General features: G+C 58.1%; 49 protein-coding genes and 1 pseudogene (1 of these 50 running past the window's edge). 17 read left to right on the top strand and 33 right to left on the bottom strand.

The annotated features are described in order from the left end of the window. From HW554_RS03850 to HW554_RS03840, 3 genes are all read left to right on the top strand, one after another. Positions 1-1243, top strand: the 3' portion of a protein-coding gene (locus tag HW554_RS03850) for an exo-beta-N-acetylmuramidase NamZ family protein (RefSeq protein WP_176907031.1). 14 nt of this gene lie to the left of the window's left edge; 1243 of the gene's 1257 nt are visible here — the last part of the coding sequence; the start codon falls outside the window, past its left edge; the stop codon is at positions 1241-1243. Positions 1244-1346: 103 nt separating this feature from the next. Next, positions 1347-2294 carry a methionyl-tRNA formyltransferase gene (gene fmt / locus HW554_RS03845; protein WP_176907030.1) on the top strand — a complete coding sequence of 316 codons (948 nt, stop codon included), beginning with the start codon at positions 1347-1349 and terminating at the stop codon, positions 2292-2294. A gap of 194 nt (positions 2295-2488) precedes the next feature. Further along, the gene (locus tag HW554_RS03840) at positions 2489-2974 is read left to right on the top strand and encodes a dihydrofolate reductase (RefSeq protein WP_176907029.1); all 486 of its coding nucleotides are present in this window, start codon (positions 2489-2491) and stop codon (positions 2972-2974) included. A 142-nt stretch (positions 2975-3116) separates the two neighbouring features. On the opposite strand, the gene porU2 is transcribed toward HW554_RS03840, so the two are convergent. Next, on the bottom strand, positions 3117-7652 hold the full coding sequence (porU2, locus tag HW554_RS03835) for a putative type IX secretion system sortase PorU2 (RefSeq protein ID WP_176907028.1): 4536 nt from the start codon (positions 7650-7652) through the stop codon (positions 3117-3119). Between the two features lie 60 nt (positions 7653-7712). Continuing rightward, positions 7713-8810 carry a putative type IX sorting system protein PorV2 gene (locus HW554_RS03830; RefSeq protein WP_176907027.1) on the bottom strand — a complete coding sequence of 366 codons (1098 nt, stop codon included), beginning with the start codon at positions 8808-8810 and terminating at the stop codon, positions 7713-7715. Between the two features lie 277 nt (positions 8811-9087). Here HW554_RS03830 and HW554_RS03825 point away from each other — a divergent pair, with 277 nt between their 5' ends. Both HW554_RS03825 and HW554_RS03820 read left to right on the top strand, forming a co-directional pair. Further along, positions 9088-9435 (top strand): PadR family transcriptional regulator, encoded by a 348-nt coding sequence (locus tag HW554_RS03825; protein WP_176899437.1) that lies wholly within the window; start codon positions 9088-9090, stop codon positions 9433-9435. A 51-nt stretch (positions 9436-9486) separates the two neighbouring features. Continuing rightward, positions 9487-12135, top strand: coding sequence for a PspC domain-containing protein (locus HW554_RS03820; protein WP_176907026.1), 2649 nt, complete (start codon positions 9487-9489; stop codon positions 12133-12135). A gap of 446 nt (positions 12136-12581) precedes the next feature. On the opposite strand, the gene HW554_RS03815 is transcribed toward HW554_RS03820, so the two are convergent. From HW554_RS03815 to mce, 5 genes are all read right to left on the bottom strand, one after another. Further along, a complete protein-coding gene (locus HW554_RS03815) occupies positions 12582-13226 on the bottom strand; it encodes a hypothetical protein (RefSeq protein WP_176907025.1) in 645 nt (214 codons plus the stop codon). Positions 13227-13359: 133 nt separating this feature from the next. Beyond that, the gene (locus tag HW554_RS03810) at positions 13360-14778 is read right to left on the bottom strand and encodes a CCA tRNA nucleotidyltransferase (RefSeq protein ID WP_176907024.1); all 1419 of its coding nucleotides are present in this window, start codon (positions 14776-14778) and stop codon (positions 13360-13362) included. 144 nt (positions 14779-14922) lie between these two features. After that, a complete protein-coding gene (locus HW554_RS03805) occupies positions 14923-15189 on the bottom strand; it encodes a hypothetical protein (protein ID WP_176907023.1) in 267 nt (88 codons plus the stop codon). A gap of 94 nt (positions 15190-15283) precedes the next feature. Continuing rightward, positions 15284-15865: an L-threonylcarbamoyladenylate synthase gene (locus HW554_RS03800; RefSeq protein WP_176907022.1), complete on the bottom strand. Its 582-nt coding sequence runs from the start codon at positions 15863-15865 to the stop codon at positions 15284-15286. Between the two features lie 291 nt (positions 15866-16156). Then, the gene (gene mce, locus HW554_RS03795) at positions 16157-16570 is read right to left on the bottom strand and encodes a methylmalonyl-CoA epimerase (RefSeq protein ID WP_176907021.1); all 414 of its coding nucleotides are present in this window, start codon (positions 16568-16570) and stop codon (positions 16157-16159) included. A gap of 157 nt (positions 16571-16727) precedes the next feature. Here mce and HW554_RS03790 point away from each other — a divergent pair, with 157 nt between their 5' ends. The 3 genes from HW554_RS03790 to HW554_RS03780 all read left to right on the top strand — a co-directional run bounded on the left by HW554_RS03790 (position 16728) and on the right by HW554_RS03780 (position 18868). Then, a complete protein-coding gene (locus tag HW554_RS03790; protein ID WP_176907020.1) occupies positions 16728-17942 on the top strand; it encodes an IscS subfamily cysteine desulfurase in 1215 nt (404 codons plus the stop codon). A 98-nt stretch (positions 17943-18040) separates the two neighbouring features. Continuing rightward, complete coding sequence (iscU, locus tag HW554_RS03785; protein ID WP_116940513.1) at positions 18041-18457, top strand: Fe-S cluster assembly scaffold IscU; 417 nt, start codon at positions 18041-18043, stop codon at positions 18455-18457. A gap of 84 nt (positions 18458-18541) precedes the next feature. Continuing rightward, positions 18542-18868: a HesB/IscA family protein gene (locus tag HW554_RS03780; RefSeq protein ID WP_116940514.1), complete on the top strand. Its 327-nt coding sequence runs from the start codon at positions 18542-18544 to the stop codon at positions 18866-18868. Positions 18869-19063: 195 nt separating this feature from the next. Here the strand turns inward: HW554_RS03780 and HW554_RS20550 are convergent, their stop codons facing one another. The 13 genes and pseudogenes from HW554_RS20550 to HW554_RS20545 all read right to left on the bottom strand — a co-directional run bounded on the left by HW554_RS20550 (position 19064) and on the right by HW554_RS20545 (position 36913). Beyond that, complete coding sequence (locus HW554_RS20550; protein ID WP_317170820.1) at positions 19064-19576, bottom strand: T9SS type A sorting domain-containing protein; 513 nt, start codon at positions 19574-19576, stop codon at positions 19064-19066. A 195-nt stretch (positions 19577-19771) separates the two neighbouring features. Beyond that, positions 19772-20626: pseudogene (locus tag HW554_RS21075) on the bottom strand (lamin tail domain-containing protein); the annotation flags it as partial. Between the two features lie 617 nt (positions 20627-21243). Continuing rightward, complete coding sequence (locus tag HW554_RS03770; protein ID WP_176907018.1) at positions 21244-24450, bottom strand: T9SS type A sorting domain-containing protein; 3207 nt, start codon at positions 24448-24450, stop codon at positions 21244-21246. Positions 24451-25175: 725 nt separating this feature from the next. Further along, the gene (locus tag HW554_RS03765) at positions 25176-26702 is read right to left on the bottom strand and encodes a carboxypeptidase-like regulatory domain-containing protein (RefSeq protein WP_176907017.1); all 1527 of its coding nucleotides are present in this window, start codon (positions 26700-26702) and stop codon (positions 25176-25178) included. Between the two features lie 87 nt (positions 26703-26789). Beyond that, positions 26790-27173, bottom strand: coding sequence for a curli-like amyloid fiber formation chaperone CsgH (gene csgH, locus HW554_RS03760; protein WP_176907016.1), 384 nt, complete (start codon positions 27171-27173; stop codon positions 26790-26792). Positions 27174-27354: 181 nt separating this feature from the next. After that, entirely contained in the window at positions 27355-27954 is a 600-nt protein-coding gene (locus tag HW554_RS03755; RefSeq protein WP_176907015.1) for a hypothetical protein, read from the bottom strand. A gap of 188 nt (positions 27955-28142) precedes the next feature. After that, positions 28143-28907 carry a hypothetical protein gene (locus tag HW554_RS03750; protein ID WP_176907014.1) on the bottom strand — a complete coding sequence of 255 codons (765 nt, stop codon included), beginning with the start codon at positions 28905-28907 and terminating at the stop codon, positions 28143-28145. A gap of 1214 nt (positions 28908-30121) precedes the next feature. Next, on the bottom strand, positions 30122-31540 hold the full coding sequence (locus HW554_RS03745; protein WP_176907013.1) for a CsgG/HfaB family protein: 1419 nt from the start codon (positions 31538-31540) through the stop codon (positions 30122-30124). Between the two features lie 107 nt (positions 31541-31647). Continuing rightward, positions 31648-32073: a curli production assembly/transport component CsgF gene (locus tag HW554_RS03740; protein ID WP_176907012.1), complete on the bottom strand. Its 426-nt coding sequence runs from the start codon at positions 32071-32073 to the stop codon at positions 31648-31650. 48 nt (positions 32074-32121) lie between these two features. Further along, positions 32122-32655, bottom strand: coding sequence for a CsgE family curli-type amyloid fiber assembly protein (locus HW554_RS03735; RefSeq protein WP_176907011.1), 534 nt, complete (start codon positions 32653-32655; stop codon positions 32122-32124). A 191-nt stretch (positions 32656-32846) separates the two neighbouring features. Beyond that, a complete protein-coding gene (murI, locus tag HW554_RS03730; protein ID WP_176907010.1) occupies positions 32847-33683 on the bottom strand; it encodes a glutamate racemase in 837 nt (278 codons plus the stop codon). A gap of 87 nt (positions 33684-33770) precedes the next feature. Next, positions 33771-35696 carry a RecQ family ATP-dependent DNA helicase gene (locus HW554_RS03725; protein WP_176907009.1) on the bottom strand — a complete coding sequence of 642 codons (1926 nt, stop codon included), beginning with the start codon at positions 35694-35696 and terminating at the stop codon, positions 33771-33773. A gap of 65 nt (positions 35697-35761) precedes the next feature. Further along, entirely contained in the window at positions 35762-36913 is a 1152-nt protein-coding gene (locus tag HW554_RS20545; RefSeq protein ID WP_218134581.1) for an endonuclease/exonuclease/phosphatase family protein, read from the bottom strand. A gap of 178 nt (positions 36914-37091) precedes the next feature. On the opposite strand from HW554_RS20545, the gene HW554_RS03715 reads away from it, so the two are divergent. The 3 genes from HW554_RS03715 (at position 37092) to HW554_RS03705 (ending at position 40363) form a co-directional block, all read left to right on the top strand. Further along, positions 37092-37709: a MarC family protein gene (locus HW554_RS03715; RefSeq protein ID WP_176907008.1), complete on the top strand. Its 618-nt coding sequence runs from the start codon at positions 37092-37094 to the stop codon at positions 37707-37709. Between the two features lie 110 nt (positions 37710-37819). Next, positions 37820-38854: a uroporphyrinogen decarboxylase gene (gene hemE, locus HW554_RS03710; protein ID WP_176907007.1), complete on the top strand. Its 1035-nt coding sequence runs from the start codon at positions 37820-37822 to the stop codon at positions 38852-38854. 105 nt (positions 38855-38959) lie between these two features. Further along, positions 38960-40363 (top strand): hypothetical protein, encoded by a 1404-nt coding sequence (locus tag HW554_RS03705; protein WP_176907006.1) that lies wholly within the window; start codon positions 38960-38962, stop codon positions 40361-40363. Positions 40364-40408: 45 nt separating this feature from the next. On the opposite strand, the gene HW554_RS03700 is transcribed toward HW554_RS03705, so the two are convergent. The 5 genes from HW554_RS03700 to HW554_RS03680 all read right to left on the bottom strand — a co-directional run bounded on the left by HW554_RS03700 (position 40409) and on the right by HW554_RS03680 (position 46256). Next, positions 40409-41431, bottom strand: a complete 1023-nt coding sequence (locus HW554_RS03700; protein WP_176907005.1) for a bifunctional heptose 7-phosphate kinase/heptose 1-phosphate adenyltransferase — start codon at positions 41429-41431, stop codon at positions 40409-40411. Positions 41432-41633: 202 nt separating this feature from the next. Then, positions 41634-42860: a pyridoxal phosphate-dependent aminotransferase gene (locus tag HW554_RS03695; RefSeq protein WP_176907004.1), complete on the bottom strand. Its 1227-nt coding sequence runs from the start codon at positions 42858-42860 to the stop codon at positions 41634-41636. A gap of 197 nt (positions 42861-43057) precedes the next feature. Continuing rightward, positions 43058-45064: a glycosyltransferase gene (locus tag HW554_RS03690; protein ID WP_176907003.1), complete on the bottom strand. Its 2007-nt coding sequence runs from the start codon at positions 45062-45064 to the stop codon at positions 43058-43060. Between the two features lie 197 nt (positions 45065-45261). Beyond that, positions 45262-45876 carry a recombination mediator RecR gene (recR, locus tag HW554_RS03685; protein ID WP_176899413.1) on the bottom strand — a complete coding sequence of 205 codons (615 nt, stop codon included), beginning with the start codon at positions 45874-45876 and terminating at the stop codon, positions 45262-45264. A 98-nt stretch (positions 45877-45974) separates the two neighbouring features. After that, positions 45975-46256, bottom strand: coding sequence for an ATP-dependent Clp protease adaptor ClpS (locus HW554_RS03680; RefSeq protein WP_176907002.1), 282 nt, complete (start codon positions 46254-46256; stop codon positions 45975-45977). A 193-nt stretch (positions 46257-46449) separates the two neighbouring features. Here HW554_RS03680 and HW554_RS03675 point away from each other — a divergent pair, with 193 nt between their 5' ends. Together HW554_RS03675 and HW554_RS03670 are read left to right on the top strand one after the other, a co-directional pair. Then, positions 46450-47007, top strand: coding sequence for a hypothetical protein (locus tag HW554_RS03675; RefSeq protein WP_176907001.1), 558 nt, complete (start codon positions 46450-46452; stop codon positions 47005-47007). 171 nt (positions 47008-47178) lie between these two features. Next, positions 47179-47877, top strand: coding sequence for a hypothetical protein (locus HW554_RS03670; RefSeq protein WP_176907000.1), 699 nt, complete (start codon positions 47179-47181; stop codon positions 47875-47877). 98 nt (positions 47878-47975) lie between these two features. On the opposite strand, the gene HW554_RS03665 is transcribed toward HW554_RS03670, so the two are convergent. Then, on the bottom strand, positions 47976-48617 hold the full coding sequence (locus HW554_RS03665; protein WP_176906999.1) for a YceI family protein: 642 nt from the start codon (positions 48615-48617) through the stop codon (positions 47976-47978). A gap of 53 nt (positions 48618-48670) precedes the next feature. After that, positions 48671-49120: a MarR family winged helix-turn-helix transcriptional regulator gene (locus HW554_RS03660; protein ID WP_176906998.1), complete on the bottom strand. Its 450-nt coding sequence runs from the start codon at positions 49118-49120 to the stop codon at positions 48671-48673. A gap of 168 nt (positions 49121-49288) precedes the next feature. On the opposite strand from HW554_RS03660, the gene HW554_RS03655 reads away from it, so the two are divergent. Next, on the top strand, positions 49289-49861 hold the full coding sequence (locus HW554_RS03655) for a DUF6799 domain-containing protein (RefSeq protein WP_176906997.1): 573 nt from the start codon (positions 49289-49291) through the stop codon (positions 49859-49861). 120 nt (positions 49862-49981) lie between these two features. On the opposite strand, the gene HW554_RS03650 is transcribed toward HW554_RS03655, so the two are convergent. Further along, positions 49982-51013, bottom strand: a complete 1032-nt coding sequence (locus HW554_RS03650; protein ID WP_176906996.1) for an enolase C-terminal domain-like protein — start codon at positions 51011-51013, stop codon at positions 49982-49984. Positions 51014-51162: 149 nt separating this feature from the next. Here HW554_RS03650 and HW554_RS03645 point away from each other — a divergent pair, with 149 nt between their 5' ends. The 3 genes from HW554_RS03645 to HW554_RS03635 all read left to right on the top strand — a co-directional run bounded on the left by HW554_RS03645 (position 51163) and on the right by HW554_RS03635 (position 55142). Continuing rightward, positions 51163-52578, top strand: coding sequence for a dicarboxylate/amino acid:cation symporter (locus tag HW554_RS03645; RefSeq protein ID WP_176906995.1), 1416 nt, complete (start codon positions 51163-51165; stop codon positions 52576-52578). 249 nt (positions 52579-52827) lie between these two features. Beyond that, positions 52828-53511 carry a hypothetical protein gene (locus HW554_RS03640; RefSeq protein WP_176906994.1) on the top strand — a complete coding sequence of 228 codons (684 nt, stop codon included), beginning with the start codon at positions 52828-52830 and terminating at the stop codon, positions 53509-53511. A gap of 431 nt (positions 53512-53942) precedes the next feature. Then, positions 53943-55142 carry a tyrosine-type recombinase/integrase gene (locus tag HW554_RS03635; protein WP_176906993.1) on the top strand — a complete coding sequence of 400 codons (1200 nt, stop codon included), beginning with the start codon at positions 53943-53945 and terminating at the stop codon, positions 55140-55142. 110 nt (positions 55143-55252) lie between these two features. On the opposite strand, the gene HW554_RS20815 is transcribed toward HW554_RS03635, so the two are convergent. From HW554_RS20815 to HW554_RS03615, 5 genes are all read right to left on the bottom strand, one after another. Then, a complete protein-coding gene (locus tag HW554_RS20815; protein ID WP_262889874.1) occupies positions 55253-55381 on the bottom strand; it encodes a hypothetical protein in 129 nt (42 codons plus the stop codon). Between the two features lie 164 nt (positions 55382-55545). Continuing rightward, positions 55546-56502, bottom strand: coding sequence for a hypothetical protein (locus HW554_RS03630; protein WP_176906992.1), 957 nt, complete (start codon positions 56500-56502; stop codon positions 55546-55548). After that, on the bottom strand, positions 56502-56696 hold the full coding sequence (locus HW554_RS03625; protein ID WP_176906991.1) for a hypothetical protein: 195 nt from the start codon (positions 56694-56696) through the stop codon (positions 56502-56504). Before HW554_RS03625 ends, HW554_RS03630 begins: the two co-directional genes overlap by 1 nt. A 25-nt stretch (positions 56697-56721) precedes the next feature. Further along, positions 56722-57177 carry a peptidoglycan recognition protein family protein gene (locus HW554_RS03620; RefSeq protein WP_176906990.1) on the bottom strand — a complete coding sequence of 152 codons (456 nt, stop codon included), beginning with the start codon at positions 57175-57177 and terminating at the stop codon, positions 56722-56724. Next, a complete protein-coding gene (locus HW554_RS03615) occupies positions 57174-57503 on the bottom strand; it encodes a hypothetical protein (RefSeq protein WP_176906989.1) in 330 nt (109 codons plus the stop codon). The genes HW554_RS03620 and HW554_RS03615 overlap by 4 nt, the downstream gene beginning before the upstream one ends. Positions 57504-57671: the final 168 nt, after the last annotated feature.

Here is a 57671-nt window from a genome sequence, read left to right as displayed (position 1 = left end):
GCCCCAGAGTCTGCTCAGCCTCGCGTTACTGCTCACCGACTGTACCCGCCCGGCCCAGACGGGTTCGACTACGGCCGCTTTGCCCCCCGCACCGGCCGCCCAAACGGTGGCCGCACCGCCCCAGGTGGTGCTGGAACAGCCGGCTGCCGCGCCGCTACAGGTGGCCGCCGCGCAGTTCGGCAAGTACCTGCCGCTGCTGCAGGGCAAACGGGTGGGGCTGGTAGTGAACCAGACCGCCCGCGTGGGCCAGGCGTTTCTGGTGGATACGCTGCTGAGCCGGGGCGTGAACGTGAAGGTGATTTTCGGGCCGGAACACGGTTTTCGGGGCGAGGCGGCCGATGGAGCTACTATCAAGGATGGCAAAGACGCCCGTAGCGGCCTGCCGGCGCTGAGTTTGTACGGAGCCACCAAAAAGCCTACGCCCGAAATGCTGCGCGACATTGACGTGCTGGTGTTCGACATTCAGGACGTGGGCGCACGCTTCTACACCTTCATCAGCACAATGCACTACGTGATGGAGGCCGCCGCCGAGCAGGGCAAGGAGGTTATCATCCTCGACCGCCCCAACCCCAACGGCTGGTACGTAGATGGCCCGGTGCTGGAGCCCAAGTACAAAACCTTTGTGGGCATGCACCCGATTCCGATAGTACACGGCCTGACGGTGGGCGAGCTGGCCCAAATGATTAACGGCGAAAAGTGGCTGGCCGGCGGCAAGCAGTGCCACTTAACGGTTATTCCGGTGGCGGGCTACACCCACGCCACGCGCTACGAGTTGCCAGTGCGCCCCTCCCCTAACCTGCCCACGGCCCATTCCGTCGACCTTTACCCCAGCCTGTGCCTGTTTGAGGGCACCGACGTGAGCGTGGGCCGCGGCACCGACCGGCCCTTCGAGGTAATCGGGGCGCCTACTCAGCCCGCCAGCCGCCCGTTCAGCTTCGTGCCCACGCCCAACCCCGGCTCCACGGCCCCACCCCAAAACGGCAAGCGCTGCTATGGTCAGGATTTGGAGGGCATCGGTGAAATTGGCTTTACACTTTCGTATCTGATTGACTACTACAACCAGAGCACAGCCAGAGACAAGTTCTTCACCTCGGGTTTCGAGCGACTGATGGGCATGGCCGAAACCCGACAGCAGATTATTGCCGGCAAATCGGAAGCCGAGATCCGGGCCACCTGGGAGCCGAAACTGGGAGCCTATAAGGTGATGCGCCAGAAGTATCTGCTGTATCCGGATTTTGAGTAGTACTGATGTATTTCCTGCAGAGAACCCAGTGCTGTCAAATGAACGACACAGCGCCTTCTGCGAAAACACTGCGTCCTCTGCGGGCTAAAAAACCTGAACTGCTATGCTGAACATCATCTTCATGGGCACCCCCGAATTCGCGGTGCCTACGCTTGAATCGCTATTAAGCTGGGACGGTTGCCGGGTAGTGGCCGTAGTTACGGCGCCCGATAAGCCCGCCGGGCGGGGCCGGCAGCTGCACGGCTCGGCCGTGAAGGCAGCCGCTGAAGCCCACGGACTGCCGGTACTCCAACCAATCAATCTCAAAGACCCCGAATTTCAGGCTGAGCTAAAGGGCTACGCCGCCGATTTGCAGGTGGTAGTGGCCTTCCGGATGCTGCCTGAGGTAGTCTGGAACATGCCACCGCGCGGCTCCATCAACGTGCATGCCTCGCTGCTACCCCAGTATCGGGGCGCGGCCCCCATCAACTGGGCCCTCATCCACGGAGACACCCAAACGGGCGTTACCAGCTTCTTCCTGCGCCACGCAATCGACACCGGCAACCTTATCTACCAGGATGCCGTGGACATTGCGCCGGAGGATGACTTTGGCTCGCTCTACGAAAAGTTGAAGGTGGCCGGGGCTGCGTTGGCGTTGCGCTCGGTGCAAGCCATTGCCGCAGGCGAGGCCCCCAGCATTCCGCAGCCCGAGCTGCCGGAGTTGCGGCCCGCCCCCAAGCTCACCAAGGAAACCGGACGCCTCGACCCCATGCAGCAGTCGGCACCGGCGCTGGCCAACCTTGTACGCGGCCTCGCTCCCATCCCCACGGCCTTTATCCAGCTGCCCGACGGCCGCACACTCAAAGTAATCAAAGCCCAGCCCTTCAGCGACGAGGAAGACAGCGGCCCCGACATGGGCGGCGCTGGCCATTGGTACACCGACGGCCGCAGCTACCTGCGCCTGCAAACCGCCGACGGCCTGCTCGACCTACTCGATGTACAGCTGGAGGGCAAAAAGCGCATGTCCATCCAGGACTTTCTGCGCGGCTTCGATGTGAAGCTGTTTGGCTGAGTCGGTTGCTAGTTGTCAGCAAAAAGAACGTCATGCTGAGCAAAGTCGAAGCATCTCTACCGCAATGCTAATCCTGATGCAAATGCTGACTTGACAACGAAGCGGTAGAGATGCTTCGACTTTGCTCAGCATGACGTTCTTTTATATTCTTTTTAACTATAAATCAGCATTTTAACAACTCACCTCTTCACTGTATGACCGCACTCGTTGTAGCCGTAGCCGATAACGGCGTTATCGGGGGCGAAAATCGCCTGCTCTGGCACCTGCCGCTCGATTTAAAGCATTTCAAGCAACTCACGCTGGGCCACCCCATCATCATGGGTCGGCGCACCTACGACAGCATCGGCCGGGCGCTGCCCAAGCGGCGTAATATCGTGGTTACCCGCCAGGCCGGTTGGCAGGCGGAGGGCTGCGAAACTGCCGCTTCGGTGCTACAGGCGCTGGAAATGGCCCGCACCACCGACGACGACATCTTCGTCATCGGGGGCGGCGAAATCTACCAGCAGGCGCTGCCTGCCGCCGACACGGTGTACCTGACTGAAGTACATCACGCTTTTGAGGGCGAGATAACCTTCCCTGAACTGCACCCCGGTGAGTGGCGCGAGGAAGCCCGCGAGCGGCACGAGCCCGACGCCACCCACGAGTACTCCTTCAGCTTCGTTACGCTCCGGCGGCGGTAACACGGAACGAGCAACTTCGCTGTCACGCTGAAGTGTCGTTGCAGGCCCTCTTTTTAAAGCGTCGTCACCTTCCTAACAAGCAAAAGCCCCTGGTGCCAGCGTAGGCATCAGGGGCTTTTTTCGAGCGTCACTTACGAGCAACTTACCGGAGCAGTACCAATTTGCCCCAGTCCTTTTTGAAGGCTTTGTCGGCGGCGGTGGCGCGCTGTTTGAACTCACCCGTAGGGTCATCGAGCACCACACGGTAGAGGTAGGTACCATTGGCCAGCCGGTCGCCGTAGGTATCGGTGCCATCCCAATACTGCTCGGTAATGTTGTTACCGATGCGTAGCGGGCCCATATCGGCCATCATAATCTCCTTCACCACGCGGCCTGTCAGGCTCACAATCTGAATTTTCATATTGCGCGGCGGCGCAGATCCGGTCAGCGTGAAAACGAAGCGGGTTTTGCTGGTTACCGGGTTGGGGTACGGAAATACGTTGGTGATGCCGGCACCGGAAACTACCTCGAACGTGATGCGGTAGGGCTCGGTGCCCGCCGCGTTACCGCTACCGTCTTTGCCCTGCACTTCCAGCGTATACATGCCATCGGTGAGAGGCTGGCTCTTGCCTGGCTCGAACACCATGCGGGCCAGGCCCTGGGCCGAATCGGCCTGGAAGGACGTGATGCTGGCTCCGTTCAGGTCGATGGCCTGGACGGCCCCACCGGGGCGGGTGAGGACAAGCAGGAAGTTTCCGCGGCTGGTAACCGGGCGCAGCTTATCCAAATCGCGTAGCTGAATGCTGATGCTGGGTCGCGACGACACAATTTCACCATTGAGCAGGTGGCGGCCATCGAAGGCCACATCGAGTACCGGTGGTGTATCGTTGTTGGTTACCTCGAAGGGCACCAAGGCCAGCTCGTTGTTGAAGTAATCCTGCTCAGGCTGGCGGCGCGGATTAAGCACTACCTGTCCCGACAGAGGTCCGTAGAGACCTCGGGCATCGAGCGTAACGTTGTAAGTCTGTTGCGTATGGGCACGCAGGGCCGGGCCGCTGAGCGGGTAGTACCGCTCGCGCGGGACTCCAGCCGTGCCCGAACGCAGCACGATATAGCCCACAAGTGGGGCTTTAAAATCAAAGTCCGACACATTTTGGAAGGATACCGGCACCGTAACCGCACCCGTTTTCTGGGCCTGATCCGTCAGTTGCGCGGCCGTTAGCGGTGTGGTGCTGGGCCGCACCACGCCTTCGGGTACACCTTGGTAGGTTACCAGCCACTGCTCCAGTTGCGGAGTCGGGCCGGGGCTGTCGGCGCCGAAGGTGACCTGCAGCTGCAGATACCGGTACTGTTTGGCCGATATAGTACCCAGCGCCAGCGCCCGGTTCGTGACGTTCGGATTAAGGACAGTAGTAGTACCCAGGCTATCGATACCCAACAGCTTGAGCGTGTAGTTGGTACCCGAGGTGGTGCGGATAGTATGGAAGAGGGTTTCCCACTGCTGGGCAGGACCAATACGGGTGGATGTGATGGTGGCCTGTTGGGTGTTTTCGTTGAAGCTCCACTGCCCACCGGGCACGGCCACCTCTACCCCGTTCCGCTCGTCGCGGCGGAACTGGCCGGGGTGGCTCTGCGACCAGCCGCCCTGGGTGCGGCCCTTAATCACGCGGAACGAGCTGACGGCCCAATCGGAGCTTTCGTCGCCCTGCGGCGCATGCAGGCGCACACGCCAATACCATACTACGCTATCGGGCTGGCCGGGCAGTGCAGGCAATGCGGGCGTCCATTCGGGCACCATTACGGCAGTCAGCTTTGCCTGCCGCAGCGGGCGAGCAAAAGTCTGGGTGGTATCCAGCTCGAAATCGTACTCGCGGCTGACGGTGGTGGGCACGTTGCTCTGGGCCACCAGCCGCACCTCATTCGAGCCCACAATGGCAAACTCGGGCGGGCTTAGCGTAGTTACCCCACCCGTCAGGAAGGTATAGTTGAGCGTGGCGCGATTGTTTGTTTCGTCGAGTTCGGGAATACTGTTATCGGGGTCGATGTCAACTTGAAACGTATTCTGGCCGGCCACGCTACCGACAATCGGGTTGGCTAAAGCCAGCGTGTACGTGGTGTCCTGGCGAGGCTGGGGCACCACAAAATTAAAGGTGCTCGTAATGCTGCCTACGGTGCGCGTTACTCGAATCGGGAGTTGACCGACAGTGATTTTGCCGGGGTTGCTCACGCCCAGCTTTAACTGGAACGATGCACCCGGCGTGGCCGGAACTACGGCTACTGCCAGCTGCAGGCGGCTATCGGAAGTCTGAAAATCGGGGCGTTCGGGCGAGAACAACCGTAGGGCCGGGTCGCCCTGCCAAATGGTGCTCATCAGCGTTGGGATGGAATAGAGGTTGTTAGAGCCGGTCAGGAGCTTGGTTTGCAGGCGGCGTAAGGCCTCGGCATGCACCTCAACTACAGGCTTGCCATACCACTGAGGGTCGTTGAACAGCAGCTTATACGTCAGCTCATCCACCAGATGAATATTGGGTGCCACATCGAGCCAGGAAGAAGCCAAGAATCCTACACATCCCTTATCAGCAGTCAGCAGCCAATCCTCACCCATTGAGCCGAAGGGATGGAAGGCGTTGCCAGCCGAGCAGCCACTGATGAACATTATCGGGTAGCGCCCCTTGTTGGCGTAGCCGCTGGCCGGGGCCAGAATGTTGGTCGGAGTCAGGTCGATGTCACGGAGTCCGCCATGGCCGAAGTAGCTGATAACTGACAGTCCGGCGTTTACCTGCGGCGCGATATCAACAGTTACCGTTTCGCGACCCACCCGCCCGATGCGGTCAATAAAGCGCACGACGCGGCCACCGAAAAAGGGCTTCTGCATGGACTGCCCGTACTGCTGCAGGTAGTCCCGAAATTCTTCCTGCTCGAACTCCGTCTGGCCGCCGGCCAGCAGTAGCACATTACGCCGCCAGGGCTCCAGCCCCAGCCCCTCGTGCTCCTGCAGCTTGCGCAGGTAGCTCATAATCTGATCAGGATTCTGGGCCGAAACCCGGCCGGTGGCGATCTTGGGGATGTAATCGTCCTTCTGCCAGTCGGCAGTGAAAAAGATGTCGGAAGCGCCCCGCGAACTAGTCGGCACGTAATCGGGGCTGAGGCCGAGGCGGGCGGGTGGCGTTTGCCGGTGATACGCGTTGTTGGACACTTTCTGCCCCGTTTCGTAGCCTTTGCCCAGTAACAGCAGATAACGGGCGCGAGCCCCGCCGGTAGCCTGCACCCACTGCGCAAACTGCCGGATGGCTAGCGCCGATTTCTCGCCGTAGTGGAACTGGTCGTAGAGCTGCTCGGTGCTCACCACCAGCGTATCATAGCTCCCGCCCGTTGCCGAGGCCCGGTAGCTGGCGTAGCTGCGTGCCGCATTTACTGTGGCCCCATCGGTGCTGGGCCTCATCAGTCCGCGGGCGCTCACTATCAAAAAATTGGCCGTAGCAGGCAGCGCTCGAAAGCGCACCGGCTGGGCCGGCAGTGGCGACACCAGCGCCCGGGCCAGGTCGTGCAGCCGGAGTTCCCGACTACGTCCCCCGGCCGTTGCAAACACAACCTGGCTGGTAGCGCCCACCACTTGGGGCAGCACGCGCGTCACATTGTACGGGTCAGTAACATCATAGCCCAATACAGTAGCGGGCAGAGCGGCGAGGGAGTAGGCCGCTGGCCCGGCCAGCGTCGAGTCAGAGCGGAAAGCTACGCCAGCTTGGCCTGCTACCCAGCGTGGAGCCTGCGGATAGGTCAGGCGCGTGTAGGCAACTGTTACGAAGTTGTCCTTGGTGTAGCCCGACACTTGAGGAGCCATCACCTTGATGCGCAGCTTGCCATCAGCATCAATGTCAGTGGGTTGTAGCGTGGCCCGGAATAGTTTTTTGTTGAAGCCCGCCAGGTCGAAGCGGCCTATTTCGCGGGGGCTGCTTCCTGATGCCAATGATACGATGACGGTACGGGTTATCTGGCGGAAACCAGATACCAGCACCTCTATAACGGGAGCACCCGCAACGGCGCTTAACGAGTCAAGCGTAAAGGTGTTGTAGGCTGCACCCACTTCTGTTGTGTTGCGGTAGCCAATCGGCCCCGATGTAAAGCCTTCCCCGACTTCCATCCAAGGCATATATACCTGATTTTCCTCGCTGATATCGGCGTAGTTCTCGGTGCGCAGTTGGGTGCGTTGGCCCAGCCAGTTGGGGTGCAGCGTAGCAGCCGCCACTTGGGGCTGGGCCATACGCTTGCCCAAGGCGGTGGGCGAAACAGTCAGGAAATACGCGGCCGTATCTGTAAACAAGCTATACATTGGGTTGAGCTGGTCGGCGGATTTTTTGTGCATCCCCCGGTCGAGCTGACCGTCATTGCGCTGGCCGAAGAACTCGACAAATGAACTGGCGTCTAAGGCGGTGGCGTTGCCGCCGACGTGTACTGCCACCTCGCGGCCCCGCCGCCACAACTGCAGACGCCGTGGGTCGGCGCTGGTAATGCCAGCGCGTTGTAGGTAGGCATGGTCGAGGCGGTAAATACCGTTGCGGGCCACTTTGATCTTATAATACTGCTGACCGGGCACCAGCCACTCGTTGCCGTAAGGGCCCGACTGGGCCGAGGCTGCTACTGTGCCCAACAGGCTCAGCAGCAGTACCAGCCATAAATTTCTCAGGTAAGGTTGTTTCATCGATATTCTGCTAGAGGGCGAATACATAACGTTCGGCGGGCTGAAGCACCGCGTCAAAGCTTATTTTAAGCCGTAGCCCAGCGACACAATAATGGAGGTGGGCTGCGAGCGTTGGCCCAGCTTTTCCACGGCCAGCCGGGTGAGGGCCATGTCGAGGCGTAGGCCGCTCAAGGCCACGCCTAAGCCCAGGCTGGGCTGCACTTTCCAGGTTTCGGAGCCCGTGAAGGACTGCACCTGCTGGGCGTTGCCCACGCCACCGCGCAGATACACCAAGTTCTTGTAGCCCAGCTCCAAGCCGGCGCGCGGGTCGAGGTTTACGGCCTTGCTCGATACCAGCGTGTTGCGCTGCCCATCGGTGCTCAGCTCCATATCGAGGGCAGCCAGGGCCGTGAACTCGCCGGGCAGCTTGATGAGGCGGCTGCCGCCGAACACGAAGAGTGGCAACGTGATTTCGGTGCTGTTCTCGGGCATCTGGTCCAGGGCGTTGGCCGGGCCTTCGAACTGGTCGCGGTGAATAGTCCAAGCGTTGTAGGTGGTGGTGATGTCGCGGGCCATGAGGCCCAGCTGCCAGCCGTTGCGGCGGTACTGCACACCCGCATCGATACCGAAGCCGATGGCATCGGCAAACGAGCCGATGTTACGGTAGATGACCTTGGCGTTGGCACCCACCTGCAGGCCCTCAATGGAGCTTATCTGGCGGGCATAGGAGAGCAGCAGCGCATAATCGGCCACCGAGAAGTAGCGGATATTATTGTAGTCGATGTAGCCGTACTCGTTCACCAGGTTACGGGTGTCAGCAATATCATCAACGCCCAGCCGGATAAGGCTTACGCCCAGGGCGCTCTTATCATCGAGCTTCATGCCGAAGCCGGCGTAATCGTTTTTTACGATGCCCGAAAACAGCTCGGAGTGCATCAGCACACCGTCGTACTTGTTTTTCTGGCTTACCAGGCCAGCCGGGTTCCAGTAGCCGGCGGTGGCATCGTCGGCCAGGCTAACCTGCACTTTGCCCATGCCCAGCGCCCGGCCACCCACACCCACGTTCAGAAATTCGTTGCTGTACTTGGGCGTTGTGGTCTGGGCCAGCGCCGGCGACAGTACCGCCAGGCTTAGCCCTGCACTCAGCAGCAGGGCCTTATAAGAGGAGAAGTGGGGCATAGAGAAGTAAGCCAGATTCGAGTCCGATAAAGGAAGAAAAGCACTGTTCGGCAGCAACGCAAGATACTTAGTAATAGTGCGTCCCGGATTGCCTTCCTCGCTAAAAACCTAAAAAGCAGGTCCAAAGATACGCCTCTGATGCTTAGCCATACGGTTGGCAAGGCACTAGAAAGCTGGAAAACCAGGCAATCAAAAATATATTTTTGACAGTACCTTGTGTTACATAGTACCTTTTACTATCTTTGACTCATTCTTCACCCCCAATCTGTCTTCACTTATGAAAGTCGAGAACACCCAAGTGCAGATGCGGAAGGGCATTCTGGAGTTCTGCATCCTCGAAATCATTGCCCGCGGCGAGGTCTACGCCTCCGACATGCTCGAGGAGTTGACGGCGGCCCGCATGCTGGTCGTGGAAGGAACGCTTTACCCACTGCTCACGCGCCTCAAAAACGCAGGCCTGCTGGACTACACCTGGAAAGAATCCATGAGTGGCCCGCCCCGCAAGTACTACACCCTCACCGAGGTCGGGCAGGACTTCCTGCACCAACTGCGCCTAACCTGGGAAGAAGTCCAGGAGTCGGTCCGCATCATCAGTCAGAAACCCGGCTCCACGCCTGCGCTCTAAGCGCCGCCTCCCTCCCCCTACTCCTATTGTTGACTTGTTGCAGCAACTACGATGAAAAAGAACATCAGCATCAACCTCCAGGGCATGATCTTCCACATTGAGGAAGACGGTTACGAAGTGCTCAGCCGTTACCTGACCGAGGTGAAGGCCCACTTCAGCGGCTACCGCGGACACGAGGAAATCGTGGCCGACATTGAGAGCCGTATTGCCGAGCTTTTCGCCGCCCGCATCACGCCACTCAAGCAGGTAATAACCCTGGAAGACGTGGAAAGCATGACCGCCAAGATGGGCCGCGTGAGCGACTTCCAGCCCGCCGATGAGGCCGACGAAGATGAGCAGCTGCTGGCCTCGGCCGTAGCCAACGGCTCGGCCCAAGGCACCTACACCGGCAGCACTGGCGGCAGCACTGGCGGCAGCACGACTACCGATGTGCCGCCCACCACCGACGAGGCCGAAACGGGCACCAAGCGCCTGTACCGCGACATGGCCAACAGCAAAGTGGCGGGTGTAGCCGCTGGTATTGCCCGCTACTTCGCCGTCAATCCACTCTGGATCCGGCTGGGTTTTCTGGTCCTGGCGCTTATCAAGCCCATTTCCCGGGGCGTGTTCGACTTCGATGATGAGTCGTTCCGCTTCGAGGGATTCAGCCTGGGTGGTTTCGCGGTGCTGCTGTATGTGGTGCTCTGGATTGCCCTGCCCAAGCGCCACGACGGCACGCCGGCCGATGAGGACCCGAGCTTCAAGAAGCTCTACCGCGACACCGACAACGGCAAAGTGGGCGGCGTATCGGCCGGTCTGGCTGCTTACTTCCGGGTCGATGTGGTGCTGATCCGGATTCTGTTTCTGGTAGGTCTGTTTGCCGGGGGCTTCGCCTTCCCGCTCTACATTGCCCTCTGGATTCTGCTGCCCGAGGCCAAAACGGCCTCCGACCGGCTCCGCATGCGCGGCTCGGCCGTTACGCTCTCAGCCCTCGACAGCAACCTGCGCGACAACCCCTATGCGGCTGGCTCCGATACCGGCACCCCCAACAACCGTCCTGTAGGCACGTTTTTGGAAGACTCGTTCAGCAACCTCCGGCCGGTACTCAATGGTATTGGCGGCATCATCCGGGCCATCGTGGGTGGCTTGCTCATCCTGACCGGTTTCAGCCTGCTGCTGCCCATTATTCTGGGCCTGGGGGTTGGCTTAGGTATGACGACGGCAACCGATTGGGTGGATGTCGGCCCGCTGCAGCCCTTCCTGCTCTTCAACGATATTTCCGTGTGGGCTGTGCTGTCGTTCTTCCTGCTGGTAGGCATTCCGGCGCTGGCGCTGCTGCTCACCGGAGTAAGCATGCTGCTGCGTCGGCCGGTGCTCTCGCGGGCTGCCAATCTCACGCTGCTGGGCTTGTGGCTGCTGGGCATCGTAGGCAGCTCGATGGCGGGCATACGGGCCAGCCGCGAGTTTCAGCGCGAGTCGGAGGTTACGCAAACGGTAGCTCTCAACGGCCTGACCAGCTCCCGGCTGCTGCTGGAGCGCCGCCAGCTTGATAACGACCAGTGGGTAGGCCTGGACATGATTGGGATTGACAGCGCCCAGGCTCCCCGATTCGAGCGCATCATCTCCGCCAAAGGCTCGTCCGATTCGCTGGCCCGCCGCACGGCGGCTACGTCAACCACCCACACCCTGCGCATCCTCAACGATTCGACCCTGAGCATAGACGACCACTTCACCTACCAGCCCAAAGCCCGCCTGCGCGACCAACAGATGCGCCTGCGCCTGCTCATGCCCCGCGGCCGGACCTTCCGCATGACGGAATCTTTTTCCAACTGGCTTGATGCGGAAGATTATGTAGGCGGACGCCAACCCTACAGGTCGGAGAATTTCGTGTACCGCATGAAGGGCAGCAAACTGGAATGCCTGACCTGCACCGATGCTGACCTGCGTGGCGGCAACGAGGATAACACCGACGACGAAACCAGCGCCGACTACGACGAAGGCCGCGCCGATGCCAACATCAACCTCGACTTTGGCGGCGTAGACGGCTTCGACACCTCCGAGAGTGGCTACGGCGCAGGCCGGCGCAGCTACTCCGAGTCGGACTTCGACCACGTATCCGTGGTCGGACCCTACCGGCTGGTGGTGCGCCCCGGCAGCAGCTACTCCATCAAAGCCGCCGGCTCCGACAAGGCCCTGCGCCAGCTGCTGATAGAGCGCGACGGCAGCGAGTTGGTTATCAAGCCCCGCAACCGCAGCGTGTTCCGAATGGGTAACTTTTCTTCCGAAGCCAGCCGCGTGCTGATAACGGTAGAGATGCCCGAGCTGAACCAGTTGGAGATGGTGGGCGGAGCCCGCGCCCAGGTAAGCGGCTTTAGCACCGGCGACCTGCAAGTGGAGCAGGCTGGCGGCAGCCAGCTGACCCTGGACGGCAAGTTCGGCCAACTGAACCTGGACCTGGCCGGCGCCTGCCGGGCGGCGCTACGTGGCTCGGCCGACGAACTCTCGATTGACGGAGCCGGTGCCTGCGAAGTAACCGCCCCTGGCTTCACCGCCCGCAACGCCAACATTGATGTGGTAGGTGCCAGCAAAGTACGCCTAAACGTAACCGGCGAGCTACAGGCCGAGGCCACCGGGGCCAGCGTAATCGAGTACACCGGCTCGCCTACCAACGTGCGCCGTAGCGCTGTGGGGGCCTCCAGCATCCGGGCCGTACGCGACTAAGCAGCCCGGTAAGCAGACCGGGAATGATAGTGGCAGCCCCCCTGGGCGGCCTGCCACTATCATTCCTGGTCTGCTGTAACCCACTGGCTTCTTAGCCGTTCTACTAATTATAAAAACATTCTGCACCCGGCAGGCAGCTGTTGGCCTGGTTTTTATTCCGCTACAGCACAGCGCTCCAGGGTGCTTCGACAAAGGGTCCGCATGTGAGTGAACAAAACGCGACCCGGAGAGCCCCAGCCTGTTTCCCTGCTGCAACAGGATGGTTGGGGCTTTCTTTATCAGCCTACCCGGCTAAAAACCAACAGCGGCCGACCCTATATGGGGCCGGCCGCTGTTGGTTTGCGGGTCGTTGATAGGAACTGGGGTGATGAGGCAGTGGCGGTGGTCGCAGGAAATAGTCAGCTACCGCTTATCATCCGCAACTGGCCTGATGGCCAGCGCATATTCTACAAAGGATGCTCCGTAAAGGTCACGCTGAAATGATGGTAGTACAAAAGTCCCTGCCATTTGCCTTCTACAGGGTACTGCTTCGCGGGATAACGCTGCGCCGTTTCTTCGTTTACCAGGCCCCGGAAAGAGCAGTGCAGTTGCAAGGCCGTAACCTGCGAGGTAACCTCAATCCGGCTTCTGGGCGGCACCCGGATTGTCATCACCTGCTTATAGCCTAAATCGTAGGGTTTCGACTGTGGCGTGGCGTTGAGCAGAAACTGGTATCTAGGCGAAATGAGCAACGTATTACCGACCAAGTTAGTCGGTACGCCGACTTTAAAATCGCCTAGCTTTACTTGCGCAGGAAGCGGGTTTGCCTGCGCTATTGTGAACTGCGACGTCTTTTTCAATTCGTAATCTACCTCGACTTGTTGCGTAAGCAGTACATCGGTCGGATTTTGTACGCTTATCGTCTTTAGGAGCACCGTGGTCGAATCAATCCGGTCATCGGCGGCCATAAAATAGCGCATGTCGGTGAGTGCATACGTCGCCGGAGGGCTGGCCGGCGCAACTTCTTCCGATTTGGAGCAGGCGCTCAGCAACCCACCGAGCACACTGAACGCGACGGAAAGCGCGGCGGCCTTTCTACCTGGTTGGAGCATGCTGGCTGAATTTGAAACCGAAGGAAACGGAAGTTCTTGCGTGTGCTGGCAATTACCGAACCTACCACATTTCCGGCGGCCAGCCAAACCTGATGCAGCAGATGGCACCGGCAGTATGAGTTGCGGGCCACCGTTACCCGGCTACCGGCGTTAAGCCTTGCTGGCGGCCCAGTTCCAGCAGCAGCGCGAAAGCCTCGGCGTGCTCGTTGCGCACCCGGCCCTCCAGAATGGCTTCGAGCAGCGCCTCCTTCAACTCGCCCACGGCGCGGCTGGGCTTGAGGCCAAAGGTTTCCATAATAATCTCGCCGGTGATGACGGGCTTGAAGTTGCGCAGGCTGTCCTTCTCCTCCACCTCCTTCAGCTTCTGCTCCACCACATCGAAGTTGCGCAGGTAGCGGGCCACCCGGCTGTGGTCTTTGCTCGTAATGTCGGCGCGGCACAGTAGCATGAGCCGGTCAATGTCGTCGCCGGCCTCGAACAGCAGGCGGCGCACGGCCGAGTCGGTTACCACTTCCTTCACCAGCGCAATGGGCCGCAGGTGCAGCTTCACCAGCTTCTGCACCTGACGCATCTCCTCGCCCAGTGGCAGCTTGAAATCGGTGAAAATGCCCGGTACCCAGCGCGCGCCTTTGTCCTCGTGCCCATGAAACGTCCAGCCCACGCGCTTGTCGTAGCGCTTGGTAGCGGGCTTGGCAATGTCGTGCAGCACGGCGGCCCAGCGCAGCCACAGGTCGCCGCCGGCCGCAGCCACATTGTCGAGCACCTGCAGCGTGTGGTAGAAGTTGTCTTTGTGCGCGTGCTGGCCTACTTTCTCCACACCGTGCAGCCCGGCCATCTTCGGGAAAATGAGGGCCAGCAGCCCACTGCTAAACAGCAGCTTGAAGCCGTAACTGGGCTTGGGCACCAGCAGCATTTTGTTGATTTCGGTTGTAATCCGCTCCTGCGACACAATCTTAATCCGCTCCTTGTTGCGGGCCAGCGCATCAAAGGTATCAGGCTCAATATCGAAGTTGAGCTGGGCCGCAAAGCGCACGGCGCGTAGCATCCGCAACGGGTCGTCGGAAAAGGTAATATCGGGGTCGAGCGGCGTGCGGATAAGCTTGCGGGCCAGGTCGCCCATGCCATCATAACGGTCTACCAGCGCCCCGAAGTCGGCCTCATTCAAGCTCAGGCCGAGGGCGTTTATAGTGAAGTCGCGGCGGGCCAGATCTTCTTCGAGCGTACCGGCCTCCACTTCGGGCTTGCGGCTTTCGGCCCGGTAGCTTTCCCGGCGGGCGCCCACAAACTCCACTTCAATGTCGGGCGTGGGCAGCATGGCGGTACCGAAGTTTTTGAACACCGTTACGCGGGGCCGGCCGGGCAGACGGCGACTCACCTCCTGGGCCAGCGCAATACCATCGCCCACGCACACCACGTCCACGTCTTTGCTGGGCCGGTTCAGGGCCAGGTCGCGCACAAAGCCGCCAATCACATAAGCGGGCGCACCCTGGGCGGCGGCGGCGGCGGCAATGGTCTGGAACAGGGGCAGGTCGGGGAGTTGCGGCGTTTGCATGGCGCAAAGGTAGCAAGGCCCCTATTATGGCCTGGATTCGCGCACGAACCAACCAGCGGCATTATGAGCGCACCGCACAAAAAAAAGCGCCTCCGGAAAACCCGGGAGGCGCTTTTTTAATACGAGCCGTTGCTGGCTATATGCCTACTGGGCTGGAACTTCTTCCACCAGTTTGTCGGCGGGTACGTTCTTTACTACAGCCGTGTCGCCAGTCTCAGGAGCCATTTCAGCGGCAGCCTGGTCGGCAGTGTTCTCGATGGCGTTACCGGCAGCGTCGGTGGCGTTAGCGGCATCGGTAGCAGCGCTTTCGGCAGTAGCCTCAGCGTTTTCCTGAGTAGTCTCCGAGCACGAAGCGAGGGCGAAAGGAGCGAAAGCGGCGAGAACGAGCAGGTTTTTGAACGAGAATTTCATGGTCAGTTTATGGAGAGGTGATGAGATGATTTGGGCTTCATACCGCTCACTCACCAAACGTAACCCTCTGTTGAGCTTACTTTCTTTCAAAAAATTACTCCCGCACTGTTTCCAGCGCACCATCGGCCAGCACTCGTACCACCCGCGAAGGCGTAGCTCGGGTAGTATCATCCTGCCGCCAGTTCACTACATAATCCACCTTCCGGACCAGCTCGGGGGCCACCTCGCCGAACGTGGCCGGGGTAGGCTGCCCGCTGATGTTGGCCGAGGTAGAGACCAGCCCATGGCCCAGCCGCCGCAGCACCAGCCGGCAAAACTCGTCGTTGAGCGCCACGCGCAGGCCAATGGTGCCGTCGGGGGCCAGCAGGTTGGGGGCCAGATGGCGGCTGCCGGCCACAATGTAGGTAGTGGGCCGGGTCTGGGTGGCCAGCAGTTCGGGCAGGTTGGCGGGCACCACGGCGGCGTAGCGGGCAAACATGACTTCATCGGCCACCAGCACAATACAAGCCTTCTCGGCCGGCCGGTTTTTAAGCTGGTATAGCTGCTCTACGGCCCGCGGCAGCTCGGCGTCGCAGCCCAGCCCCCACACTGTATCGGTGGGGTAAAGTATCACCTGTTGCAGCAGCAGCGCATCTACGGCCGCATCGGCCTCGGAACGCAGGAATTTTGGGGACATAGGTCGGGATATATCAGGAAGGTGTTGAAGCTGTTTAGGAAGTCAAAGGACCGTAATGCTGAGCTTACCGAAGCATCTCTACCGCTTCGTAGCAGTCGTTCAACGAAGCGGCAGAGATGCTTCGGCAAGCTCAGCATGACGGTCTGATTGATTCCAAGTGCTTCCTAAACAGTTTCGTTTTAAGAGAGTCAGAAGAACGTTATGCTGATTCTGGACATTCCCTGAACAGCTTCGTTAGCTTCTGTTTAGGTTCCTCGCAAGTTCAGGGTGATACATGACAGCTCAGTTTCCTCAAACTTCACTCTCCACCGACTGGCACAGCTCGACCAGTACGCCGGCGGCCGATTTGGGATGCACAAAGCAGACGAGCTTGTTGTCGGCCCCGCGCTTGGGCTCCTCGTTGAGCAGCGTAAAGCCCGCTGCCCGCAAGCGTTCCATTTCGGCGCGGATATCGGCTACCTCGAAGGCAACGTGGTGAATGCCCTCGGGCTTCTTCGCCAGAAACTTGGTGATGGCGCTATCGGGTGAAGTGCCGGCCAGCAGCTCTATTTTGGATCCCCCAACCTGAAAAAAAACCGTGTCTACGGCTTCTGAAGCCACGTGCTCGCGCTTATAAGGTGGCTGGCCTAGTAGGGTGGTATAGAGGGCCGTAGCCGCTTCGAGGTCGTTGACGGCCAGGCCGAGGTGCTCTAGGTTGGTAAACATGCAGAGGGAATAACAGGCAGCCACTGCCGGATAGCGCGGCTTCTTTGGATTTGTTCTACTTTTGTAGCTACGAATGTAGGGCGAAACTAAACCTGTTTGCCAGGTTTTGTGTTCTACCTACGAATGATTCTCCGCTGACAAACCAGAACTCCGGGCTATGCTCAAATTACCCATTTACCTCGATAACAACGCCACCACGCCCCTCGACCCGCGGGTTCTGGAAGCCATGATGCCGTACCTGACCGAGGTATTCGGCAACGCGGCTTCGCGTAACCACCCCTTTGGCTGGGCCGCCGAGGAAGCCGTTGATTACGCCCGCGACCAGATTGCTAGCCTCATCAATTGCGACCCCAAGGAGATTATCTTCACTTCGGGCGCTACCGAGTCGGACAACTTGGCTATCAAAGGCATCTACGAGATGTATGCCCAGAAGGGCAACCACATCATCACCACCACCACCGAGCACAAGGCCGTGCTGGATACCTGCAAGCACATCGAGAAAATCGGTGGCAAGGTTACCTATCTGCCTGTAAACTCGGAGGGCCTTATCGACTTGGCCGAGTTGGAAGCCGCCATGACACCCCAGACGATTCTGGTGAGCATCATGTACGGCAACAACGAGACGGGTACCATCCAGCATATCCGTGAAATTACCGCCATTACCCACAAGCATGGTGCGTTGTTCATGACCGATGGCACCCAGGCCGTAGGTAAGATTCCGGTTGACGTGCAGGCCGATGGCATCGACCTAATGGCTTTCACAGCCCACAAAATGTACGGCCCCAAGGGTGTAGGTGCCATGTACGTGCGCCGCAAGAACCCACGCGTGAAGGTTACCGCCCAGATGGACGGTGGCGGCCACGAGCGGGGCATGCGTTCGGGTACGCTCAACGTGCCCGGCATTGTAGGCCTGGGCAAGGCCTGCGAGCTGGCCAAGCAGGAAATGGCGGCCGATGCCGCCCGCCTCGGCGCTATGCGCGACCGGCTCGAAAAGGAGTTGCTGACGCTGGAGGAAAGCTACGTAAACGGCTCGGTTGAACGCCGCCTGCCGCACGTAGCCAACATTTCCTTCAAGTATGTAGAAGGTGAAGGCCTGATGATGGGCGTGAAGGATCTGGCGGTATCGTCGGGCTCGGCCTGTACTTCGGCTTCGCTGGAACCGTCGTACGTACTTAAGGCTCTGGGCCTGAGCGACGACTTGGCCCATAGCTCGCTCCGTTTCGGCCTGAGCCGTTTCACTACCGACGAGCAAATCGATTACGCCATCAACCACGTAAAAGAAGCCGTTACGAAGCTCCGTGAAATGTCGCCCCTGTGGGAGATGTTCCAGGAAGGCATCGACCTCGACAAAATCGAGTGGGCTGAGCATTAATTCTTCAGACCTGAGTACAGAGACATGAGAGGTGAGACTCGGTTAATCTGTTTTTGCCAACATCTCACACCTCACTTCCAACACCAGACTTCTACATCATGGCTTATTCCGATAAAGTAATCGACCATTACAGCAACCCCCGCAACGTGGGTACGCTGGATAAAAACAAGAAAAGCGTAGGTACCGGCCTCGTAGGTGCTCCTGAGTGCGGCGACGTAATGCGCCTGCAGATTGAGGTGGACGAAGCGACCAACACCATCACCGACGCCAAATTCAAAACGTTTGGTTGCGGCTCGGCCATTGCTTCTTCGTCGCTCGCGACGGAGTGGCTGAAAGGCAAGACCGTAGACGAGGCCCTGGCCATCGACAACATGGAGATTGTGGAGGAACTAGCATTGCCGCCCGTTAAAATTCACTGCTCGGTGCTGGCCGAAGACGCTATCAAGTCAGCCATCAACGACTACCGTGTGAAGAACGGTATGCCCGAACTGGAAATGGCCAAGTCGCACCACTAACTGGTTGATGAGGCTTGGGATGACGTCTATCGGTAATACACCTAAACGTCACCCCTGCCCCGTAAACATTTAGCCCCCATTGCCATGATTACTGTTTCAGACAAAGCAAAGGAGAAAGTTGAAAAGCTGATGCACGACTCGCAGCTGGACGCTACCTATCGGTTGCGGGCTTCGGTTGCGGGCGGCGGCTGCTCGGGCCTGAGCTATAAGCTTGACTTCGACAACGAGGTAAAGCACATGGACCAGGAATTTGAAGACAAGGGCGTGAAGGTGGTAGTGGATATGAAGAGCTTCCTCTACTTGGCCGGCACCGAACTCGACTTCTCCGACGGCCTCAACGGCAAAGGCTTCTATTTCGACAACCCTAACGCTTCCCGCACCTGCGGCTGCGGCGAGAGTTTCTCGGTATAGCCGCTGCAAATACTTTGTTCTACTACAAAAAAGGATTCTGCCAATTGGCAGAACCCTTTTTTGTGTGCCGTATGCAATAAGCGTATGTGTAAGCAGCAGCAGGTTGGAAGCTGTTTGGCAAGTGACATCTCCGTTACGCTGTCCGAAGCCCTTCAGCCGGCAGCTAGGCAACTGAGACCGTTTGGGTGAAGGTGCCTATTGCTTAATGATTTTACGCATCTCGCGGCCGGCCAGAGTGGTTATTTCCAACTGGTATAGTCCGGATGGCAAGCTGGTCATATCAAGCTCAGTTTTACTGCCGGGCACTTCTCCGGCCAGCATTACACTTCCCAACGAGCTGAGGATGCGGTAGCGGGCCCCGGCCGTGGGTAACTCCACCGTCAGTTTCGTCTGTACGGGGTTTGGATACACGCGTACCTCACCCGGAGCGGCCACACTTACCACTACCGAGTAGCTACTCTTCCCATCGTAGTCGAGCTGGTGCAGGCGGTAGTAGCCAGCGCCGGATAGGGGCTGCTGATCGAGGGCAGCATACTCGCGGCGGCTGTTGCTGTTGCCTTGGGCCGCCACGGTAGCAATAGTGCGAAACGCCTGACCCGTAGCAGAGCGCTGCACTTCAAAGCTGGCGCTGTTCTGCTCAGTAGCCGTGGCCCAGCTAACCTGCACTCCTGCCGGCCGCCGCTCAGCCCCGAAGCTGAGCAGCTGCACTGGCAGCGTACCTGACGTTTCGCAGGGTTTTGTTGCCGTTCCCGAGTTACGAGGCGCAGGAGGATTAGATACGAAGTCTGCGCTGTTATTATCCGTATCCTGGCAGCCGTTATTCTTTCGCGTAGCCGCTTGGGTAACGGAAATACTATTAGCTGCACTACCTCCTTCTGATTGATTAGCCGTACCATAACCCAAGAAATCAATCACATTGCTATTTGAAGGTTCCGTTACTGGGGTCCCGGAATTGGCCAATGCCACTTTTCCATTTGCTGCACTCAGCCGGGTGGTACCTGTAAAGTCAGGCTTTGGTAAGTCCGCACCAACAGTCGACCCTGCTAACTGAATCAGGTAGTAACCGCCGGCCGGAATGGAAGCGGAGGTCGGTAGAAGGGTAATGGCCGTAAAGTTGCCAGTGGCCGTAGCTGATGCATACTGGACCGACCATCCCCCTATCGAAACAGTTGTGCCACTTCGGTTAAAGAGCTCAACAAAATCGTTTTTATAGGTAGCTCCCGCGTTACCGCCACCGCCATAAACTTGGCTGATAACCACCTTCCCAACCAGAGACCCTACCACAAAACTAGCACTACTGCTGCCTACCTTACTGCCCAACGCCACCGCTATCGGACCAGTGCTACTACCAGCCGGCACAGTGGCCAATAGTTGCGTAGTAGAAACCACATTCACAGCGGTAGCGGCCGTACCGTTAAAACTTACCGTAACCCCATTGATAAAATTCGCACCGTCGATGGTAACGACGGTGCCGACCGGCCCAGCAGCTGGCGTGAAGCTGCTAATAGTAGGCGCAGGTATTGCAGGGCCAGCGTTACTATCTACTATTACATCATCGAGCCCAATTCGGGTACGGGTGCCACTACTGGACACAGCGTAATACAGCCAGCGAAGTTGCACTACCGGCTGATCATTCACTGCCTCGGGCAGCGCGATGTCCGTAAACGAGGTACTCTGCCCTCCTACATTGCTTTCGAACCTAGAGCCAGTTACTTCCGTGAAGTTACCGGTTTGCCCCAGCCGGTACTGCAACCGCATTCCGTTTATCCGCTCTCCCGGATGGACAACACGGGTCATCCAACTGACTACTATCTGGGCTCGTCCGGTCGTGTTCAGCGCCAGTGTTATAGCTCCTATGTTATTAGTGTTAGTACCGAGCAAACTTATACCATCAAGCCCTTCGTTGCGGATGTTGCCGCTGGTAATGGCTCCCCCAGTCGCCAAGACTACATTGGCGGTTGGGGGCACGACGGTAGTAGCATCCGGTTCGCTGCTAAAACTATGGCCCTGTACAGCATTGGGGTAGCTGGTTGAGGTGACGTCGCTAAACCCACTGAATTTATAAGACCCTGCGTTTAGATTATATGTAGCCGGATTGCTTTGTCCCCACCCTACCACCGGGCTCAATAGCAAAAGGGACGAGAATAGAACTATCGGCCGGATCCTTACCAGCTGATCTAACAAGAAAGCAGAGAAGTATAGCATACAGTAGTGCGTAAGTGGCTGTTACTTATCAATTTACTCAGATAAATACCTAAATGAAATTATTTTTATTATTCTTTTAACTTAACTTCTATAATGCGCTCTGAGGCAACAAAAAAAGCGCCTCCCTATTGGGAGGCGCTTTCGATAGCAATAAGGCTAGATACTAAATCTTATTGCTTCACTATGCGGCGAGTTACTTTGGCGTTGCCCTTGCCAACCGTCACCAAATAGGTGCCAGCCTTCAGGTTAGCCATATTGAGTTTGCCATCGGCCCGTAGCTGCTGAGCCTGTATAGTGCGGCCCGACAAATCGGTGATGGTAGCCGATACTCCTTCGGTACCACCGTTCATCGTGATAGTGAGTTGGTCGGTAACCGGGTTAGGATACATAACCACTTCACCAGCCTTGAGGAAGCTTACCGGTACAATGCTGCTGTAGCTGGTCTTACCATCCAGGTCTACCTGCTTCAGGCGGTAGTACGACAGGCCGTTTAGCGGCTGACTGTCTACCTCATTGTATACAGTAGTGGCATTTGTAGTGCCCTGACCAGCACGCGTAAGAACAGTTTCAAACGTACGGCTGTCGCGGCTGCGCTCTACTATAAATTGCTTGTTGTTGAGCTCAGAAGCGGTTTCCCAACGGATAGCTACCTGCGAGCCGCTAACCTTAGCCGAGAACGATACAAGCGTCACGGGCAGTGGCGGGTTGCCTGGAGCTTCCTGGCCCGGAATCAGGTTAGGAGTTGGGGGCGACAAGTAGTTCTCGGCACCGGGCACTGCAATATTCAGGTTGTCCTGGATGTTGTTGTACTCGAACGTATAGAAGTAGTACGTAACAGATGGATTCAACCCATCAATGATAACCGAACTGTTGGCGCCGGAATACACTACAAAGTAACCGGGAGCAATCTGCGGACCCACACCATATGTCTGGTTGCCGGTGGTGTAAGGCGTTCCGTCAATAGGCTGGTTTACGGAAGGCAATGTTGCCGATTCGCTGGCTACGATCAGACGTCCCTCTCCATACCCAAGTGAGGCATAATTGGGAGGCAGATTGAACGTTACAATAGCTTTCGTCTTGTCTACATCATCCCTTTTCACATCAGCAATAATCCGCAGTGTGGGCTCAGTATCAATCGAACGGCCCGAGAGCAAATCATTCGCACCAAACGACTGGGTAGAGGTATTGGAGAAGTCGTTACTCTGGAATTGTAGTGTCGATTGGCCCGTACCTAGGTAAGTTGGAGCATAGCGGATGAAAATCTGGCGGTCAATTACGTAAGTAGACGTATTAGGTGTCAGCATGATGCTGTTGCTGAATGTTACGTTATCCAGCGACAACTCAAATTGCTGTGCATTATTAACATTAAGCGGGTTAGTCGACAACAGCTTCGTGATAGTGATAGGCTGCAATACTCGTTGAGCTCTGATATTGATGGCCTGCGAAGGAGAAGACTTTGTGTTGAGTACGATGTTGCGCTCCTCCACAAAAGGATTCAGAATCTGAATAGTCGGTTCGCTGGTACCATTGGCCTGTACAGCCTGCGAAGTAGCAGGGCTACTAGAGTTGATGATAACCGACGTGGTGCTGAGGGCTGATGGCGGCAGGAAACGAACGTAAATAGCCGTTTTAGGCACATCTCCATTAGTACCCGGCGTTATTGCCAGCGAGTTGCCGGTTCCAACGATGCCAGCGAAAGTGGGCTCAAGCGCCACCTGAAAGAACTGCGGAGCAGCTATTCGCAAATCCTGCAACAAGTTGGTACCGGTTACAAAATACGATTGTACGTCTGAAGCTATACCAGGTACAGTAGAAAACTGCGCCAGTACGCCATCAATGTTGATAGTAGAGTTACCATTGATAGCATTAGCCTGTATGGTAACAACCCTAGGGTCTGCGCCTGTGCTGGTAGCGGTGATAGTACCGGCGAATGCACCACTCGGTACTGGAGCAACCAGTCGTACTTCTATTTCGCGCAAAGAAACCGTACCATCCATAGCAGGATTGATGGTAATAGGGCCGTTTACAAAACTGCCACCAGCCGAGGCATCTCGGAAAACGATGTTGTTATTGGAGCCGGTCAGCACCAAAGGAGCCACCAGATTTCCAGCATTGATAGAGAAGGCCAATGTCTGAGCCGAACCGCTGGCAGAAACCGTCTGGAAGTCCAAATTGGTTGGACTAACGACAATGAAGGGGCCAGTTGGAGCTGCCGTAGCCTGACCAGTTACGATAACACCGGTGTTTGCGCCGCCGTTGCCGGTAGTGGTAGCCGTAATAGTAGAGTTGTAGCTGCCTGCTGCAGTTGGAGCAAAGCGGGCCTGCAAAACAGCGTTTACCTGATTGTTGGTGGGGCTTAGTGTAACAGTTTGCACAAAAGTCCCGCTGGAACCCAAACGAATAAGGTAGCCGTTTGGCGCACTCACAACAACATCAGAGGTGATGTTCTCACCGGTAATAGTAAAGTTCTGAGGAGCCGACACCTGACCAGCCTGCAACGTGGCGAAATCTAATTGGGCAGGAGCAGATGACAACGAAGCAGGAGGCAATACGCCTGTGCCCGACACACTCACGTTTCTCGTAGTAGCTTCGTCGCTGGCAAATGAAACCTGTGCTACAAAATTCTGTGCGGCCGTAGGTGCAAAACGTACATCTACGAAAGTATTTACCGAGTTGTCCGCTGCATTACGCGTCAGTGTTAGCGTCTGAGCATAAGTTCCGGAACCGCTGGCGGCTACTTCAAAACCAGCTGGCGCAGTCACCAAAATGTCGGCGTTAAGTGAAGTAGCTCTTACCTCAACCATCATTGGGGCCGAATTTGTGCCAACTGTTTGGTCACCGAATCCTAAGGCAGCGGGCGTTACCGTGATGTTAGGTGAACCGGCTACTGCATCGCCTCGCAACCTTATAGAAGGTGAGGAAAACACAGGACCACCGTCGAAAGTGCTTTGGGCAAATATTGCACGGTTGATAGTTGTTCCAGCTCCCGTAGTGGGAGCAAAACGCAGATAAACAGTTGTGTTGCTCAGGTTACCAGCTGCGTTAGCAACTAGCATTATAGTATTAGTGCTGAACGAAGTATTGTTTATACTGCCCTGAAAACCGGCAGGAACAACAATACTTACACTACCATTCGGATCCAAGTCAGTAGCTGCTACAGTATAAGACTTTGACGCAGACGATGCGCCAATCTGAACCGAGCCAAAGTATTGAGGATTTGAGACACCATTTGCCCCAGGGTTCAAGTTGGGGCCATCAGCTGTTAGTGTCACTTGCTGTGCATGGCCCAACAGGGGTGCAAACCATAGAAGTGCCAATAAGGCCCACAAGCGACCGGTTAAGCCGGGCTTGCTATTGCGTAAGTATTCCTTTTTCATGAGTATGGTAAATGAATTGTTTACGAATGGAAGGTTTTTTTTGAAGGGACGTCGAGGTGTAACAGATTGTCTTAGCAACGATTATGCCATTATCCATACCATTAACAACGTGCTTTAAGCATTGCCTTATACGTTCTTGGACGCACCTTGGATTATGATTAATTTTATTTATAGTCTGATATTTTCTATATGAAGGAAACGTTTTTAGGCTGCTAGACCAACATTCATCTATTTTACCAAATCACACATGGGTGTATTCATAACCCTGTGATTCCAATCTTATATTACTTCTCCGAGATAATAAATCAATATATCTTCAAGCGTCTGGTTACACAGCGTGATTCCATCTTACACAACATCCTATCTAACTGAAAAACAACTAATTACACTATTCAATGCTCTTAGTGGCTACAAAGCTAGGCAGCATTATTCAAATAAGCACGCTTGGAAAGACAAGTACTTATATAACTATTCATATATAGTTGCTTATTTCAAGTACTAAAGCTTTTTAGGAATTCAAAAAAACATCATGTCCCGACCTCGTTAATGATAAATGAAGCATGATGTTCTCATTTGTGTATCAGATTTCCCAAACTCCTTAATCGTCTGCTAATTGCCAACAACATAGCAGGTACTTGCGTTGATGACTGTTACGCTCAAAAAAAGATGAGGGCTACCCACACTTTCGCGGGTAGCCCTCATCTGACGTCTGCTGAAATCTGCTCCTATTTCCAATCGGGCATCGTCGCGTTATCGAACAGCTTTACCCGATTCCGGCCATTCAAGTCAACCGTGAAAATATCGGGTACTGATTGGGTTACGTTGTTTACCTGCACAAATATTATCCGGGCACCATCAGGCGAGTAGCGCGGGAATATATCGTTGAAGCCAGCGGGCTTGGTGGAGTTGGCAGTGCCACCAGAGCCTGCTGATACATCGATCAGGCCGCTTCCGTCGAGGTTTTGCGTAAAAATATGCGCGTTAAGCTGCCGGCCGGCACCGTCGTTGAATGCATCGACGTCGCGGGTATATATAATGCGCTGTCCTTCCACACTGAAGGAGGGTGAATCGAGGCGCCCAGGCACGTTACCTATAAGCTGCGTGAAGTTCGAACCGTCGGCGTTGAGCAGATAGAACTCCGAATCGTAAATGCTTACGCCTACCGTCTGCACCACTACGCGGTTACCCTGCCCCGTCCAATCCACCTCGCGGAAATGTCGCTCAGCCGGAGCCGTGGCCAGCAGTACCAGGCCAGTGCCGTCGCGGTTGATGCGGTAGAGTTTGTTGAAGCTGCTGTAGACAAGCTGCCCCCCATCTGGCGACCAGCAGTAGCCTATCCCCTGGTTGAAGTAGCCGTCAACGGGTTGCAAGGTTACCTGCCGCACGTCAGAACCGTCGCGGTTCATTGTGTAAAGCTGAAACTGGCCCGTAGCATTGGATGTATACGCTATCCGGTCGCGGTTGGGACTGAGCCGGGGATTGGCTTCTACGAAGGGAGAGGCGGTGAGGCGCGTTAATGTGGTGCCGGTTTCGTTGCTGGAATAGATATCGGTGTTACCGTTTTCAGTTCGCGCAAAGAGGTAGCGGTTGTCGGGTTGTGCACCGGTCCGGAAGCTCCACAATGCCGAACGAGCGGAGCTTCCGCCAGCGTTGCGTACTGTTACCTGCCAGAAGTATGTGGTGTTATAGTTTAGCTGCTTGGCTACCACCGTAGTATCGGGGCTATTGGTGAGCAGATTGCGGGCAGCGCCACTGGTGCCCTGGTACAACACTACATCATAACGCAACGAGTCGCCTCTGCTTACGCCTGCTGCCGGATGCCACTCCAGCTTCACATCTGGTCCGGGCACTGTGGCCTGGTCGGCAGGTGCGGGCCGCACCGGTGGCGAGGGCGGCGTGGTCGACAGGTTTTTCTCCAGTACAATAGCCACGGCTACGGCGGCTTCGTTCTCTACAGTTACGGCTACCGTCACCGAGCGATAATCGACCTTGGTTGCCACGATAGTCAGGCGGCCAGTGGGTACACCAGTTAGCTCAAAATTACCCTGGGCATCGGTTACTATCGAGGATGTGGCGGGCGTTGAAGTAATAGAGGCATTGGCTAGCGGCTGGTTGTTGCGAGCATCGCGCACGGTGCCGGTTACTTTGCCAAACAGCACCGGCTCCACCGGATTATCCTCGCAGCTCGTGAGCCACAGCGTAGAAATAACCAACAGCAGCCACAGCGTTCGGGAACGGATGGAAAGGAACATGGGTGGGAGGATAATGCAATGAAAAACGGAGGGGAATTGTATACTGCGCCGGCAATTGGGTATCGACAGGCTAAGGGGTGTTTAAAACTACTTACTTCCAGGCTCATGCCGCACAGAATCCTGCGCTAATAAAACATTATGTGTGTCGAAGACGCGTAAATGGCCAATGTAAGTACTTTGCCCATCAATATTTACCCGCGTACTGGACAGCACCACTGATTGGCCAGGAGCCAACTCGAATTCACCGCCCTGTTGACTGCTTGAGCGACCACCAGCTGCCTGGCGCTCCAAGGTTATCTCATACCTGAATGAGGCTGCTTTTTTTGTCAGACTCGCGCACTTACCGGTCATTTCCAGCATATTGCCGTGCGGCGTAGCTTCCAGCCAGGCCCGGCAGGGCAGATCAGATGCCGCCTGACTGACTCCCAACAGCGCGGCCCAGCCAGCCAAAAAAAACAAAGCAGTATACATAGCGGTTTAGCGTTTTTTGTTTACACCAAATATACCTTTTTTTAGAAACATAGTACCATTCAAATTCGATTATTTATAGGACTCCTGCAACCAGTATTTCAAACGCACAAACACCCGCCACTTTGGGAGGGCGGGTGTTTGCCAACATAGGTCGGGCAGAGCACAACGATCAGCTATTTTGCTACTGGCCGATTCGGCCATTCTGAATAGAGAGCTGAATGCCGTTGCCGCGCATCTCTACCTCGTAGCGCGGAGGAGCCAACGACTCGGTACCGGTTTGGCGCAGTTTGTTGCTATTGCCAAACTGTGTTAGCGTGAAGCTGGTCTGATTGGTAGTAACATCGCGCACGAATTCGTTGCCGTTGCCAATCTGGTTGAGCTTAGTGGTATTACCATCGCCTCGCACTTTGCTCGTGGCTGTGTTATCGTTCCCCTGCTGATTGATGGTAGTTGTATTACCGCTACCCCTCTGGACCAATATGGCTTCATTGAAGGAGCCTACCTGCAGAATGTACGCCTGGTTAGCAAAGCTGCCAGGGTTGTCCTGCTCGGCCCGGGCTTTGTTGAAAGTACCCAGCTGTACCAATTTTGCCAGGTTGCGGGTGTTGAGCGTTGCTGGCGCCGGCAGCTGGTCGAGAGCGGAGAAACCAAAGTCTTCGACTAGGCGCTGAGATGCGTTATTGGCCTCGCTCTGGCCTTCTTGTTGCGCCTGCGCCACATTGGCCCAACCCAGCAAACAGGCCAGCAGGCCGGCAGATGCGAAAAAACGGAGCTGTTTCATAGGAGTGGAAGTTACGCAAAGTCCTGTAGATTAGACCTATTCAGGAAGCCGAGCAGAACAGTTTGGGGTATTCTACTCTACTACCTGCCCAATAGAAGCAGGCATTGGCCGGGCTCTTTTCTCCGGCGAGAAAAGGGGCCCGGCCGTTATTACCTGCCTTACAGGCTTACCTTGCTACACCCGAAGGCTTAGCGACGGTTCTGCATTACCAGCGCCTGGTTGCTGTTGCCACCCTGCTCAATGCAGCTACGCTGACCACTGATAGTGGAAGGCACATTGGCCAAACCACCCTGCAGAGTTACAGCGGTGTTATCGTTACCAATCTGCGACTGGGTAGCAGCACTACCGTTCACACGCTGGAAGATGCTGCCACTGTTACGGCTACCCACTTGGTTCTGCGAGGCATAGTTATCGTTGCCGAAGGTCTTGATATCGGCGTTGTTATCATTGCCAGCCTGATTCTGCTCAGCCCAGTTTCTGTTGCCATTTTGCGAAGAACGAGGTACAGCAGCTCCTGATACCTGGTCTACGTTGATGCCTGCTTTGTTGCGGTCACCACTCTGAAACTGCAGTGAGGTGTTATTGTCGCCCCAGATAACAGCAGTAGCTTGGTTAGAACCACCAGTCTGTACCTGCAGTCCGTAGTTACCGTTGCCTTCACGCTGGAAAAGCGCAGCACGGTTACCAGTACCTGACTGGTCAACTACGGCCCGGTTGTTATCTCCGGAATTAAGACCAGTACCACCCTGTACTACTACCGAGCAGTTGTCAATAGCAGCAAGTGCAGGCGTGCTATTGGTGTTGGTCTGGCTGGCAGGACGAACTACTGCTGGAGCAGGCTCGCAACCGATGCAGGCGTTGATTGCGCGGAAGGTTTCGCGGGTACCCGACTGGGCATAAGCGGAGCTGGCGAACAGAACGGCAGCAGCGGCGAGGAGTTGTACTTTTTTCATGGTATTGGGGGGAAAAGAGTGAAAAAAATAAGAGAAAAATTTCGAGGGGTAGGCCAGGCATACAAAAGGAACTATTTCCTTTTAAGATTATCCTTGCCCTTTGATTGAGACAAATATAAATAAGAATAATCAACATGCAATAGACGCAAAAAAATTTTAGTTATACTTTTACATTACAATATCATATTTTTAAGAGTTAAATTGAATGTCCATATCTTATGTACCTCATAATCAATCACAAATAAGTATAGTTTAATAAATTGTTTTTTTAATTATATTTTATTTGTATAAAAAACTTAGATACTATTCTATTATAGACACAACCAATTTTAATCATAAGTATCTAGCAATCTTACTTTTACATAAAAAACAATCTTTGTAACAGTGTTTAATTCACATTTTGCTCCTGTACGCATTCCTTGAAGCGATGATCTAGGGGGAGAATAGACTGATCAGCACAATCGCTCTTAAATGGCTTATGTGTTTAGCGCTTTCTAACAGCCCTCAAAAAGCGCTATTACTTTGCATTGAGCGTCAGCAGTACATATCGTAAGCCATTGTTGCACGCTCTGGCCCGTTGGCCGACTCTGACCTTACCATCAGAGGGCACCCGCTTTGCGACTCATCATGCCAGCAGGGTGGTGCTTGGCGTTACGCAGCCAGGGCTGATTGGTAGAGGATGCAGGGCTTACCCCTGCCCTGCCCGCCGTTGCACGATTCAAGTCCGGGCCGTTCAATAGCAGGCGAGGGAAAATCCCGCACCCTGTGGCATTCCCACAATCAACTTAAGGGAACGGTACGTGGCAGCAGTTATTCATTGACCTTACGCAGTAGCCCCTGCAAGGCGGTATATCAGCAGTGCTGGTCGAACAAACTCAGAAGACCCAACCGGGCGACACAACGGGTAGACGATTGGTGTCGCCTCGCTGGAGCTTTAACGTTGCTATACTGTCTCTACCTGCTACCACCATGCTGTCCTATTAGGGCTATTGCGTAACGGCAATTATTCAGCACTGATGCAGGGAAATCACACAGTAGTGCTTTGAGGGGTGGAAGTGACTTTCCTGATAGATAGCGTAATTCCAGCCTCTTTGTACCTGTAGTATAATAATGCGGCTACAGTAAAGGCATTTCAGCCACAAACCACCCTTCTATAAAAGCACTGTTGCCGCTCCTAGGAGCGGCAACAGTGCTTTTATAGAAGGGTAGAAGGATTATTTAGCGGCCGGACTTTTTCGGCGGGCACTTAGTTGATAGGTGATGCCAACCCGGACCCCAACGCTATTATCATTGTAGCGCCCAACATCAGCGCCGTCAATATCGTCGCGCAGAAACAGGCGACTGTCTACACCACCAATCATACTCCAGTTCAAGCTGAACTGATACTCGAGACCAGCACCGGCCGAAACGTGGGGCGTAAACCGACTGGCTGCTCCTACTGTGGACAAGCTATTACCACTGGTGGTTACACCGCCACCCAACTGCAGATAAGGAGTAAAGCGGTCGGTCGGCAACACGCGCATCATCACGCCTGCCTCGGTGAAGTAGAATTTCTGGTCGAAGAACTGACGGGCGGCTAGTCGGCTCTGCCCAACAGCAACGTAGGGGTTGAGAAAGCCGCCTGCGGGCTGATATGCCACCTGCAACTGTGTAATGGCCGTAATACGGGGCGAGGCAAAGTCGCCGGCGTAGCGCTGGCCCCCACCCGAAATGGTAGCCAGCAGCGCCTTTTTGCGGTCCAGTATCTGCCGGCCCAGTACATCGTAGTACTTGCCGTATTCCCGCTCGCTCACATACTGCAGCATTTTGGAGCCTGTGGCTTCGGTTGAATCCTTGGGAAGCCAGAGACGGTCCTGAATACCTTCGTAAATGAGGGCCTGCACAGCTTTTTCAATGGCCTCCTTTATCGCCATTTCGCTGGGCTCGTTATAAGTGAAGCCCGTTTCGGCTTCCATCAGGCGCTTGAAGCTTACGAAGCGGAAAAGGCTGCCCTGAATTTGCTGCGACAGAATAGTTTTGGAGGTGTACACGGTGCGCAGAATACGGCCATTACTGGTGCTGATGGCCCGCAGGTATACCGTCACCCGGTCTTGGCGATACTGCCCCGAAGCACCAGCACCAAAGTAGCGCAACCCTGCGCCACCCGTCAGCATATTCGCATCATAGGAGATGATACCTCCTTCCAGCATAACGCCCGCAAACAGCAGGGGCGGCAATACCGGCTGCTGCACACCGGTCTGCTCGGTGAACTCGGCGCGGGTAGAACGAATAATTTTACGTTCGTTCAGCAGGTTACCCAGGTTTTCGCGCTCGATAGGATCAAACCAGCCTGACTCTTCGAGTGCCCGCAACAGAATGGTGGTGGTGCCCTGCGTAATAGCAGTAGAGAAACTGGACCCATTGGCCTGAGGCTTGTACTGGCCCGTCTGGTCGCGGAATTTATACACCGCTACCACCGTACGGGACTTCGCCGCCGGTAGCCTGAGCATGTCAGCGTTGCCGTTCACTTCGGCTCCCAGCCGGGCCCGCTCAGGACCGAATGGCTGATGGAAATATGGGCTGCAGGCAGCCAGCAGTATTCCGGCCAGTAGGCACAAGGTATAGGTATAAAAGCGTGCGGTAGCAGTGTTCATAGACAGGCAGCGACTAGTATCGGAGAGAAAACAGGAGGAGAAACGCTGGGGGCACGCAACGCAGGCAGCCGGCCCATGGAGCCGGGTACCAACACGTTACCGACTGGCTAAGGCAGATTGGGAATAGTTACGGTGGTCTGGTTGCCGGTAGCGGGGTCGCCAATGACGATAACGACGCCGTTAGCACCGGGTGTCACCTGAATCTGGTAGCCGCCCACCGTGTAGCTACCGGCTCGTACCGTGCCCCGGCCAAACTGGTCGCTGATGAAGCGGTCAGTGAGCTGACTCAGAATCTGGCGGTTAAGGTTGGTGGCAAATAAGGTAAGAGGATCCTCGACAGCCCGGGCCTGCTCGGCATCGGGGTCCTTAAAGGTATCCTGGGCAGTGGCTGCGCTCAGCAGAGAAGAATAGTTGAATGGATTACCTCCAAAATTGGGATTGACCGGTTCGTATATAAAATCCTGGGCGCTGACAGTTGGTGCGGCAGACAAGGCCAACAGCAGCGCAAGAAAAGAGCAGTACAGATATTTCATGGGGGAATGGGTTAGGAGAGAAGACGGGAGAGGTGAGGCAGGACAGGGCTAATACACTTCCAGAGGCTGACTATTGCCCTTTTCCAGTTCGTTGCCCAGGCGGTTGTTTTCCATGAGGTGCTGCGTGACAGTGCTAACCGCTTCGCTGGCAGCAGCGTCAATGTATTCCTCGTTTGGCTGGAGTGGCATTTCGAGCAAATCGGTGTTGTTGACGGCTACCGTAACCAGAATGCTGGTGCCCCGGGCAGGCTTCTCGGTAATCGTAACCACGTAGTCGCCTGAGCCGGCCGGGGATTCGAACGTGCTGAAAAACACGCTGTAGAAGTCACGCCCGAGCTTACTGATGGTCTGGTCGACGACGAGGCCCTCTATTTCAAAGCCGCGCTGGACTTTTGGGGTGTCAGTCGAGTCGGCCGTTACCTGGAGTAGCAGCCGTAGGGCTTCCTCCAGCTGTTTGGGAGTAAGCGGGTTTGCTTTTCTTTCATTGGTAGGGGCCTGAGCCGGCGCAGGGCTGCCCTGCTGCTTCACGCGGGCCGGGGGTTGCCGCACGCCCTGGGCCAGAGCGGCCGGGGCAAGCAGCAACAGGCATGGCAATAGCCAAAAACCCCATTTTCGCCAGAAATCAGCTGAATATAGCATAGCACCGCCGGTGCATTAGAGCAACAAGCGCAAGGGCCAGACCACTTGGTTTTCCCTTTTGGTGCCTAAATATAAGTATTTACTATATGAATATGACTAATTTTGTTTGACCTGTAAAAGCACTTTATAAACTCCTACTCCCACAGCGGATAGTGCTCCAAATTCACTTCTTGGCCGAAAAAGATGCGGGTGCTCTCCTCGAACGAGCGGGTGAAATCGGATACGTAGAAGTGATGGCGGGGCGGAGTGGCAATAGCAGGCGCCAGCAGCTGCCGGCTTTCCAGGTACTGCCGCACATGCTGGGCCACTACATCGGAGGCATCGAGCACTTCGGTACGGCCCTGATAGAATTCGGCAATCTGCTCTTTAATGAGTGGGTAGTGTGTGCAGGCCAGCACCAGCGCCTCCACACCTTCCAGCGCGGGGTTGGATAGGTAGGTCTCGATGACGTTGCTGGCAATGGTATCATTGAAGAAGCCTTCCTCAATCATGGGGGCCAGCAGTGGGGTGGCCAGGCTGCGAAGGTCCACGCCGGCGTCGAGGTCGTCTATCTTCTTCTTATAAACATTGCTGTTTACCGTTTGCTTGGTCCCAATCAGGCCTACTGTGCGCCCGGCGTATTGCTGCCCGACGTGCGCCACAATAGGGTCGATAACGTTGAGTACTTGTGCCTTGGAACCTACGTATTCGCGCACCAGCTCGTAGGCGGCGGCCGAGGCCGAGTTGCAGGCAATCAGAATAACCTTGCACTGCTGGCGCAGCAACAGGTCGCATATTTTCACGGCGTAAGCCTGGATGGCGGCGGTGCTTTTGTCGCCATAGGGCAAGTGGGCCGTGTCGCCGAAGTACACCAGCCGCTCGTGAGGCAGCACCCGGGCCACGGCCCGCGCCACCGTCAGGCCGCCAATGCCGCTGTCGAATACGCCAATGGGGCGGGTAGCAAGGTTGCCGGGAGAAGTCGGATTGTTCATTGGGGCTAATGTAAGAGGTGCAGGCAGGATTTTTTATCGGGCTTTATGACCTGCTCCTCAAAAGCAGCAAGACAAGCTACCTCCCTCCTACCCGCTCAAACGCCCATCGGGGGCGTAGCGCAACTCGCCCAGCTCTACCAGGTCGCGCAGCAGGGCGGTAATGGCGGAGGCCTGGCCGGGGGCATAGTGGGTGAGCACCTCGCGGGGCGTTTGGGGCGTGGCTTTGACTAGCTCCAGCAGCTGGGCGCGCAATTCGGGCAGTGGCACCGAGTCCTGGCGGGCCTTTTTGCGGGCCAGGCAGAAGTCGCATACGCCGCAGGCGGGCGCATCCAGCTCGCCAAAATACGCCAGCAGCAGCTGCTGGCGGCAGCGGCCTCCAGCGGCATATCGAATTACCGAATCGGTTTTGTGGGTGGCCAGTTCGCGCTGTTTGGTCAGGCGCTTCTGGTCCAGCGGTAGCTTGTCGGCGTCGTGGCGCGGAGTAGTGAACAGGGCCTGGGGCGACTCGTGGCGGGGCTGGAACTGGATGACGCCCGAGCGGTGCAGAAACAGCAGCATCTTGCGCAGCTCTACTACACTCAGGCGCAGGTACTGGGCGATGCTGTTCTCCGAAATCCGCTGGAAACCAGCAAACAGCTCGCCGCCATGCAGGCGCAGCAGGCTTTTGATGAGCTGGTCGTGCTGCACGTTAGCCACCTGGAAGCGGTAAAGGTCGGTGTGGTCGATGGGAATGTGGACCCGGGCGGGGTTGCTGACGGCCTCGTTCAACTGCACGAACCCTTCGCGGGCCAGGGTGCGCAGACTGTTATGGGCGTCGAGGGCCTTTATGCGGTAGGTTTCGGCAAACTGCTGCAGGTCAAAATCGAAGGCCACCAGCTCGCCGCCGCCCACGGCCGTACGCGAGAAGTTGGCCAGCGCCTGGTACACACGGCGCACCGTATCGAGCGGTGGGTAGCTGAGGCGGGTGCGGCGGCGCAGCTCGTCGGCGTCGGCGGGGCCGCTGAGCAGCACGGCGAAGGCATATTTCTCGTCGCGGCCGGCGCGGCCGGCTTCCTGGTAGTAGGCTTCCAGATTGTCGGGGGCCTCCAGATGTACTACCAGCCGCACATCGGGCTTGTCGATGCCCATGCCGAAGGCGTTGGTGGCCACGATGCAACGGGTTTTGTTCTGCATCCAGTCCTGCTGCACGCGGGTGCGCTGGTCGGAGGGCAGGCCGGCGTGGTAGGCGGCGGCCGACAGGCGCTGCTGCTGCAGGTAGGCGGCGGCGTCCTCGGTCTGGCGGCGGGTGCGGGCATACACAATGCTCGTTTTGTCGGCCCCGACTCCGCGCACCACTTCCAGCATCCGCCGAAACTTGTCCTCGGTTTCGAGCACCGAGTACGAGAGGTTGGGCCGGGCAAAGCTCTGCTGAAACACGCGGTGGGTGCTGCCAAACACCAGTTTCTCCACGATATCCTGGCGTACCTGCTCGGTGGCAGTGGCCGTGAGGGCAATGCAGGGCACACCCGGCAGCAGCGCCCGCAGCTCGGCAATACGCAGGTAGGGCGGCCGGAAATCGTAGCCCCACTGCGACACGCAGTGGGCCTCATCAATGGCCAGCAGGCTTACTTTCATCTTGGCCACCCGCGCCCGGAACATATCGGTCAACAGCCGCTCGGGGCTTACGTACAGGAATTTTACCGGCCCGTACACGCAGTTGTCGAGGGTCTGATCAATTTCCTGGTGGCTCATGCCGGCGTACACGGCTTCGGCCTTCACGCCCCGCTGGCGCAGGTTCTCCACCTGGTCCTTCATCAGCGCAATCAGCGGCGACACTACCAGGCAGAGCCCCGGTCGAGCCAGCGCGGGCACCTGAAAGCAGATGCTTTTGCCCCCACCGGTAGGCAGCAGCGCCAGCGTGTCGTGCCCGGCCAGCACTGCCCGGATGATGTCTTCCTGCAGCGGCCGGAACCGGGTGTGGCCCCAGGTCTGGCGCAACACGTGCAGAATATCGTCGGTGGCTTGCTCGGGCATGCGGCAAAGGTACACGACGGGCTTGTAGGGCTAGGCGAATGAACCGTTCGTCTAGCCCACGAGATTTACGCCTTTAGGCCGGCCTCCTGGGCCTCCTCCTCGCGCTCTTCCTGCCGGCCCTCCTCAATTTTCTCTACCGCCTCCTGCTTGTCAGCCGCGTCCGGCTCTTCCAGTTTTTCCTCCTGTTCTGCCTTGTCATGGGGCTCAAAGCTGAGCTTGATATAGATGGGGAAGTGGTCGGAGCCAACATAGGGGAGCCGCGCCATGTCATCTACTTTAAAGTGCGGTGACACGAATACATGGTCGAGGGGCCAGCGCAGCAGCCGGTATTCGGCATGAAAAGTAGGTAACAGGCCGCGCCCCACCCGCGGGTCGAGCAGGCCACTGATGCGCCGGAACAGCTCGGAGGTGTGCGACCACGCCACGTCGTTCATGTCGCCGAACACAATGGTGGGCTCGTCGCGCTTTTCCAGTTCGCGGCCTACCAGCAGGAGCTCGGCGTCGCGGCGGGTACTGGTTTCCGACTCGGCAGGAGCCGGGGGCTTGGGGTGCAGCCCGTACACGCGTACCCAGGTACGGCCGTCGGGCAGCTGTACCTTCGCATGCACGCTGGGCACATCATCGTCGATCAGGTATTTGATTTCGCAGCCATCGAGCGGCAGGCGCGAGAAAAACAGCAGCCCGTAGGTATTGTCGAGCGGCTCGTGGCAGGTGTAGGGGTGGGTTTTCTCCATGGGCTTCAGCTGCTGATGCCACCACTCATCGGTTTCCACCGCCATAATAATGTCAGCATCGGCCGCCTGCAGCACCTGCAGGGCTTTATCACTCTGCTTATTGTACTGCAGCACGTTCATCATCACCAGGCTCAGATGGCCTTCACCGTCGGTGCGGGTACTATCGCCCACATGCTTGCCGGCCAGCGGCGTATAAGGCAGAATCCGGAACATCTGGTAGCCGGTAGCCAGCGCCACACTCGCCAGTAGCGCCGGCATCCAATACGTGTCTCCGGCAGGTTGATGCCAGCCCAGCAGTACGCCCGCCACCAGCACCAGCACCAGCACGCCCACAATTTGCAAACGCGGAAAATCAAACACCCGAATCCACCAGATTGTATGCCGCAGCAGCGGCAGCAGGGTAGCAATAAGAGCGGTGGCAGCCAGCAGCAGCACAAGAGCCTGCGCCAGCGTGAGCCAGGTAAATTCGTCGAAGTGAAGCACTAGACAGGAAATTGGGATAAGAAAGAAGCCGTTCGGCCGTCCTCCGGGCGTGGTGCAAAGCTACAATTAGCGCTTTACGCACCCACCGCCAAGGGGTTGTTTTCGCTAAAAGTAGGATTTTCCCCGTGTTCGTGCCACAAAGGCTCGTACCTTTGCCGGCCATACCCTGCCCGCCCCTATGGATATTCTGCTCGCCACGTTCACTACCCTGTTCTCCGTGGTCAATCCGTTCGGTGCCATGCCGGTTTTTCTGTCCCTGACCGAAAGCGACACCCCGGCCGAGCGGGCCAATATCGGCCTGAAGGCCTGCCTGTCGGTGCTGGCGGTGTTGTCGGTGTCGTTTTTCGCGGGTCAGTACGTACTCAACTTCTTCGGTATCAACATTCACCACCTGCGCATTGCGGGCGGCATCCTGCTTATGCGCTCGGCTTTCGATTTGCTCACGCCTGGCGGTAACCGCAGCAAAGTGTCGCAGGAAACCATTGAGGCCAGCCGCGAGAAGGACGACATCAGCTTCACGCCCCTGGCCATGCCCATGCTCTCGGGTCCTGGCGCCATTGCCGTGTGTATCAGCCTGTACACTAATAAGCTCACGTATTCCGATATGGGGCTAATTTTCGCCGGCTTCGTGCTGGTGGCGCTGGCCGTCTACATCATCCTCATGTCGTCGCTCCGGCTCACGCGCTTCCTGGGCCGCCCGGGTCTGGCCGCGCTGGCCCGCATCATGGGCTTTATCACGCTGGCCATCGGCGTAAACTTTATCATGACCGCCATCAAAGCCTTGTTCGTAAACTAGGTGTTAGCTGAGCGCTATTGCTTGATAGCTCTCACTCATCAAACTTACCAGAGGCCCTTTTCAACAGAAAGCTAACGGCTACCAGCTATTAGCTAACAGCTAAAAAAACCGTGCTCAAAAACGACCTGCTCCTGCGCGCCGCCCGCGGCGAAGAAACCGAACGTACTCCTGTGTGGCTCATGCGTCAGGCGGGCCGGATTCTGCCCCAGTACCGCGCACTGCGGGGCCGGCTCAGCGGCTTCAAGGAGCTGGTAGAAACCCCCGAGTTGGCCGCCGAAGTCACCATCCAGCCCGTCGATGCGCTCGACGTGGACGCCGCCATCATCTTCTCCGATATTCTGGTGGTGCCCGAGGCCATGGGCCTGACCTACGAGATGGTGGAAGCCAAAGGCCCGCTATTCCCCGAAACCATAAAAACGGCCGCCGATGTAGCCCGCATGCGCATTGCCGACCCCGAGGAGCACCTGGGCTACGTGCTGGAGGCGCTGCGCGTCACCAAGCGCGCACTCAACGGCCGGGTGCCGCTCATCGGTTTTGCCGGCGCCCCCTGGACTATTCTGGCTTATATGGTAGAGGGTCACGGCTCGAAAACCTTCAGCAAGGCCCGCGGGATGCTATACCAGAACCCGGAACTGGCCCACGAGCTGCTGCGTAAAATCACGGCTACTACCATTGCCTATCTGCAGGCCCAGGTAACGGCAGGCGCCAACCTCATTCAGGTGTTCGACTCCTGGGCCGGCATTCTGCCGCCCGCGCACTACCAGGAGTTCAGCCAGCGCTACATTGCCGAAATCTGCGCGGCTCTGCCCAACGTGCCGGTAACGGTATTTGCCAAAGGTGCCTTCTGGGCCATGGAAGACTTCGCCGCCCTGCCCTGCCGCACTATCGGCCTCGACTGGAACCAGGACCCGCGCACCGTTCGCCCGCTGGTGGGTGACAAAACACTGCAGGGCAACCTCGACCCCTGCGCCCTTTACGGCACGCCCGCGCAGGTTCAGGCTGCTACCAAGGCCATGCTCGACCGGTTCGGCCCCCAGCGCCATATTGCCAACCTCGGCCACGGCGTGTACCCCGACACCGACCCCGACAATGTGAAGGTCTTCATTGAAACGGTAAAGGAGTACAGCACCCGAATGCGGGGGTAGCGTCGTTTTCTTCGGCTACAATGGCCCGCCAGCTTCAGGTGCTCCACTACGAAACTGACGGGCCGTTTCCGTTTTGTCGTGTTCTTTGTGGCTTATCCGTTTGCTATGCCTTCCTTGCTCACCCGCCTTACAGCCCGTTCCTGGTTCTGGTTCGGTATTGCGTTTCTGTTGTTCGGAATACACATATTTACCTCCCGTTTCCACATCCAGGTTTACGATGCCAATGGCTACCGGGAGTTGGCATACAAGCTATACAATGGGGATGATTTCGCGCTGCTCCGCTTCGACAGTGCCCTACGCGGCTACCTGTACCCGTTACTGTACGTCCCAATAGTCGCGCTGGCCAACGCCCAGAACATTGTCTCGGAAGAGGCCATGATTAAGCTTGTAGGGGCTCTGGTAGCTGGCGCCATGTTTGGATGGCTGCCGGCGCTGCTGTGGCAGCGCGTCACCGGCACGAAGCTCACACCACTGCGGCGGGGGGTATTCATCATTGCCGGATTTTTGCTCTGGCGGGACTACTTCAACTATATGCTCACCGATTTTCCGGCCGTAATAGGGCTGGTAGGAGCACTGTGCCTGATCCTTCCACGCCCTACCCTGGGAAAAAGTCTGCTGGCGGGCCTGCTGGTGGCGGCCGTCATCAATATGCGGCCCGTTTATCTCGTGGGCTTACCATCGGTGCTGGCGGTGGGCAGCTGGTTGGCTTACCACGACAGCACCCGGCCGTGGCACATTGCGGTGAGCCGGTTTTTAGGCGCTTACGCTCTTGGATTCATGCTGTTGAGCTTACCGCAATGGTACATCAATTGGGAAAACTTCGGGATTAATCGTCCGCTCGTCATTGGCATTGACTACACGGACCCGGCTATGGTAAAAGCCGGTGACCTGTACTTGCAGAAAATCACTGACGGGTTTACGGTTCAGAAATATGAAACCGGCATTGCAGTCGATTATACCAACGCCCAGGTCCAATACCTGGATCTGAGCGGAACAGCACTGCTGGCACTGGATTTCAACAAGAAAATGGATTCCTACGGCGAATACCTACGGTTCGTACTGCGTCATCCACTGGACATGCTTGGCCTCAATGCCCGTCATCTGTTCAACGGGCTCGATGTGCTCTATCCTACCCCCTATCTCTACCGGGTATACACTACCACGGGCTTTCTGGCCGGGATGAATTACACCCTCTTATTCGCGGCCATCATAATCTGCATGCTGCGCTTCAACCAACTCACCGTTACGCACATCCTCCTAGTGTCGGCCCTGGTAATCCCTGCCCTGATATCGGTACCGCTGCCCGTAGAGTGCCGATATCTGTTGCCGCTGCACCTGCTCCTAGTGGCAATTGCCTGCTTCGGATGGCCAGCCATTTGGTCGTGGCGCCGCTTGGCTCCTTACCGGCTACCGCTGGTGCTAACGTATTTGCTGTTCCTAACCATCTGCTTTACCCTTTCCGGTACCACGCAGGCATTGCTGAGAGAGGGCCCCAAGCTCATCAACTAACTGCTCCCCATAACCGAGCCTACGCAATACGAACAGCGGTTGAAATCAGCCGACGCTCAGATTTAGGCCCAGGCGCTCGGCTTCCAGCAGCAGCTTCTGCTTTTCAATGGGCACCACGCCCACCTGCTCGCACACCAGCCCGCCGCCCAGGTTGGCCAGTGCGGCAGTGGCCGCAACCGGCAGGTGCAGGGCCACGCACAGCGCGGCAATGCTGATAACGGTGTCGCCGGCGCCCGACACGTCGGAAATGGTGCGCAGGTGGGCCGGCAGGTAGGTTTTCTGCTCCTGAAGCTGGGCAAACACACCGTGCTCCGACAGTGTAACGAGTACCGTTTCGGGCTGTAGCAATTCGCGCAGCCGGGACACGGCTGCCTCGAAACCGGCCCGGTCGATGGTAGGGTCGCCGAATTCGAGCTTGAGCCCTTCGCGTAGCTCCTTGAGGTTGGGCTTGAACAGGGTGCAGTGCCGGTAAGCCAGGAAGTTCCTCTTTTTAGGGTCGACCACGGTGGGCACTCCCCGCTCGCGGGCCAGGCTGATGAAGTGGCGGATATTACTCTCAGTGAGTACGCCCTTATCGTAATCCTCGAAAATGACCACATCGGCCCGCGCCAGCAGCTGGGCAAAACGGGCCGTGAGGGCCTCGTTTTCGGTAGCATCCGCTTCCGTTTCTACTTCGGAGTCGATGCGCAGTAGTTGCTGGCCGTGGGCCAGGATGCGTTGCTTGACCGTAGTGGGCCGGGTGCCGGAACGCACAATGCCCTCGGCCGACAGCCCGTTTGCTTCCAGCCGCTCCAACAGCTGGTCGCCGCCCGTATCCTGCCCGATAAGGGCGCACAGCAGCGGCGTTGCGCCCAGCGCCTGCACGTTCAGCGCCACATTGGCCGCGCCACCCAGGCGCTGCTCGGTACGGCTCACGTTCACCACCGGCACCGGCGCCTCGGGCGAGAGGCGCACTGAGCGGCCCCACACGTAGGCATCAAGCATCACGTCGCCCACAATAAGCACGGTCAGCTGGTTGAAAGCGGCAAAAAGTTCGGGCAGCGAAGCGGGCGGCAGGGCAACAGGCATCAGAAACGAATTGATTCAGCAGCCGCAAAGGTAGTTTAGTATTGAGTACAGAGTACAGAGAGGTGAGACAAGGAACGTCATTCAGAGCGCCGCGAAGAATCTTGCTTGGTAATCATTGCGCAATCACCATTCAACGATTACAGGAGAGATTCTTCGCGGCGCTCTGAATGACGTTCCTTGTCTCACCTCTCTGTACTCTGTACTATTTCAGCTTCGCCAACGATACCTTGATCCGCTCAAAGGCTTCGCGAAGCTTATCGTCGGCGGCGGCGGTGCTGAAGCGCAGGCAATCGGGGGCGCCGAAAGCGGCTCCATCGACGGCCGCCACATGGGCATCGTTGAGCAGGTACATGGCCAAGTCGGAGGCCGTAGCAATGGTTTCGCCGGCAGCTGTAGTGCGGCCCAGGTAGCCGGTTACATCAGGAAACAGGTAGAAGGCGCCGCTGGGCACGTTGGTCCGGAAGCCGGGAATGTCGCGTACCAGCTCCAGCACCAGGTCGCGGCGGCGGCGGTAAGCGGCTACCATTTCATCGGCCGAGGCGCGGCCGCCCTCCAGGGCCGCAATGCTGGCCCGCTGGGCAATCGAGCAGGTGCCGGAGGTAATCTGACTCTGGATTTTCTCGCAGGCGGCGGCAATTTCGCGCCGGGCGGCCAGGTAGCCCACCCGCCAGCCGGTCATGGCATAACCCTTCGAGAAGCCATTGATGGTAATCACCTGGTCCTTCACTTCATCAAATTGAGCCAGGCTCACATGCTCGCCTACGAAGTTGATGTACTCATAAATTTCGTCGGCCAGCACATGGATGTGGGGGTGGCGGGCCACCACGGCGGCCAGCTCGGCCAACTCCTCACGGCTAAAAACGGCGCCGGTGGGGTTGCAGGGCGAAGAGTACATGATGAGGCGAGTCTGGGGCGTAATGGCAGCCTCCACCTGCGCGGCCGTCACCTTGAAGTTGTTCTCGAATGCCCCAATCAGCGGCACGCTTACGCCTTCAGCCAGCCGCACCATTTCCTCGTAGCTCACCCAATAAGGCGAAAACACAATCACCTCATCGCCCGGGTTCACTAGGCTCAGCACGGCGTTAGCCAACGACTGCTTGGCCCCGGTGCTCACTACAATGTTTTCGGGCAGGTACTCCAGCTGGTTATCGCGCCGGAACTTGTCGCAGATAGCCTGCCGCAACTCCAGATAGCCGGGTACGGGCGTGTAGAAAGTGTAGCCCTCATCCAGGGCCTGCTTGGCCGCATCCTTGATGTATTGGGGCGTCTGGAAATCAGGCTCGCCAAAACTCAGGCTAATCACATCGACGCCCTCGGCTGCCAGCGCCCGGGCCTTTTTAGCCATGGCAATAGTTTGCGACTCCTGCATGGCATTGATGCGGTCGGAGAGAACAAGCGGGGCGCGGTCGGTGGCGGCAGTAGCGGACATAATCGGGGCTGAGGATGGGTGGAATGGTAAAGGTAGAAGGTAGGCGATTAGGGATTATGAAGGCACATCATGCGGAGCGCAGCCGAAGCATCACTACCCCTTCGTTGTAGTCGGCGGGATTAGCACTGCGATAGAAATGCTTCGACTGCGGCTCTGCATCCTGGCTCAATTCGCCACATGCTCCGCATAATGTGCTGTTACTCCTCCCGGCCCAACTGGCGCAGGCACTGGGCCATAATGCGCCAGTCGGTAGCGGGGTGGTAGTCCTTGGCATAGAGCAGCTCCAGGCGGCGTTGAGTAGCCTCATCGAGCGCACCGGTGGCGGCAGTGGCGGCGGCATCGGCGGGCGAAAGGATGGCGCGGGCCGCAGCCTGCGGAGCGGTAGCGTGGCGCAGGCCCACCCAGGTGCGCGAGCCCACCAGCACCCGTAAACAGTTGCGCAGGAACCCCGCTTTGTGCTGCTCAAACCACACCAGCACCGGGCTTAGCGCCAGCAGCAGCAGGCTGATGAGCATATCGAGCAGGCGCTTATTGCGCACTTGCTCGGGACGAAACAGGTTAAGCGTGATATCGAGGGCGTAGTAGTCGCCGGGCGAATCCTTGCCCGAGCTGCCGATGATGTACTGGCTACCGGGGGGCAGAATTTTAAACGCCACCGGCGGATGCTGGGGCAGGCCGGCCATCAGCCCGATAATCTGACTCGCGGGCAGGTCGCGGCCGCAAAAAACCAGCTCATCGAGCCCGTAGATGCGGATGATGTCTTCCAACTGGCGCACCTCGCCCAGCAAATCGTCGGGCGGCGGCGCGGCTTCGGCAGACGGAACTGGTGCGGCGGCTGGCTCCACGTAGCCGATAATGCGGGCCGGCACGGCAGCCTGCTCCAGCAGCTGGCGCACCCGGCGGCTTTCCTCAGCCGAACCCACGATGCCCACGTTTTTCTGCTGGTTCTCGCTTAGACTAAAGCGGCGGTAGCGCAGGAAATTGCCCGCTGCCCGACGCAGCAGCAGTGCCGCCACGGCCCACACGCCCCCCAGCAGAATGAGGGCCTTAGAGAAGCGCCAAGCGTCGAGGAAGTTACTAAAGGCCGAAATCAGCAGCGTACCCACCACGATGCCGCGCACCAGCCGCCCGGCCCGCAGCGGCCGGTCGTAGGCCCCACTCAGAAACGCCGAACCCAACCACACGGCAATGTAGGCGGGCACCGCCATCAGCATGTACTGCTCGGGGTAGGGCTCGCGCACATACTTGTGGTTCTGCTCCCAGTAGTTTTTGAGCAGGTACATGCCCGCGTACAGCAGGCCCGCGTCGAGCAGTACCGGGGCGGCGCGCAGCAGCAGCCGCTGAGCCACCGCCGCGCCCGCCCGCAGCCAGATGGCCGCGTTTATCAGCACCGAAAACAGGCCCGCCCGTTCGGGGGCAAAGTGCTTACGGGCAAAAATCACCATCGCCCTATAAAACACGAACACGTAGTTGACGCTCGTGCGCTTGGTGCTTTCGCCCTTGTAATGGATGATGCGGGTGCCGGGGTAGTAGTAGTTCTGCCAGCCGCCCTGCGTAAGTCGGTACGAGAGGTCAATGTCCTCGCCGTACATGAAGTAGTCCTCGTCGAGCAGCCCTACTTCAGCCAGCGCTGCCTGGCGCATCAGCATAAAGGCCCCGCTGAGCACCTCTATTTCGTGAGTTTCGTTGGGGCTGAGGAAGCCCAGGTGGTAGCGACCGAAGCGCCGCGACTTCGGAAACAGCCGCGCCAGCCCAAATATCTTGTAGAAAGCCACCGCCGGCGTGGGTAAGCCACGCTTGCTTTCGGGCAGAAAACGGCCCTGCCCGTCGAGCATTTTCACACCCAGCCCACCGCAGCGCGGGTGCTCGTCCATGAACTCGCAGCACAGCCGGAAGGTGTCTTCCTCCACTACCGTATCGGGGTTAAGCAGCAGCACGTACTGGCCCTCAGCTATGCGCAGGGCCTGGTTGTTGGCCTTCGAGAAACCTGGGTTATCGTGGTTGGCAATGAGCGTGACCTCCGGAAACCGGGCCCGCACCATGGCCACCGAGCCGTCGACCGAGTTGTTATCGACCACGAATACCTCCAGCGGCCGGCCCAGCTTCTCGCCCGCCCGCCGTACCGACAGCAGCGCCTGCTCCAGAAAGTAGCAGACGTTGTAGTTGACGATAATGACGGACAGGACAACTTCTTCGGGCGGCACAGGGCGGAGCGTCGGCGGTTAGGGCCGCGAAAGTTACACACAAGGGCTGTAGCGCGAGAAATTCGCTTGGCAAGCCAATCGTCTGTCATCCTGAGCGCAGCCAAGGACCTAGCCAGAAGCTAAATTCAACAAAGAATAGCCTCTGATCAGGTCCTTCGCTGCGCTCAGGATGACAGACCATTTCAACTTCCTGCTGCTTACAGCGCCTGGCGCTGGCGGTCGACGATGCTGCGGCCGAGGGTAATTTCGTCGGCGTACTCCAGCTCGCCGCCCATCGGAATGCCACGGGCGATGCTGCTAAGGTGCAGCTCGGGCTGGTCGCGCAACTTGCGCGAGAGGTAAAAGGCCGTCGTGTCGCCTTCCATCGTGGGGCTAATGGCGAGGATAACTTCCCGGATTTCGGAGCCCTCGCGCGTTATGCGCTCCAGCAGCGAATCGATGTTGAGGTCGCCGGGGCCGATGCCTTCAATGGGCGAGATGACGCCGCCCAGCACGTGGTACATACCCTGATACTGGGCCGTATTTTCAATGGCAATTACGTCGCGGATGTCCGACACCACGCACACCGTGCTCTGGTCGCGCAGGTGGTTGGCGCAGATGGCGCACTCGGGCGTGTCGGAAATATTGTGGCAGGTGTCGCAGTAGCGAATCTCGAAGCGCATTTTAGCCAGCGCCTCAGCCAGGGAGGCCGTGGTGTCGGTTTCGGCCTTCAGCAAGTGCAAAGCCAGCCGCAGCGCCGTTTTCTTGCCTACCCCCGGCAGCTTCGAGAGCTCCCCAACGGCGTTTTCAATTAGCTTGGAAGGAAACTCCATTTAGTTAGCTGTTAGCTGAAAGCTTTTAGCTGTTAGCTTTTTCGCCCTCCACTCCCGCAGAGAGCTAGCAGCTAAAAGCTTTCAGCTAACAGCTCGAATTATAAAATATCGGCCGAAATGCCGCGGTCGTGGATGGCGGTGCACATGCTGGCCAGCTCATCGTAGCTGCCGTGCTTAACGGTGCACTGGCCTTTATAATGGATGAGCAGCGTGCATTGCTCGGCCTGCTCGGGCTGGTGCCCGCACACATCAACCAGGGTTTTTATCACGTGGTCGAAGGTGTTATGGTCGTCGTTGTACACGATAAGGTCGCGCACATCCGTCGTTTTTTCCAAGAGCAGAACGTCCTCGTCGTACTCGATTTGCGGGTTGCTGTTCATGGCACAAAAATACGAAAAACCGGCCAGAAAACTGGCTGCTACGTCCTTGGCAGCCGGGTATAACAGGGCAGCCCGCCGATTCGTTTCCGGGTTCCGTAAAAGAGTTTCGACGAAGCCTGCGCAGCGGTTTTGCGGCTCCTGCGAAGGCCCCGACAATTTTTAATTCGTCAATTTTATTTTTTAATCGAACCCAATGCCCGTCCCGTCCGCCGATTTCAAGCGTGCCCTCAAACAGCTTTCCGATAAGGAGAAGGAAGCCCTGCTACTGCGGGCCGCCCGCCGCGACGCCGAGCTGTACGACACCCTCTGCTTCGAGCTGCTGCCCGACGTGGACGCGGCCACGGTGTACGAGCAGGCCTCCGACCAGATTCACGAGCTGTTTGCGGTGGGTGCCACCGGGCGGCTGCTTAACCGCAGCCTCACCAAGGCGTTGAGCAAGACGGTGAAAGAGGTGGCCCGCGCCCGCCGCATTACCAAGGACAAGCGCCTGGAAATCGACCTAAACCTGTACGCGTTGCGCCATATCTTCGAGAACTACACCGGCCAGTTCGAGAGCCCGTACGCGGGCTTTTTTACGGCCACGGCCCGGTTGGCGGCCCGCACTACGCAACTGGTACAGAAGAATCTGCACGAAGACCTTTGGCTCGAATACAAAGCCGACCTCGACGACTTCCTGACCCAGCTGCACGCCCGCAGCAAGAGCCGCAGCCTCAAGTTCGAGTTACCCCGCGAACTGGTATTAGCCGACTGATATAGGTTCGGAAAATGATGTCGATTAGGCAATTCACAAAAAGTTATAGACTGGGCTAACAAAAAGTATAAATTTTATCATTGGCTGGCACAAAGCGGTTCTACCGCTCTATACATTTGGTCGGAATATCAGCGTGTGGTATTCTGATCCTATCATTCTCATCGTATTTATATGCGAAAAACATTTACCCAAGTGGCAGCCGTTCTCTCGGCTGCCGTTCTGCTGTCGGGCTGTGCCGGTAGCTACCACGCTATCCAGCCAGAGCGTATCACCTCGTACCAGTCGGCTGCTCCGGCAGGTGCTCCGGTCGATTTCAGCTACCGCTACAGCGCGCTGCTTACCAACGGAGCCAACAAAAAGTATGTAAAGAAGGAGCGTAAGCGCGGTTACCAAGTGGTGGCTGTGCAGCTGCGCAATAACACGGCCAATGAGATTAACTTCTCCCGCGACCTGGAACTGACCTTTGCCGACCGGCCTATCCAGCCGGTTTCCTCCATGCAGGCCTCCCAGGATCTGAAGCAGGGCGTGGCCATTTATCTGCTGTATGTGCTGCTGAACTTCAATGTTGGCAGCTACACCACTGTAAATGGACAAATAACGGAAGACAACCGAGTCTTCCTCCCTACCGGTCCGTTTATTGCCGGCGGCAACATGTTGGGAGCCAGTGCGGCCAACAAAAACATGCGCAACGAGCTGGCCCGCTACGACCTGACCAACAAAGTGCTGCGGCCCGGCGAAACCGTATATGGTATTATGGCCCTGCGCGAAACCAACGTAGCTCCGCTCAAGCTCACGCTCCGCAACAGCGCGGCCACTGCTCCGGCCACCACGCCAGCCCCGGCGGCTGTGCCCAATGCCAGCGGGCAGTAAATCCTAGCTTCAGATTACACAAAAGGCCCCGCAACAACCGTTGCGGGGCCTTTTGTGTAGTGGGCCTAAGTTCTATATCCTAGGCTCGAAGCACTATTTTACTTCTTGGCAATTACGTTGAAGCTGAGCATGAACTCGTCCATGATGGCTTTGTCGCCGATGCTTTCGAAGAACGACTTGGAGCCGTACTTGATGTCGAACTTAGTGCGGTCGATGGTAGCCACACCGGTGGCCGAGGCTACACCACCTTTCACGCCGGTTTTGGCCGGGAAGCTGATGCGCTGGGTGATGCCCTTGATGGTGAGGTCGCCGGTGATGGTGGAGTTGTTGCCTTTGGCATCGCCTCGCAGCGGCGTGATGCTGGTGATGGTGAAGGTGGAAGTGGCGTTCTTATCGATGCTAAAGAAGTCATCGGAGCGCAGATGGCCCACCAGCTTGCCGTTGGAATCGGCATCCTTGATGTCCTCCACTTTCAGCGAGTTCATATCGACAACAAACTTGCCGCCTGTGATCTGGCTGCCGCGCACGGCAACGGCACCGCTCTGGAACTGCATGGTGCCATTGTGGGCACCGGTCACTTTTTTACCTTCCCAGCCCAGCGTGCTCAACTGAGGCTGCAGCTGATAAGCGGCCGCTGAGGCCGCTTGGGTCGAGGTGGTTTTAGCTTTTTTCTGGGCAGAGGCCGGGGCAGCACCCAGCAACGAAACGGCCAGCAGAGCGGGCAGGAAGAATTTGTTCATGACAAAAAGTGAAGAAGTGAAAAAAGCAAATGGGGAAATATGAGTTGCCGCCGCTAGTCGCGAATTTTATCGAGTAGCCGGCTGAGCTGATCAGCTTCGGTAGATGTGAGGTTCTGCACCCCGAACTGCTGGTCGTTCATAGCTGCATCGAGGCGTCCGAGCAATTCCAGGCCAGCGTCGCTGATGCGGATATCGACGGCGCGTCGGTTGCTGGGGCACACACAGCGTGTTACCAGCTCTTTGGTCTCCAGCTTATCAACAATGCGCGAGGCGTTGCTGGTTTTATCGAGCATGCGCTCAATCAGCAGGTTAACGGTAGCAGGCTTAGGGTGCTGGCCGCGCAGAATCCGTAGAATGTTGAACTGCGGCAGCGTGAGGCCAAACTGCTTGAAAAAGCCGCTTTGCTGCTGCTGCAGCCAGTTGGCCGTAAAAATCAGGTTGACGTGCGCCTTCTGGTAGTCGTCGCGGAAGGCAACCTGTTTGATTTCGTCCTCAATCTTCATGGGCAGCGGGGAAAGGCGGAACTGGCGACAAATATATGTACATACATTTAATTATCCGCGACAGTTCCGGTAATACATCAGGCGGGCAGACAACAACCGCGCCGCCTAGCCCAACGCAACGGCCTGAACGCCGTAAGCAGCTGCATTCTCTGACTTAACTTGCCACCCATGAAAAAAATACTCTGCGCCCTGCTGCTGGCCCTGGCCGCTACCCCGGCCCTGCATGCCCAGACGCGGCCCGCCGGCGAAGTGGCCGGCCCCGTCGAAACGTCCCCCTCCGACCGTTTTATGCTCCAGAACGGTGAGGTGGTGCTCATGAAGGGCCAGCGTGCTACCTCACTCAGCAAAAATGTACTACTGAGAAACGGCACCAAAATCAACTACAAGAGCGGCATTGTAGAGCTGCCCGGCGGTAAAATCACGACCCTGAAAGCGGGCGACTACGTGCGGCCCAACGGCGACATTGTGTTTGGCTCGCCGGCCAGCGCCGCTCAGGCCCGCGGCGACAACTCGGTGGCTGCTACTGCCGAGTTTAGCACCTACACCGACCCGCGCCCGGCCCCAGGCAACGCCGCCGCCATGGAAACCCGCCTGAACGAGATGAACGATAAAATCGGGCTAATGGCGCAGAAAATCGGCCTGCTCAACCAGAAAATCAGCCTGCTCAGCAGCGGCAGCAAAACCGCCGATACGTCGGCGCTGGACAGCCAGATCCAGGCTATCGACGCCAAGCTGAAGTAGAGTTTGGCTAGGTAAAACTTACCTGTCATCCTGACGAAGGAAGGACCTGCCCAGAAGCTAACCCGATTTATAGGTTAGCTTCTGGGCAGGTCCTTCCTTCGTCAGGATGACAGGTAAGTTTCATGCCTCACGCAGCAAGCCATTCTTCTCCTGCACCATCCCAAACGGCTCATCGCGTACAATCAGGAAGCCGTCGAGGTCGCACACGTCGGCCAGGGCGCTTATCTGCAGGGCCGACCAGATGCCGAGCGAGGTTTCGACCATGCAGCCGAGCATCGTTTGCAGGCCCTGGGCGCGGGTTTCGCGCAGGATGCGCAGGCCGTTGAGGTAGCCGCCGGCCTTCATCAGCTTCATGTTCACGCCATCAAACTGCCGGGCAATATCGGCGAAGTTGGCCCCGTCGGTGACGGACTCGTCGGCGAAAACGGGGCAGCCGAGCTGGCCTTTGAGGGCGCGGTAGTCGGCGGCGCAGGTGGCGGGCAGCGGCTGTTCGAGCAGGCGCACGCGCAGGCCGGGAAGGCGCTTCATCTGCTCCCAACTCTGGCGCAGGCTGTCGGCGTCGGGCCAGGCTTCGTTGCCGTCGATGATGAGCGGGTGGCCGGGTACTAGGCGCGTTACTTCGCGCAGCAGGTCAAGCCCCCCTTCACGATTCACTTTAATTTTCAGCAGCAGAAACCTGCTCAGGTCCTGCTCGCGCATGAAACCGGCCACCTCACCCGGTTCCATGATGGGCAATGTAGCCGCCGTGGGCACTGGCCCGGCCGGAGCGGGCACACCCAGGAATTCGGGTATGGACACCCCCTTACTGGCCGCCTCACGATGCACAAAGGCCGATTCGAGGGCAAAGCGGAGTGCGGCGGCTGGCTGGTGCTGGGCCAGGAAATCGGTTAGTTCGGCCAGGGTTTTGCAGTGGCCCAGGCCGGCAGCCTGCAGCTGTGCAAACTCCTGCTGCAGGCCCTCGGGCGTTTCGTGGTAGCGGATGTTGGGCGCCGCCTCGCCGCGGCCGGTGTAGCCGTCACCGGCAACCTGTAGCAGAAAATTGGTTTTGGAGGCCGAAGCGTTGCGGGCAATTTTCCAGGTAAAGCGCAGCGGTAGCGTCAGGGGCGTGAGCGTCCAGGTAAGCATAGGGCGGGGCGGCCGGATGGTGGGCAAGCCGCAGCCGAAGCTAATGGTTCGGCCGCGGTTCTCCGGCCGGGCCGCCTATATTTGTCGGATGCTGCTTTTGCAGGCAGCGCCAATTACCGCACTCCATCACTACTCCCACCAAACCGGCGGGTGCGTGCCCCGCACTCCTACACCGCATGAAAATATCCCGACTCACGCTCCTGGTTCTCGTTTTGTTCGCGCTGGCCGCCGGCCTCACGGTACTGGCCAGCCGCACCCTGCTCGACCCAACTGTGGCGCTGGCCGCCCGTTGGCTGTTTCTGGCAGCCCTCACCTGGGCCGCCTGGAAGCGCCGCTCCCTCACGTTCTGGATTGTCATCAGCATGTTCATCGGCGCTGAAATCGGCAACGACTACCCCGCCGTGGCCGTGAACCTGAAGGTGCTGAGCGACATTTTCCTGCGCCTCGTGAAAACCATCATTGCCCCGCTGGTATTCGCTACGCTCGTGGTGGGCATTGCCGGCCACGCCGACCTCAAGCAAGTGGGCCGCATGGGCGTTAAGGCCCTAGTGTACTTTGAAGTCGTCACCACGTTTGCCCTGTTCATCGGTCTGGCCGCCATCAACCTTACCAAGGCCGGCGCCGGCATCGACCGTACCGGCATTGCGGCCGATGTGGAGCAGCTGCAGACCGTGGAGCAGACCACCAGCGACATCATCCTGCACATCTTCCCCGAAAACATTGCCAAATCGGTGGCCAACGGCGAGGTACTGCAGGTGGTAGTATTCGCCCTGATTTTCGCCGTGGGCCTGGCCATGGTGCATCAGCGCCACCGCCAGCCCATGATTACGATTACCGAGAGCCTGTCGGAGGTAATGTTCAAGTTCACCAACGTGGTGATGTACTTCGCCCCTATCGGAGTGGGTGGAGCCATTGCCTACACGGTGGGCAAAATGGGCTTTGCGCCACTATTTAATGCTTTCCAGCTGCTACTCACGCTCTATGCGGCACTCATTGTGTTCGTGTTGGTGGTGCTGCTGCCGGTAGCCCTTATTGCACGCCTACCGGTCATGCGCATTGTAAAGGCCATTGCCGAGCCGGTAAGTATTGCCTTTGCTACTACCTCGTCGGAGGCGGCGTTACCACGGGCCATGGAAGCCATGGAAAGCGTGGGCGTGCCGCGCCGCATTGTGGCCTTCGTAATGCCCACGGGCTACTCGTTCAACCTCGATGGCACTACACTCTACCTCTCACTGGCGGCCGTGTTCGTGGCCCAGGCTGCGGGCGTCGACCTGACCTGGGGCCAGCAGCTGGTGATGGTGTTCACGCTCATGCTCACCAGCAAGGGCGTGGCCGGCGTGCCCCGCGCCTCGCTGGTTATCCTACTGGCCACGGTGGCCTCGTTCAATCTGCCAGCCTGGCCGGTGTTCATCATCCTCGGTATTGATGCGCTCATGGACATGGCCCGCACAGCCGTGAACGTAGCCGGCAACTGCCTGGCCTCGGCCGTGGTAGCCCGCTGGGAAGGCGAATTCATCGACAACTACGTAGCCCCCGACCCGGTTGACGACCTAGCCGAAACCGATAGCGCCTTGGTGCAACACAGCCACTAGGCTAGTGGAAGCGCGTCATTCAGAACATGACGCGCTACTTACCCAAAAGTGCCCCGCCGGTCTGAAACTGGCGGGGCACTTTTTTGTCCAAAAAGCGGGAGTTCCTTAATTATCCTGGAGCAGTTCCATTTTTTGTTATGCGAGTACTATAGCAGGCTTTTTTTTCATCAAACAACAGAAATCTTTTCCCTCAGTTTCCCCGTATTTTTGCATTTCTATCTGACTGACAGCTTACTGACTGAAATGTATATGAGGAATCTATATCGTGGTACTGCTTTGTTTCTGCTGGCTGCCTTGAGTCTGGGGAGCTGTAAGTCGACTGAAAAGGCTGTATTTCGGACTGTTCAAAGTAACAACTCGGTAGCCGTAGGCACGCTGCCCAGGCTGGAAGCCGTAGTAGATGCCGGACCGCTCACCACCAACTCCGAGGACGGCTACCCCGAAGACCCGCACAAAGTATTTCGCAAGGAGCTGTCCTATCATTTGGCCGAATCGGCCGCGACGGGCCTTGACGTAGGCCTCGACAGCGTGCAGTACGGCTACGCCAAGCTGCAGATTACCCAGGCCACGCAGCAGCGTACCGGCCGGGTACTGCAAATCTTTCAGATGCTGACGCTGATGACGCCCAGCCTGCTGGGCATTCCGCTGGAGTGGTACCGCACCGACGTCCGCGCCGAAGTACAGATTATTGATGCCCGCGGCGAAACCATTGGCACGTACACCGGCCAGGGCCGCAGCAAAGTACGCGTAGCCGTGTACCACGGCTATGGCCAGGGCCACGGCCACGCCTCCCGCCTCGCCGACGTGCAGGGCCTGCGCCTGGCCCTCGACCAGATCCGGCCCCAGCTGGAACAGGCCGCCGATACGCTGCGCCAGCAACTGCTCAGCACCGGCCCGGTACAGGAAGTAGTTGGGGTGTCGCTGGAGCAATAAAAGCCGTCGTTGGAGTGATGGAGTGAAGAGGTAGAAGGAAGTTGTCATCCTGAGCATGTTGCCCTTAACCTAAAATAACTCCTTTGCAACGGCCGGCGGGCAGAGATAAAGCCTAACTTTGTTTCCCGCAAAGTAGAGGAACCCAACCAGCAGCCCACCCGACCGTGAAAACCGGCCGGGTGTTCTTGTTTTGAGCTTTTCTGGTTTTCTATGCGGCCGCCACCAATCCGTTACCCCCACTGTGCATACTGCGGCCGAGGCCCCGGGCGTTACCCTGCCCCGTGTCGCATTATAAGGCCTTGTCCTGATCCGCAACCAAGCCCGCTCCGCCGCTCTGCCTACTCCCTTCCCACCCTTTTAAGCCACCCACCGTCCCGGCCGCCCTTTTCCTGCGGCACGGGACCATGCGCATACCACGCAATTACAACCTTATGACCTTCCGCTTCGTGCTGCGGGTCGAAAAAGCCAACGCCGGCGGCACCGCCCCGGTCTGCCTCTGCATCAGCGCGGGCGGCCGGCGGGCCTATTATTCCACCGCTATCCGTTTAGACCCCGCCGCCTGGGATACCATAGGCGAGAGGATGCCCGGCAACACCGACGCCGCCAAACTTACCAACAACACGCTCTCTGTTATCAAGGCCGAAGCCATTGCCCATATGCAGGCGCTGCCCGCCGGTCAGCGTTCGGCCGTGGCCGTGGCGGCGGTGCTGCGGGGCGTGGCCCCGGTGGCGGCCGTGTGCCTGCTGGCTACGGCCGAGCGGGTCCTTGCCCAGCACTTCGCGGCCCGCAACGTGAGCACGTACCAGAACTTTGCCCGGGCCACCCGGCTACTACGGGCCTGGCACGGCGCGGGCACGCTGGCCGAGACGGGCTTTGATGTGGAGGCGCGCAAGCGGTTCGTGGGCTGGCTGCTAATCGAGCACGCGCTCGATCCGGCCTCGGTGCGCACCTACCTCTCGGGCCTGGCTACGCTCTGGGCGCGGGCGGGGCTGATGAGTGAGCGGGGCCGGGGGCCGTTTGCCGGCATCAAGTTGCCGCGTAAGGTGCGGCGGCCCCGGGCTTCGCTCTCGCGCGAACAGCTTTCGGCCCTGGCCACCGGGTCGCTGCCAGCCTTGCAGCACGAGGCCCGGCGGCTCTACCTGGCCTGCTTCTACCTGCACGGCTCGCGCATCGGCGTGGTGCTGCAGCTGCGGTGGGCCGATGTGCGCGAGGGCCGGGTGTTCTACCAGGCCGCGAAGGGCGGGCCGCACAAGTCGGTCGTTATTTCGGCCCCGCTTCGGGCGTTGCTGGGGGAGCCCGGCCCGGCCGATGGGTTCGTGTTCGGCTACCTGCCCCCGGGCTACTTCACGGCCGATAAGCCCGGCCAGCACCGGGCCATCAAACGGGCCTGCGCCACGGTCAACTACCACCTGCGGGCCGCATGCGTGGCGCTGGGCCTGCCCGATAACATTCACCCGCATACGGCCCGGCACACGATGGCCCGCATGACGGTGGAGGCCACCGGGGGCGACATCCGGGCCGCGCAACACGTCCTTGGCCACAGCACCTACCAGCAGACGGAAGTCTACGTACGGTCGATGCTGACGGAAGAGGTCGACGCGGCGGCGGCTTCGGTCTATGATTCGCTGTAGGCCGTTTCTTTCGCGTTGTATCGTCACGGCGTACAACAAAAAGCCCGCCTCCATATTGGAAGCGGGCTTTTCTTTCGTGTTTCTTTCGTGTTTCTTTATTTATGGCCACCTCACAACTGCCCCGTGCTACACCACTTCACCGCCGCGCCCACGGCCCCGAGCAGCAGCACCAGCAGCAGCTTATGCCACCAGCGCGGGGCATCGGGGCCGTCGTAGGGTTCGGTGGTGTAGCGGGGCATGGGGGTAAGATAGGTGAAACGAACAGCCCGCCCGACGTGGTACGTTGAGCGGGCTGTTCAGGCATTCCGGCGCGGCCGGTTCTAAAGGTCCGGCTATGGTAGGCCGGACCGGAGTAATCCTATGACCGCATTTGAAGCGGGGTCAGATTAAGATTTCAAAGATACTACACCCGCCGCCGGCTCACGAACCGCCGGAGCCAGCCGGTGCCGTAGCCCACGCCGGGCGCGAGGCCGTGCAGCACCAGGCCCGCCAGCAGCAGCCAGCCGACGGTACTTGTAAGTCCGGTGAACAGACCTGTAACCCGTTGCCAGATGGTGCGCTTTGGGGCTTCCGTGCGCGTCTGCACGATGCCCGACCCGGCCGCTGCCTGGCCGTTCTTGGCCACCGCGGCTACGTTCACCACGGCGCTGTCGGTGGCCAGCGTAACGGGGGCGGCGTTCTTGTAGCTGGTGGCCACCGACGTAGCGGCCGGGGCGTTCACGGCGGCGCGGCCCTGGATTAGCGGCACGGTGCGGGGCTGGGCTCTGAGGTTGCGACGGTACTGCCGATGTTCCCGGCCGGGCGCGTTGGGGGCCGGGGCTACGGGGGTGGTTACTGGCAACGTGAGCGAGGCGGTTCGGCTAGACGCGCTAGACGTACTAGACGTGTTCTTAGACGCCGGCAGCGGCACTTGCAAGCCTGGGCTTGTGCTACTTGCGGGCTCCGGCTGGCTGGCCTTGCAGCCGGACAGCAGCAGGGCGGCGGTGAGAGCCAGCGCGGCTACCCGGATAAGGGCGCTCAGTCGTTCGGGGTTCTTCGGGCTCAGCTTCCGCAGTAGCTTATCGGTGCGGGCGGTGCGGCCCACGGCAAACGGCGCGTCACCGGCCGCGGTATTCAGCACCACATCGAACAGCAGCACCCGGCTCAGCAGCGCGGCCAGCAGGTGCGGCCACAGACTGGGCAGCAGCAGCGTCAGCACCAGGGGCAGCAGGTAGGCGGCGGTGCCGACGAAGTGCAGCGCGAAGTCGTGCCTCTTGGCTTCGGGGCCGGGCGGGGTGCTCCGGATGGCGGGCATCAGGGCTCCCTGCATCCATGCGAACAGGGCCGTGAAGGCGGGCCAGAACAGCAGCAGGGCCGTCATTAGGCGCGGGGCGGCTTGGGCGCGTTCAGGCCGGACTTAGGCCGCGCGGCGTTGTAGATGGCCCGGCCCACGGTCAGCAGCACGAACACGGCGGCCAGTCCCCACACGTAGGGAGTAGCGGGTGCGTAGATCAGGGGCATCAGCCAGCCGGCTACAACGGCAAGGATGGCGGCAATTACGAGGGCGGTTTTCATGGTCGTATGGGGTAAGGTGAGGTGATTAAGCTTTACAGTTCTTTTCGCCGGCCAGCACGCCCGCCCACCAGGGCCGCACGTCGAAGCCCGGACACGCCTTCACCCACTCGTTCGGGGTAATGATGCCGTCGCCGTTGCGGTCGGGGCTCAGGTCGCGGTGCCCGCACACATCGAGCGGGCCGTAGAGCTTCAGCCAGTGGTGAATGCGCTTGATGATGGTCGCGGCCTGCGCCTGCGTCATGGCCCCGTTGCCGATAAAGCAGACGTGCAGGGCCGTTAGGTTGAAGCCGGCCACGCCGTTGGTGTAGTCGGCATCCGGTTGCAGGCGGTGGGCCGTGCCATTGGGTTCTACAATGACGTGGTAGCCCGGCCGGCCTTTCCACGTGGGGTGGGCCGTTTTCCAGTAGTTGAGGATAGAGGGCACGGACTGCGTGGCGGCGGCCCCGGTAAAATGCACGATGATGCGTCTGAGCTTTCTCATGCTTCCTGATCGTCTTTAAGCGTGGGGCCGGGCGTGCCGGTCTGTTCGTTGGTGGCGAAGGCCCCGGTTTGCAGGTTCACAGCGTCCGGGGCCTTGTTTAAGTAGATGCCCAGCAGCGCGTCGCTCAGGGCCGATATGCAGTAGAGGAGCGTCAGCGTGCTCGCTTCTTCCTGGCTCAGCTGAGCCCAGCCCAGCACCCGGCATACCAGCGGCGCTGTGATGAGTGTAATTCCAGCCAGCAGCGAAATCACCGTGAAGGCGCTCAGCACGTTGCGGGCATCACGGAAGAAGTCTGTCCAGTTGGCGGCAGGCGTGTTGCGGCTCATCAGGCGGGGGCGTAATGTGAGGCCGGTATGAACACGGCGCGGTTCTCGCACCGCTCCAGTAGCACCCAGGCGTGCCGTTCGTTGGGGGCTAAGTGTATCACCTGACCCGGCTGGTACTCCGTGAAGCCGGTTTCCGTATCGAGCCGGCGTAGGTGCATCCGGCCGGCC

The organism is Hymenobacter lapidiphilus (assembly GCF_013377885.1).
Taxonomy (GTDB): Bacteria; Bacteroidota; Bacteroidia; order Cytophagales; family Hymenobacteraceae; genus Hymenobacter; species Hymenobacter lapidiphilus.
The sequence above is the reverse complement of the archived record's forward strand: the minus strand, read 5'-3'. Positions and strand labels throughout refer to the sequence as shown.

Bases quoted from the DNA above. Each gene is read 5' to 3' on its own strand.
- mce (WP_176907021.1), bottom strand. From the start codon at position 16,570: ATGTTTACCAACCTAGAGCACCTCGGCCTGGCCGTCAACGACCTCGAA.
- porU2 (WP_176907028.1), bottom strand. From the start codon at position 7,652: ATGAAACAACCTTACCTGAGAAATTTATGGCTGGTACTGCTGCTGAGC.
- HW554_RS03800 (WP_176907022.1), bottom strand. From the start codon at position 15,865: ATGTCCCCAAAATTCCTGCGTTCCGAGGCCGATGCGGCCGTAGATGCG.
- HW554_RS03815 (WP_176907025.1), bottom strand. From the start codon at position 13,226: ATGCTCCAACCAGGTAGAAAGGCCGCCGCGCTTTCCGTCGCGTTCAGT.
- HW554_RS03750 (WP_176907014.1), bottom strand. From the start codon at position 28,907: ATGAAAAAAGTACAACTCCTCGCCGCTGCTGCCGTTCTGTTCGCCAGC.
- HW554_RS03705 (WP_176907006.1), top strand. From the start codon at position 38,960: ATGCCTTCCTTGCTCACCCGCCTTACAGCCCGTTCCTGGTTCTGGTTC.
- HW554_RS03645 (WP_176906995.1), top strand. From the start codon at position 51,163: ATGAAAATATCCCGACTCACGCTCCTGGTTCTCGTTTTGTTCGCGCTG.
- HW554_RS03615 (WP_176906989.1), bottom strand. From the start codon at position 57,503: ATGAGCCGCAACACGCCTGCCGCCAACTGGACAGACTTCTTCCGTGAT.
- HW554_RS03780 (WP_116940514.1), top strand. From the start codon at position 18,542: ATGATTACTGTTTCAGACAAAGCAAAGGAGAAAGTTGAAAAGCTGATG.
- HW554_RS03695 (WP_176907004.1), bottom strand. From the start codon at position 42,860: ATGTCCGCTACTGCCGCCACCGACCGCGCCCCGCTTGTTCTCTCCGAC.
- HW554_RS03825 (WP_176899437.1), top strand. From the start codon at position 9,088: ATGAAAGTCGAGAACACCCAAGTGCAGATGCGGAAGGGCATTCTGGAG.
- HW554_RS03625 (WP_176906991.1), bottom strand. From the start codon at position 56,696: ATGAAAACCGCCCTCGTAATTGCCGCCATCCTTGCCGTTGTAGCCGGC.
- fmt (WP_176907030.1), top strand. From the start codon at position 1,347: ATGCTGAACATCATCTTCATGGGCACCCCCGAATTCGCGGTGCCTACG.
- HW554_RS03810 (WP_176907024.1), bottom strand. From the start codon at position 14,778: ATGCAAACGCCGCAACTCCCCGACCTGCCCCTGTTCCAGACCATTGCC.
- HW554_RS03740 (WP_176907012.1), bottom strand. From the start codon at position 32,073: ATGAAATATCTGTACTGCTCTTTTCTTGCGCTGCTGTTGGCCTTGTCT.
- HW554_RS03630 (WP_176906992.1), bottom strand. From the start codon at position 56,502: ATGACGGCCCTGCTGCTGTTCTGGCCCGCCTTCACGGCCCTGTTCGCA.
- HW554_RS03790 (WP_176907020.1), top strand. From the start codon at position 16,728: ATGCTCAAATTACCCATTTACCTCGATAACAACGCCACCACGCCCCTC.
- HW554_RS03665 (WP_176906999.1), bottom strand. From the start codon at position 48,617: ATGAACAAATTCTTCCTGCCCGCTCTGCTGGCCGTTTCGTTGCTGGGT.
- HW554_RS03655 (WP_176906997.1), top strand. From the start codon at position 49,289: ATGAAAAAAATACTCTGCGCCCTGCTGCTGGCCCTGGCCGCTACCCCG.
- recR (WP_176899413.1), bottom strand. From the start codon at position 45,876: ATGGAGTTTCCTTCCAAGCTAATTGAAAACGCCGTTGGGGAGCTCTCG.
- HW554_RS03640 (WP_176906994.1), top strand. From the start codon at position 52,828: ATGAGGAATCTATATCGTGGTACTGCTTTGTTTCTGCTGGCTGCCTTG.
- HW554_RS03635 (WP_176906993.1), top strand. From the start codon at position 53,943: ATGACCTTCCGCTTCGTGCTGCGGGTCGAAAAAGCCAACGCCGGCGGC.
- HW554_RS03715 (WP_176907008.1), top strand. From the start codon at position 37,092: ATGGATATTCTGCTCGCCACGTTCACTACCCTGTTCTCCGTGGTCAAT.
- HW554_RS03660 (WP_176906998.1), bottom strand. From the start codon at position 49,120: ATGAAGATTGAGGACGAAATCAAACAGGTTGCCTTCCGCGACGACTAC.
- HW554_RS03805 (WP_176907023.1), bottom strand. From the start codon at position 15,189: ATGAAATTCTCGTTCAAAAACCTGCTCGTTCTCGCCGCTTTCGCTCCT.
- HW554_RS03830 (WP_176907027.1), bottom strand. From the start codon at position 8,810: ATGCCCCACTTCTCCTCTTATAAGGCCCTGCTGCTGAGTGCAGGGCTA.
- HW554_RS03765 (WP_176907017.1), bottom strand. From the start codon at position 26,702: ATGTTCCTTTCCATCCGTTCCCGAACGCTGTGGCTGCTGTTGGTTATT.
- HW554_RS03670 (WP_176907000.1), top strand. From the start codon at position 47,179: ATGCGAAAAACATTTACCCAAGTGGCAGCCGTTCTCTCGGCTGCCGTT.
- iscU (WP_116940513.1), top strand. From the start codon at position 18,041: ATGGCTTATTCCGATAAAGTAATCGACCATTACAGCAACCCCCGCAAC.
- murI (WP_176907010.1), bottom strand. From the start codon at position 33,683: ATGAACAATCCGACTTCTCCCGGCAACCTTGCTACCCGCCCCATTGGC.
- HW554_RS03700 (WP_176907005.1), bottom strand. From the start codon at position 41,431: ATGCCTGTTGCCCTGCCGCCCGCTTCGCTGCCCGAACTTTTTGCCGCT.
- HW554_RS20815 (WP_262889874.1), bottom strand. From the start codon at position 55,381: ATGCCCCGCTACACCACCGAACCCTACGACGGCCCCGATGCCCCGCGC.
- HW554_RS03675 (WP_176907001.1), top strand. From the start codon at position 46,450: ATGCCCGTCCCGTCCGCCGATTTCAAGCGTGCCCTCAAACAGCTTTCC.
- HW554_RS03725 (WP_176907009.1), bottom strand. From the start codon at position 35,696: ATGCCCGAGCAAGCCACCGACGATATTCTGCACGTGTTGCGCCAGACC.
- HW554_RS03745 (WP_176907013.1), bottom strand. From the start codon at position 31,540: ATGAACACTGCTACCGCACGCTTTTATACCTATACCTTGTGCCTACTG.
- HW554_RS03620 (WP_176906990.1), bottom strand. From the start codon at position 57,177: ATGAGAAAGCTCAGACGCATCATCGTGCATTTTACCGGGGCCGCCGCC.
- HW554_RS03770 (WP_176907018.1), bottom strand. From the start codon at position 24,450: ATGAAAAAGGAATACTTACGCAATAGCAAGCCCGGCTTAACCGGTCGC.
- HW554_RS03755 (WP_176907015.1), bottom strand. From the start codon at position 27,954: ATGAAACAGCTCCGTTTTTTCGCATCTGCCGGCCTGCTGGCCTGTTTG.
- HW554_RS03840 (WP_176907029.1), top strand. From the start codon at position 2,489: ATGACCGCACTCGTTGTAGCCGTAGCCGATAACGGCGTTATCGGGGGC.
- csgH (WP_176907016.1), bottom strand. From the start codon at position 27,173: ATGTATACTGCTTTGTTTTTTTTGGCTGGCTGGGCCGCGCTGTTGGGA.
- HW554_RS03680 (WP_176907002.1), bottom strand. From the start codon at position 46,256: ATGAACAGCAACCCGCAAATCGAGTACGACGAGGACGTTCTGCTCTTG.
- HW554_RS03820 (WP_176907026.1), top strand. From the start codon at position 9,487: ATGAAAAAGAACATCAGCATCAACCTCCAGGGCATGATCTTCCACATT.